The sequence below is a fragment of the Kitasatospora sp. NPDC048545 genome (genome assembly GCF_040651155.1).
Lineage (GTDB): Bacteria > Actinomycetota > Actinomycetes > Streptomycetales > Streptomycetaceae > Kitasatospora.
The window spans coordinates 114118-170969 of record NZ_JBEZIQ010000001.1; the positions used below are offsets into that span (position 1 = coordinate 114118).

The 56852-nt window shown below is 71.0% G+C and carries 50 protein-coding genes and 3 tRNA genes (2 of these 53 only partly in view); 34 read left to right on the forward strand and 19 right to left on the reverse strand.

Annotated features, from left to right (window positions below; all coding sequences use genetic code 11):
* The 4 genes from AB0D10_RS00550 to AB0D10_RS00565 form a co-directional block, all read left to right on the forward strand.
* Positions 1–686 carry the 3' portion of a DUF4097 family beta strand repeat-containing protein gene (locus tag AB0D10_RS00550; RefSeq protein ID WP_360248818.1) on the forward strand. 91 nt of this gene lie to the left of the window's left edge, so 686 of the gene's 777 nt are visible here — the last part of the coding sequence; its start codon lies beyond the left edge, outside the window; its stop codon occupies positions 684–686.
* A 134-nt stretch (positions 687–820) separates the two neighbouring features.
* Positions 821–1990: a tRNA dihydrouridine synthase DusB gene (gene dusB / locus AB0D10_RS00555; protein WP_360248821.1), complete on the forward strand. Its 1170-nt coding sequence runs from the start codon at positions 821–823 to the stop codon at positions 1988–1990.
* Between the two features lie 563 nt (positions 1991–2553).
* Complete coding sequence (gene ppdK, locus AB0D10_RS00560; RefSeq protein WP_360248824.1) at positions 2554–5262, forward strand: pyruvate, phosphate dikinase; 2709 nt, start codon at positions 2554–2556, stop codon at positions 5260–5262.
* 271 nt (positions 5263–5533) lie between these two features.
* Complete coding sequence (locus tag AB0D10_RS00565; RefSeq protein ID WP_360248827.1) at positions 5534–6049, forward strand: ribonuclease; 516 nt, start codon at positions 5534–5536, stop codon at positions 6047–6049.
* A gap of 40 nt (positions 6050–6089) precedes the next feature.
* Here AB0D10_RS00565 and AB0D10_RS00570 read toward each other — a convergent pair whose 3' ends face one another.
* On the reverse strand, positions 6090–7085 hold the full coding sequence (locus AB0D10_RS00570; RefSeq protein ID WP_360248830.1) for a hypothetical protein: 996 nt from the start codon (positions 7083–7085) through the stop codon (positions 6090–6092).
* Between the two features lie 108 nt (positions 7086–7193).
* On the opposite strand from AB0D10_RS00570, the gene AB0D10_RS00575 reads away from it, so the two are divergent.
* Positions 7194–8465, forward strand: a complete 1272-nt coding sequence (locus AB0D10_RS00575) for an ADP-ribosylglycohydrolase family protein (protein WP_360248833.1) — start codon at positions 7194–7196, stop codon at positions 8463–8465.
* Here the strand turns inward: AB0D10_RS00575 and AB0D10_RS00580 are convergent.
* Positions 8455–9189 carry a GNAT family protein gene (locus tag AB0D10_RS00580; protein WP_360248836.1) on the reverse strand — a complete coding sequence of 245 codons (735 nt, stop codon included), beginning with the start codon at positions 9187–9189 and terminating at the stop codon, positions 8455–8457. The genes AB0D10_RS00575 and AB0D10_RS00580 overlap by 11 nt on opposite strands.
* Before the next feature lie 645 nt (positions 9190–9834).
* Here AB0D10_RS00580 and AB0D10_RS00585 point away from each other — a divergent pair.
* The 5 genes from AB0D10_RS00585 (at position 9835) to AB0D10_RS00605 (ending at position 16883) form a co-directional block, all read left to right on the forward strand.
* Entirely contained in the window at positions 9835–10779 is a 945-nt protein-coding gene (locus tag AB0D10_RS00585; protein WP_360248839.1) for a PAC2 family protein, read from the forward strand.
* A gap of 180 nt (positions 10780–10959) precedes the next feature.
* The gene (locus AB0D10_RS00590; protein ID WP_360248842.1) at positions 10960–11958 is read left to right on the forward strand and encodes an SGNH/GDSL hydrolase family protein; all 999 of its coding nucleotides are present in this window, start codon (positions 10960–10962) and stop codon (positions 11956–11958) included.
* A gap of 231 nt (positions 11959–12189) precedes the next feature.
* Positions 12190–13497: a deoxyguanosinetriphosphate triphosphohydrolase gene (locus tag AB0D10_RS00595; RefSeq protein WP_360248845.1), complete on the forward strand. Its 1308-nt coding sequence runs from the start codon at positions 12190–12192 to the stop codon at positions 13495–13497.
* Between the two features lie 100 nt (positions 13498–13597).
* Complete coding sequence (dnaG, locus tag AB0D10_RS00600) at positions 13598–15502, forward strand: DNA primase (RefSeq protein WP_360248848.1); 1905 nt, start codon at positions 13598–13600, stop codon at positions 15500–15502.
* 283 nt (positions 15503–15785) lie between these two features.
* Positions 15786–16883 (forward strand): RNA polymerase sigma factor, encoded by a 1098-nt coding sequence (locus AB0D10_RS00605; protein ID WP_360249709.1) that lies wholly within the window; start codon positions 15786–15788, stop codon positions 16881–16883.
* On the opposite strand, the gene AB0D10_RS00610 is transcribed toward AB0D10_RS00605, so the two are convergent.
* From AB0D10_RS00610 to AB0D10_RS00625, 4 genes are all read right to left on the reverse strand, one after another.
* The gene (locus AB0D10_RS00610) at positions 16880–18034 is read right to left on the reverse strand and encodes a DUF2690 domain-containing protein (RefSeq protein ID WP_360248851.1); all 1155 of its coding nucleotides are present in this window, start codon (positions 18032–18034) and stop codon (positions 16880–16882) included. The genes AB0D10_RS00605 and AB0D10_RS00610 overlap by 4 nt on opposite strands.
* A 388-nt stretch (positions 18035–18422) precedes the next feature.
* Positions 18423–19826, reverse strand: coding sequence for a glutamate decarboxylase (locus AB0D10_RS00615; protein WP_360248854.1), 1404 nt, complete (start codon positions 19824–19826; stop codon positions 18423–18425).
* 103 nt (positions 19827–19929) lie between these two features.
* On the reverse strand, positions 19930–21360 hold the full coding sequence (locus tag AB0D10_RS00620; protein ID WP_360248857.1) for an FGGY family carbohydrate kinase: 1431 nt from the start codon (positions 21358–21360) through the stop codon (positions 19930–19932).
* Between the two features lie 152 nt (positions 21361–21512).
* Positions 21513–21794, reverse strand: coding sequence for a hypothetical protein (locus AB0D10_RS00625; protein ID WP_360248860.1), 282 nt, complete (start codon positions 21792–21794; stop codon positions 21513–21515).
* A 243-nt stretch (positions 21795–22037) separates the two neighbouring features.
* On the opposite strand from AB0D10_RS00625, the gene AB0D10_RS00630 reads away from it, so the two are divergent.
* A tRNA-Asn gene (locus AB0D10_RS00630) sits at positions 22038–22110 on the forward strand.
* A 62-nt stretch (positions 22111–22172) separates the two neighbouring features.
* Positions 22173–22245: transfer RNA gene (locus AB0D10_RS00635), tRNA-Asn, on the forward strand.
* A gap of 121 nt (positions 22246–22366) precedes the next feature.
* Here the strand turns inward: AB0D10_RS00635 and AB0D10_RS00640 are convergent.
* The gene (locus AB0D10_RS00640) at positions 22367–23113 is read right to left on the reverse strand and encodes a trypsin-like peptidase domain-containing protein (RefSeq protein WP_360248863.1); all 747 of its coding nucleotides are present in this window, start codon (positions 23111–23113) and stop codon (positions 22367–22369) included.
* A gap of 120 nt (positions 23114–23233) precedes the next feature.
* On the reverse strand, positions 23234–24091 hold the full coding sequence (locus AB0D10_RS00645; RefSeq protein WP_360248866.1) for a hypothetical protein: 858 nt from the start codon (positions 24089–24091) through the stop codon (positions 23234–23236).
* Between the two features lie 191 nt (positions 24092–24282).
* On the opposite strand from AB0D10_RS00645, the gene AB0D10_RS00650 reads away from it, so the two are divergent.
* Positions 24283–24359: transfer RNA gene (locus AB0D10_RS00650), tRNA-Ile, on the forward strand.
* Between the two features lie 689 nt (positions 24360–25048).
* On the opposite strand, the gene AB0D10_RS00655 is transcribed toward AB0D10_RS00650, so the two are convergent.
* Positions 25049–26716 (reverse strand): tyrosine-type recombinase/integrase, encoded by a 1668-nt coding sequence (locus tag AB0D10_RS00655; RefSeq protein ID WP_360248869.1) that lies wholly within the window; start codon positions 26714–26716, stop codon positions 25049–25051.
* Positions 26717–27003: 287 nt separating this feature from the next.
* On the opposite strand from AB0D10_RS00655, the gene AB0D10_RS00660 reads away from it, so the two are divergent.
* Positions 27004–27261 carry a DNA-binding protein gene (locus AB0D10_RS00660; protein WP_360248872.1) on the forward strand — a complete coding sequence of 86 codons (258 nt, stop codon included), beginning with the start codon at positions 27004–27006 and terminating at the stop codon, positions 27259–27261.
* 81 nt (positions 27262–27342) lie between these two features.
* Entirely contained in the window at positions 27343–28317 is a 975-nt protein-coding gene (locus AB0D10_RS00665; RefSeq protein WP_360248875.1) for a recombinase zinc beta ribbon domain-containing protein, read from the forward strand.
* 32 nt (positions 28318–28349) lie between these two features.
* Here AB0D10_RS00665 and AB0D10_RS00670 read toward each other — a convergent pair whose 3' ends face one another.
* The gene (locus tag AB0D10_RS00670) at positions 28350–29123 is read right to left on the reverse strand and encodes a hypothetical protein (RefSeq protein WP_360248878.1); all 774 of its coding nucleotides are present in this window, start codon (positions 29121–29123) and stop codon (positions 28350–28352) included.
* Positions 29124–29171: 48 nt separating this feature from the next.
* Positions 29172–29546, reverse strand: coding sequence for a hypothetical protein (locus tag AB0D10_RS00675; RefSeq protein WP_360248881.1), 375 nt, complete (start codon positions 29544–29546; stop codon positions 29172–29174).
* A 583-nt stretch (positions 29547–30129) separates the two neighbouring features.
* Between AB0D10_RS00675 and AB0D10_RS00680 the strand changes: the two genes are divergently transcribed.
* The 11 genes from AB0D10_RS00680 to AB0D10_RS00730 all read left to right on the forward strand — a co-directional run bounded on the left by AB0D10_RS00680 (position 30130) and on the right by AB0D10_RS00730 (position 38309).
* Positions 30130–30345 carry a hypothetical protein gene (locus tag AB0D10_RS00680; protein ID WP_360248884.1) on the forward strand — a complete coding sequence of 72 codons (216 nt, stop codon included), beginning with the start codon at positions 30130–30132 and terminating at the stop codon, positions 30343–30345.
* A gap of 293 nt (positions 30346–30638) precedes the next feature.
* Positions 30639–31715, forward strand: a complete 1077-nt coding sequence (locus tag AB0D10_RS00685) for a ParB/RepB/Spo0J family partition protein (RefSeq protein WP_360248887.1) — start codon at positions 30639–30641, stop codon at positions 31713–31715.
* A gap of 52 nt (positions 31716–31767) precedes the next feature.
* Positions 31768–31974 carry a hypothetical protein gene (locus tag AB0D10_RS00690; RefSeq protein WP_360248890.1) on the forward strand — a complete coding sequence of 69 codons (207 nt, stop codon included), beginning with the start codon at positions 31768–31770 and terminating at the stop codon, positions 31972–31974.
* Positions 31975–32254: 280 nt separating this feature from the next.
* On the forward strand, positions 32255–32434 hold the full coding sequence (locus AB0D10_RS00695) for a hypothetical protein (RefSeq protein WP_360248893.1): 180 nt from the start codon (positions 32255–32257) through the stop codon (positions 32432–32434).
* 112 nt (positions 32435–32546) lie between these two features.
* The gene (locus AB0D10_RS00700) at positions 32547–33017 is read left to right on the forward strand and encodes a hypothetical protein (RefSeq protein ID WP_360248896.1); all 471 of its coding nucleotides are present in this window, start codon (positions 32547–32549) and stop codon (positions 33015–33017) included.
* Positions 33018–33111: 94 nt separating this feature from the next.
* Positions 33112–33408: a hypothetical protein gene (locus tag AB0D10_RS00705; protein ID WP_360248899.1), complete on the forward strand. Its 297-nt coding sequence runs from the start codon at positions 33112–33114 to the stop codon at positions 33406–33408.
* A 122-nt stretch (positions 33409–33530) separates the two neighbouring features.
* Positions 33531–34424 carry a hypothetical protein gene (locus AB0D10_RS00710; protein WP_360248901.1) on the forward strand — a complete coding sequence of 298 codons (894 nt, stop codon included), beginning with the start codon at positions 33531–33533 and terminating at the stop codon, positions 34422–34424.
* A 162-nt stretch (positions 34425–34586) separates the two neighbouring features.
* Complete coding sequence (locus AB0D10_RS00715) at positions 34587–35333, forward strand: LamG-like jellyroll fold domain-containing protein (RefSeq protein ID WP_360248904.1); 747 nt, start codon at positions 34587–34589, stop codon at positions 35331–35333.
* A gap of 131 nt (positions 35334–35464) precedes the next feature.
* On the forward strand, positions 35465–36136 hold the full coding sequence (locus tag AB0D10_RS00720; protein WP_360248907.1) for a ParB/RepB/Spo0J family partition protein: 672 nt from the start codon (positions 35465–35467) through the stop codon (positions 36134–36136).
* Positions 36129–37541, forward strand: a complete 1413-nt coding sequence (locus AB0D10_RS00725; RefSeq protein WP_360248910.1) for a ParB N-terminal domain-containing protein — start codon at positions 36129–36131, stop codon at positions 37539–37541. Before AB0D10_RS00720 ends, AB0D10_RS00725 begins: the two co-directional genes overlap by 8 nt.
* 69 nt (positions 37542–37610) lie before the next feature.
* The gene (locus tag AB0D10_RS00730) at positions 37611–38309 is read left to right on the forward strand and encodes a hypothetical protein (RefSeq protein WP_360248913.1); all 699 of its coding nucleotides are present in this window, start codon (positions 37611–37613) and stop codon (positions 38307–38309) included.
* Positions 38310–38430: 121 nt separating this feature from the next.
* Here the strand turns inward: AB0D10_RS00730 and AB0D10_RS00735 are convergent, their stop codons facing one another.
* The 3 genes from AB0D10_RS00735 to istB all read right to left on the reverse strand — a co-directional run bounded on the left by AB0D10_RS00735 (position 38431) and on the right by istB (position 42567).
* Positions 38431–39351 (reverse strand): HNH endonuclease signature motif containing protein, encoded by a 921-nt coding sequence (locus AB0D10_RS00735; protein WP_360248916.1) that lies wholly within the window; start codon positions 39349–39351, stop codon positions 38431–38433.
* A gap of 247 nt (positions 39352–39598) precedes the next feature.
* Positions 39599–40552, reverse strand: a complete 954-nt coding sequence (locus AB0D10_RS00740; RefSeq protein WP_360248919.1) for a hypothetical protein — start codon at positions 40550–40552, stop codon at positions 39599–39601.
* Between the two features lie 1289 nt (positions 40553–41841).
* A complete protein-coding gene (gene istB, locus AB0D10_RS00745) occupies positions 41842–42567 on the reverse strand; it encodes an IS21-like element helper ATPase IstB (RefSeq protein WP_360249712.1) in 726 nt (241 codons plus the stop codon).
* Positions 42568–42673: 106 nt separating this feature from the next.
* On the opposite strand from istB, the gene AB0D10_RS00750 reads away from it, so the two are divergent.
* The gene (locus tag AB0D10_RS00750) at positions 42674–42955 is read left to right on the forward strand and encodes a hypothetical protein (RefSeq protein ID WP_360249715.1); all 282 of its coding nucleotides are present in this window, start codon (positions 42674–42676) and stop codon (positions 42953–42955) included.
* A 39-nt stretch (positions 42956–42994) separates the two neighbouring features.
* On the opposite strand, the gene istA is transcribed toward AB0D10_RS00750, so the two are convergent.
* Complete coding sequence (gene istA / locus AB0D10_RS00755) at positions 42995–44470, reverse strand: IS21 family transposase (protein ID WP_360248922.1); 1476 nt, start codon at positions 44468–44470, stop codon at positions 42995–42997.
* A gap of 395 nt (positions 44471–44865) precedes the next feature.
* On the opposite strand from istA, the gene AB0D10_RS00760 reads away from it, so the two are divergent.
* Positions 44866–46182 (forward strand): hypothetical protein, encoded by a 1317-nt coding sequence (locus tag AB0D10_RS00760; protein WP_360248925.1) that lies wholly within the window; start codon positions 44866–44868, stop codon positions 46180–46182.
* A 128-nt stretch (positions 46183–46310) separates the two neighbouring features.
* Positions 46311–46991, forward strand: a complete 681-nt coding sequence (locus AB0D10_RS00765; protein ID WP_360248928.1) for a hypothetical protein — start codon at positions 46311–46313, stop codon at positions 46989–46991.
* Positions 46992–47277: 286 nt separating this feature from the next.
* Here AB0D10_RS00765 and AB0D10_RS00770 read toward each other — a convergent pair whose 3' ends face one another.
* Together AB0D10_RS00770 and AB0D10_RS00775 are read right to left on the reverse strand one after the other, a co-directional pair.
* Positions 47278–48303: a hypothetical protein gene (locus tag AB0D10_RS00770; RefSeq protein ID WP_360248931.1), complete on the reverse strand. Its 1026-nt coding sequence runs from the start codon at positions 48301–48303 to the stop codon at positions 47278–47280.
* A 641-nt stretch (positions 48304–48944) separates the two neighbouring features.
* Positions 48945–49832: a hypothetical protein gene (locus AB0D10_RS00775; protein ID WP_360248934.1), complete on the reverse strand. Its 888-nt coding sequence runs from the start codon at positions 49830–49832 to the stop codon at positions 48945–48947.
* A 159-nt stretch (positions 49833–49991) separates the two neighbouring features.
* On the opposite strand from AB0D10_RS00775, the gene AB0D10_RS00780 reads away from it, so the two are divergent.
* On the forward strand, positions 49992–50537 hold the full coding sequence (locus AB0D10_RS00780; RefSeq protein ID WP_360248937.1) for a hypothetical protein: 546 nt from the start codon (positions 49992–49994) through the stop codon (positions 50535–50537).
* Complete coding sequence (locus AB0D10_RS00785; RefSeq protein WP_360248940.1) at positions 50534–52069, forward strand: terminase family protein; 1536 nt, start codon at positions 50534–50536, stop codon at positions 52067–52069. The genes AB0D10_RS00780 and AB0D10_RS00785 overlap by 4 nt, the downstream gene beginning before the upstream one ends.
* Positions 52070–52134: 65 nt before the next feature.
* Here the strand turns inward: AB0D10_RS00785 and AB0D10_RS00790 are convergent, their stop codons facing one another.
* A complete protein-coding gene (locus tag AB0D10_RS00790) occupies positions 52135–52680 on the reverse strand; it encodes a hypothetical protein (protein ID WP_360248942.1) in 546 nt (181 codons plus the stop codon).
* 322 nt (positions 52681–53002) lie between these two features.
* On the opposite strand from AB0D10_RS00790, the gene AB0D10_RS00795 reads away from it, so the two are divergent.
* Positions 53003–53329: a hypothetical protein gene (locus AB0D10_RS00795; RefSeq protein ID WP_360248945.1), complete on the forward strand. Its 327-nt coding sequence runs from the start codon at positions 53003–53005 to the stop codon at positions 53327–53329.
* Positions 53330–53357: 28 nt separating this feature from the next.
* Here AB0D10_RS00795 and AB0D10_RS00800 read toward each other — a convergent pair whose 3' ends face one another.
* On the reverse strand, positions 53358–53786 hold the full coding sequence (locus AB0D10_RS00800; protein ID WP_360248948.1) for a hypothetical protein: 429 nt from the start codon (positions 53784–53786) through the stop codon (positions 53358–53360).
* A 228-nt stretch (positions 53787–54014) separates the two neighbouring features.
* On the opposite strand from AB0D10_RS00800, the gene AB0D10_RS00805 reads away from it, so the two are divergent.
* Positions 54015–55790, forward strand: a complete 1776-nt coding sequence (locus AB0D10_RS00805) for a hypothetical protein (protein ID WP_360248950.1) — start codon at positions 54015–54017, stop codon at positions 55788–55790.
* Positions 55791–56362: 572 nt separating this feature from the next.
* Positions 56363–56852: the 5' portion of a hypothetical protein gene (locus AB0D10_RS00810; RefSeq protein WP_360248953.1), read on the forward strand. The gene runs 362 nt beyond the window's last position; the window shows 490 of its 852 coding nt (coding positions 1–490); the start codon lies at positions 56363–56365; the stop codon falls past the right edge of the window.

A 56852-nucleotide genomic window follows, 5' to 3' on the forward strand; every position in this document is an offset into this window, starting at 1 on the left:
TCGTGGCGCAGCAGCAGTCGACTGGCAGCCGGTCGTACGACGTGCCGGTCCACCGGCTGAAGCTGGAGACGGGGAGCGCCTCGGTCAAGGTGCGGGCCGGGCGGGCGGACCACGTGGTGATCGGCCAGCGGCTGGACTGGACGGTGCGCAAGCCGGTGGTGTCGAGCATCGTCGTCGACGGCCTCCTCACCGTCGGCGTGCGGTGCCGGACGGTCCTGCCGGTCGTGGACTTCGGCTGCGGCGCCGAGATCGAGGTGGAGGTGCCGGCGGCGACCGAGGTGTCGGGGTCGGTGGGCTCCGGCTCGGTCCGGGTGGAGGGGCTGAGCGGGAACGTGGACGTGGAGCTCGGCTCCGGCGAGCTGCTGCTGGTCGGCACCTCCGGGGACGTGACGGCACACGCCACCTCCGGGCTGATCCGGGGCGAGGACCTGAGCGCGCGGCGGGTCGACGCGGAGACCACCTCGGGGGCGATGGAGCTGGCCTTCACCAAGGCCCCGCAGCAGGTGGAGACCAGGGCCACCTCCGGTTCGGTGACGATGACCCTGCCGAGGAACAGCCGCTACGCCTTCTCCAGCGACGTCGGGTCGGGCACCGGCCGGATCGACCCGGAGCTGGCGGACTCCGACAGCCCGAACCGCATCCACGCCACGGCCACCTCGGGGTCGGTCACCATCGACCCGTCGTAGCGGCGACGGCGGCCGGCACCACCGGGCATGGCGGCCGGCACCACCGGCCACGGCGCCGTCCGCCGTCGCGCGGGCCGCTCACCCGGGTGGGGGACAATGGAGAGTCCCGTCCCCCGACCCGAGGTCAGCCGCGCATGACAGCCACGCCCGCACCCACCGCGTCCGACACCGAGTTCGCGCCGCTCGACATCGGCCCGATCCGGGTGTGGCCGCCCGTCGTGCTGGCGCCGATGGCCGGCATCACGAACGCGCCCTTCCGCACCCTCTGCCGGGAGCAGAGCGGCGGCAAGGGCCTGTACGTCTCGGAGATGATCACCACCCGGGCGCTGGTCGAGCGCAACGCCAAGACCATGCAGCTGATCAAGTTCGACCCGAGTGAGAAGCCGCGCTCGATCCAGCTGTACGGGGTGGACCCGGTGACCGTCGGCAAGGCCGCCCGGATGATCGCGGACGAGGGCCTGGCCGACCACATCGACCTCAACTTCGGCTGCCCGGTCCCGAAGGTGACCCGCAAGGGCGGCGGCTCGGCGCTGCCGTACAAGCGCAACCTGCTGCGGGAGATCCTGCGCGAGGCCGTCGCCAACGCGGGCGACCTGCCGGTGACCATGAAGATGCGCAAGGGCATCGACGACGACCACCTCACCTACATGGACGCCGGCCGGATCGGCGCCGAGGAGGGCGTGGCCGCGATCGCCCTGCACGGGCGCACCGCCGCCCAGCACTACGGCGGGACGGCGGACTGGTCGGCGATCGCCCGGCTGCGCGAGTCCGTCCCGGCGCACGTCCCGGTGCTGGGCAACGGGGACATCTGGTCGGCGGACGACGCGTTGCGGATGATGCGCGAGACCGGTTGCGACGGCGTCGTGGTGGGCCGTGGCTGCCTGGGCCGGCCGTGGCTGTTCAAGGACCTGGTCGCGATCTTCGAGGGCGACGTCGACTACGCCCGCCCGGACTTCGGCTACGTGGCGCGGGCGATGGTGCGCCACGCGCAGCTGCTCGGCGAGTGGATCGGCGACGAGGCGCGCGGCGTGATCGACTTCCGCAAGCACGTCGCCTGGTACACCAAGGGCTTCTCGGTCGGTTCCGAGCTGCGGGTGCGGCTCGCCGGCTCCTCCTCGTTGGCCGAACTGGCCACGACCCTGTCCGAGGTGGAGCAGTCTCAGGGCTGGCCGGCCGGCGCGGACGGCCCGCGCGGGCGCACCAGCGGCAACGGCCGGGTGGTCCTGCCGGAGGGCTGGTTGGACGATCCGTACGACTGCGCCCGGCCGGGCATGGACGCCGAATCGGACACATCCGGCGGATGATCTGTACGGACCGTCGAAGTCGGCCCGGTCGGGCCGACTGCCACTAGGTCCCAGCCCTCTTGTCCATTCTGGACAGGAGGGCTCCTTTTCGGCGGCCCGATGTCACGGAACGAGCACGTTTCTGGACACTGTGCGACGATCGGCGGAGGCGGTCTACGTTCGACCGGTGAGACACGCTGGTGACGCTTGCCACACGCCGCAGGGACTGATGCCGGGTCAGTGGACGAAATGGACAGGTCGGCCGTGAATCGCTTCCCGAAGCCGGCCGGCCGGGGATCGGGCGATCCGGCTGCAGGAAATCAAGCCGGGGCAACGCGACCGACCCACGGTCGCTACCCAGCGTCCGGATCGTGTGATCTTCGGGTTCGTTGCGTTCAAGAGTTGAATGCTTGCTCGCGTCAGGCGGACGATTTCACCAACAGAGGTGAACGCCTTTATGTGCATTCGATCTAGCGGGTTACCTCTCGGTACCGGCCTCGGGTGGCCTATTCAGGGCAGAGAAGTGCCTTCGAAATGGGTATGTTCTCCGGCGTCAGGGCAACCGCGTACGAGGAGACCGACCCGTGCCGTCCCAGCAGAAGTTTGTTTACTCCTTCACCGAAGGAAACAAGGACCTCAAGGATCTTCTTGGCGGCAAGGGCGCGAACCTGGCCGAGATGACCAACCTGGGCCTCCCCGTCCCCCCGGGATTCACCATCACCACCGAGGCCTGCAAGGTCTTCCTGGAGACGGGCAGCGAGCCCACCTCCCTCCACGAGGAGATCAGCGCCCACCTGGACGCCCTCGAACTGGAGATGGGCAAGAAGCTCGGCCAGGCCGACAACCCCCTCCTGGTCTCGGTGCGCTCCGGCGCGAAGTTCTCCATGCCCGGCATGATGGACACCGTCCTGAACATCGGCCTCTCCGACGCCTCGGTGACCGGCCTCGTCGCCCAGTCCGGCAACGAGCGCTTCGCCTGGGACTCCTACCGCCGCCTGGTCCAGATGTTCGGCAAGACCGTGCTGGGCGTCGACGGCGAGCTGTTCGAGGAGGCCCTGGACGAGGCCAAGCACGCCAAGGGCACCGTCAACGACCTGGACCTGGACGCTTCCGACCTCCGGGAACTGGTCGAGGTGTTCAAGGGCATCGTCGCGCGGGAGACCGGACGGGCCTTCCCGCAGGACCCGCGCGAGCAGATGGACCTCGCCATCCACGCGGTCTTCCACTCCTGGAACGGTGACCGCGCCCGGCTGTACCGCCGCCAGGAGCGCATCCCGAACGACCTCGGCACCGCGGTCAACGTCTGCACCATGGTCTTCGGCAACCTCGGCGAGGACTCCGGCACCGGCGTCGCCTTCACCCGCGACCCCTCCACCGGTGCCCAGGGCGTCTACGGCGACTACCTGTCCAACGCCCAGGGCGAGGACGTCGTCGCCGGCATCCGCAACACGCTGCAGCTGTCCGAGCTGGAGAAGCTCGACAAGAAGTCGTACGACGAGCTGATGGCGATCATGCAGAAGCTCGAGAACCACTACCGCGACCTCTGCGACATCGAGTTCACCATCGAGCGCGGCAAGCTCTGGATGCTGCAGACCCGCGTCGGCAAGCGCACCGCCGCCGCCGCCTTCCGGATCGCCGTCCAGCTCGTCGACCAGGGCCTGATCGACCTGGACGAGGCCCTCATGCGGGTCACCGGCGGCCAGCTGGCCCAGCTGATGTTCCCGCGCTTCGCCCCGACCGCCGAGTCCAAGCAGATCGCCTGGGGCCTCGCCGCCTCGCCGGGCGCCGCGATCGGCAAGGTCGTCTTCGACTCGTACACCGCCGTCAAGTGGTCCCGCTCCGGCGAGAAGGTCATCCTGGTCCGCCGCGAGACCAACCCGGACGACCTGGACGGCATGATCGCCGCCGAGGGCATCCTCACCTCGCGCGGCGGCAAGACCTCGCACGCCGCCGTCGTCGCCCGCGGCATGGGCAAGACCTGTGTCTGCGGCGCCGAGGAGCTGGAGGTCGACACCAAGGGCCGCAAGTTCACCACCGCCGACGGCCTGGTGATCCACGAGGGCGACGTCGTCTCCATCGACGGCGCCTCCGGCAAGGTCTACCTCGACGAGGTGCCCGTCCTGCCGTCCCCCGTGGTCGAGTACTTCGAGGGCACCCTGCACGCCGGCGCCGACGTCCAGGGCGGACTGGTCCAGGCCGTCCACCGGCTGATGTCGCACGCCGACGGCCGTCGCCGCCTGGCGGTGCGCGCCAACGCCGACAACGCCGAGGACGGCTCGCGCGCCCGCCGCTACGGCGCCCAGGGCATCGGCCTGTGCCGCACCGAGCACATGTTCCTCGGTGAGGAGCGCCGCAAGGAGGTCGAGCACCTGATCCTCGCGGACAACGACAAGGACCGCGAGCTCGCCCTCTCCACCCTGCTGCCGCTGCAGAAGGGCGACTTCCTGGAGCTCTTCCAGGCGATGGACGGGCTTCCGGTCACCGTGCGCCTGCTCGACCCGCCGCTGCACGAGTTCCTTCCGGACATCACCGAGCTGTCGGTGCGCGTCGCCCTCGCCGAGGCCCGCAAGGACCCGAACGAGAACGACCTGCGCCTGCTCCAGGCGGTGCACAAGCTGCACGAGCAGAACCCGATGCTCGGCCTGCGCGGCGTCCGCCTCGGCCTGGTCATCCCCGGCCTGTTCGGCATGCAGGTCCGGGCCATCGCCGAGGCCGCCGCCGAGCGCAGGCTGGCCGGCGGGGACCCGCGTCCCGAGGTGATGATCCCGCTGGTCGGCACCGTCCAGGAGCTGGAGCTGGTCCGCGACGAGTGCGAGCGCGTGCTCGCCGAGGTCGCCCAGTCCACCGGCGTCCAGCTGGACATCAAGCTCGGCACCATGATCGAGCTGCCGCGCGCCGCGGTGACCGCCGGGCAGATCGCCGAGGCCGCCGAGTTCTTCTCCTTCGGCACCAACGACCTGACCCAGACGGTCTGGGGCTTCTCCCGGGACGACGTGGAGGCCTCGTTCTTCACCGCCTACCTGGAGAAGGGCATCTTCGGGGTCTCCCCGTTCGAGACCATCGACCGCGACGGCGTCGGCTCGCTGGTCAAGCACGCCGTCGAGGCCGGCCGGGCCACCCGCCCCGACCTGAAGCTCGGCGTCTGCGGCGAGCACGGCGGCGACCCGGAGTCGGTCCACTTCTTCCACGAGGTGGGGCTGGACTACGTCTCCTGCTCCCCCTTCCGGATCCCGGTGGCGCGCCTGGAGGCAGGCCGCGCCGCAATCGAGACGGCGGGCAGCGACTCGCGCTGAGGGAGGGAAGGCATCCCCTCCTCACGCGCGGGCACGACTGACCGCTCCCCCTCCCACCGGGAGGGCGTACACCGGAGCTCGGCGCAGGAGAACCGGCGTACGTGAAACGGCCGGGCGGGAACGGACAACGGCGTCCGTTCCCGCCCGGCCGTACGTCTGCGCACGGGCCCGTGCGGCCGCCCGTGCGGCGGCCTGTGTGGCAGCCCGGTGTGGCGGCGGCCACGCGCGCTGCTCGTCGGGCGCGGCCCGGGTGCCTGCCAAGCTGGGGCGCATGACCAGTCGAAAGAACCCGCTCGTCGTCGTGGCCGTGCTGATCCTGGTGGTCCTGGCCGGGGTCGGGTACCTCCTCGCGAACAGGGGGAGCGGCCACCCCAAGGCCGCCGCGAGCTCCTCGGCGGCCACCCGCGCGGGTTCCCCGGCCCCCAAGTCCTCGGCCCCCAAGCCGTCCCCGCCGGCCGGCGGCGCCCCCTCCGCGGCCGGTACCTGGGTCCCCGCCGATCCCGCGCTGGCCGACGTCTGCCGCACCAAGCTCCCCAGCCAGGCCCAGGACACCCTCGGCCTGATCGCCAAGGGCGGGCCGTACCCCTACAACCGCGACGGCATCGTCTTCGAGAACCGCGAGAGCCGGCTGCCGAAGAAGGCCGACGGCTACTACCACGAGTTCACCGTGGTCACCCCGGGCTCCGGCGACCGCGGCACCCGCCGCGTGGTCACCGGCACCTCCGGAGAGCAGTACTGGTCCGCGGACCACTACGCGACCTTCCAGGAGATCGACCCCCGCTGCTGAGCCCCGCACCGGCGCCGGGCCGCCGGGAGCCTGCGCGGCGTCACCTCGCCCGGCGCCAGGTGACCCGGGCGTGCGGGCCGTGCGGGCCGGTGGTGACCAGGGCGGTCAGTTCGTGCAGCACCGGGGCCGGGTCGCGGCGGAGCCGGACCGGGGTGGTGCGGACCACCGGGAGGCCGGCGGTGGTGAGCCGGTTGGCGCGGGTCAGGCCGCGTTCGTGGTCGGCCGGGCGCAGGTGCCAGGCGCGGGAGTCGATCTCCAGGACCACGCAGGCGTGCGGCCAGTAGGCGTCCGGGACGGCGAGGAAGCGTCCGTCCAGGAAGAGCACCGGGTTCCACAGCGGTTCGGGCAGGCCCGCGTGCGCCAGCAGTTCGCGGGCCTCGCCCTCGACCGCCGAGCGCACCCCGGCGGTCAGGTCCTCGACCACCCGGGCCACGTGCGGCAGCCCGAGCGCGCCCGGTCTGGTCAGCAACTGGTCCAGCAGTTCGCCGAGTTCGCAGTGCCGCCGCTGGACGGCCTCCGCGCACAGCGCCCGGAACCGGCGCTGCCCGGTCTCCTTCGGCGCGAGGTCCGCCAGCGCCCGCGCGACCGTGGTGCTCCACAGCCCGTCGTCCCGTTCGAAGCCGCCGGGCATCTCCCCGCCGGCCCGGAAGATCCGGACGAACTCCCGCTCGCAGACGCGTCGTTGGCGGGGGATCAGCACGTCGACCGTGCCGATGTCGGCCGGGTGCCCGGCGCTCGGCAGCCCGGCGTCGGCCAGCACCGCGAAGCCGGTCAGCAGCACTTCCCCGGCCTGCGGCGCGGTCCCCTTCGGCGCCGCGTAGGCCAGGGCGGCCCGCAGGCGCTGATGGATCGTCAACCTGCCGCTCTGCAGGCAGATCACCCGGGGCAGGACCTGCTGCCAGGGCCCGCCCGGCCGCAGCCGGTGGGCGATGGTGCCGGAGGGCACCCCGAGCCGGCGCAGCTGCGCCCGGGTGGCGATGTGCTGCTGATCGGCGCCGAGCAGGGCGACCGGGTCGAGCGGGTTCGCGCGGGTCATGCCAGGGTGTTTCCCGCCCGGATCGGAGGTATGCGAAACATCCCCCGTCGGTGGCGTCCTGGCAAACGTGTTGACGAAGGGGCGGTCGAGCGGCTGAGCTGGCCCCATATGACGACCCCACACACGGGCCCCGCGTTCGACGCGCTCGTCGGCCTCTCCGTCGGTGACGCCCTCGGCGCCCAGTTCTTCGTCCCCGGTACCGCCCGCGCCCACCTCGCCGCCCGCACCGACCCGCCCGGCCCGTGGCCGTGGCCGTGGACCGACGACACCGAGATGGCCTGCTCGGTGTACGCCGCCCACGCCGAGCGCGGCGCGATCGACACCTTCGACCTCACCCACGCCTTCGCCCGCCGCCACGACTTCGACCGCGGCTACGGCCCGGCCGCCAACCGGATGCTGCGGCTGGTCCGCGAGGGCGGCGACGCCCGGACGCTGGCGGCCGAACTCTTCGACGGCCAGGGCTCGTACGGCAACGGCGCCGCGATGCGGGTCGCCCCGCTGGGAGCCGCGTACGCCGGGGACCTCGACGAAGCGGTGCGGCAGGCCGCGCGCACTGCGGTCATCACGCACACCCACCCGCAGGCCGTCGACGGGGCCGTTGCCGTCGCGGTCGCGGCGGCCCTGGCGGTCCGGGCCCGGACCGAGAGCACGACGCAGGAGTCCTTCCTGGGAGCCGTCGCCCACCACACCCCGCCGGGCGCCGTGCGCGACGGCCTGATCGAGGCGATCGACCTGCTCGGCGAGCCGGACCTCCGGGTCGTCGCGAAGGTGCTCGGCAACGGCAGCCGGACCTCCGCCGCCGACACCGTCCCGTACGCCCTGTGGTGCGCCGCCCGACGGCTGGCCGACTATCCGGCCGCCGTGTGGGAAGCCGTCGCGGCCGGCGGCGACATGGACACCGTGGCCGCGATCACCGGGGGAGTGGTCGCCGCGTGCACCGGCACTGCGGGTGTCCCGGAGGGCTGGCTGGCCGCCCGGGAGCCGCTCCCCGCCTGGGCGTTCCCGGCGCCCGGGTCCGTCACCGGCGGCCGGGGGCGTACGGACATGCTGGTTCCGCGGCCGCACCCCGTCCCCGACGTGGAGTGGACCGACGAACAGTGGCAGCGCATCCGGGCCGGGCGGCACACGGACGTGCTGGATCACCGTTGGGCGGTGCACACCCACGAGGGTTCGGTCAGGATCTGCCGGCCCGGGGACGGCCACCCGGTCTGGGAGGTGGCGGTCACCCGGGTCCGCGGTGGCTGGCGTCCGACCTCGGCGGTCGTCGAGTCGAGCCACCACCGCTGGTCGGTGCCGCCCGGGGACCCCCACGGCACGGCCGTCCTCACCTGGGTCCTGAGGAACGCCGTCACCGGCAGGTGGTCCCCGGTCAGGCCGTGATCATCAGCTGCCCGGCGCCGCCACCGCCCGGTCTAAGGCACTCCTGGTTGATCGCCGGATCCGGGGCGCTCGGCGAGGTGGCGGCGGCGATCCGCAGCTCGATGATGTCCCGGACGGCCGGCCACTCGGCGTCGAGGATCGAGTAGAACGCGGTCGAGCGCACCACCCCGTCCAGCCCGCGCGAATGGGCCCGGCGCACGCCCTCGCCCGTCGCGCCGAGCCGCTCGATCGCGGCCCGCGAGCGCAGGTTGCGGGCGTCCGCGCGCAGCGAGATGCGCTGCACGCCCCAGGTCTCGAAGGCGTGGCGCAGCATCAGCAGCTTGGCCTCGGTGTTGATGCCGGTGCCCTGGGCGCGCGGCGAGAGCCAGGTGTTGCCGATCTCGGCGGCGTCCGGGACGGCCGTGGCGGGATCGCCGAACGGCACGCCGGGCACCGGCGGCCACACCATCGGGCCCTGCCAGTAGTCCAGTTCCAGGAACCGGGTGGAGCCCACCACCCGGCCGTCGGCGACGTTCACCGTCGCGAACGGCAGCGACCGTCCTGCGGCCTGGTCTGCGAGGGCGCGCGCGATGTAGTCGCGGGCTGCTTCCAGGCCGTGCGGGACGGGGGTGAAGGCGTAGGTCGTACGGTCCTCGGCGCCGGCCTCGGCGATGGCCTCGGCGTGGTGCGCGGCGAGTGGCTCCAGCCGCACGGTGCGGCCGGTGAGGATGACAGGTACGGGCACGGAACCTTCGGTCCTTCATCGGTCGGAGGGTGCCTCCCTCGCCGGGGTGCGGCTCGGGGTGCGGTGACGTTTTCGCCCCGGCCCGTGACCGTCCGCCGGGTAGCCGTGCGCGCCGGAGGATCCGGTCGGGCGGGGCGGGGGCGGCGGCCCGGAACGGGCGGCGCGGGTGCCGGAACGGACACGGGTCCTCGGACCGGTCCGGCGGGAAGAGCGAGGGGACAGTGTGCGTCCGCGAAATGGCCGAGAAGGAAACGAGAGCGCGAAGGGAAGCGGGCGGCCAGGTGAAGGCAAGATGCGTCGTGGGTGGCTGGCCGAGCACCGGACCGGGACGTGGCCGACGGCGTTACGGGACGACGTGACGACGACGCGACGATGCGAGGCAGCGAGAGGACGATACCCGCCAGAAGGCGGTGCGTCACTTCGCGGCACGCGAATGGCCGCGCGGGCTGCTACGGCGCCCTCCGGAACGGGCCTCCGCAGCCCCGTGACCAGGGATTCTCCGGTCCGGTGCGATCATGGTCCGGAGCGGTCGGACGCGCCCTTGGACGAGCCGTCCGGCGTGGCGGGAATTCCGGCGGCGCCCGGCACGCTGGAGAGGACGAGAAGCCGGTCGGACGACGAGCAGAGAACGGGGTTGGGTGCGCGGTGCGTGACTTCCAGGCGCTGTACGAGCTGGATCAGCAGGGCGTGGCCGCGGTGGCCGACGCGGCGGCGCAGTTGCGCGACACCGGCGCCGGGCTGGTGCTGCTGCAGCACTTCGAGGGCTTCATGGACGCCGGCGAGGCCGGCGGCCAGGTGGTGGCCCACCTGCTGGAGACGGGATCGCCGCAGGTGGTGGCCCGTTTCGACCACGACCGGCTGGTCGACTACCGGGCCCGCCGCCCGGCGATGGTCTTCGACCACGACCACTGGACGTCCTACGACCCGCCGGAGATCCTGCTCCAGCTCGTCCGCGACGCGGCCGGCGCGCCGTTCCTGCTGCTCAGCGGGCCCGAGCCGGACGTCGAGTGGGAGCGCTTCGCGGGCGCCGTCCGCGAGCTGGTGGAGCGCTTCGAGGTCCGGCTGTCGATCGACTTCCACGGCATCCCGATGGGCGTCCCGCACACCCGCCCGGTCGGCCTGACGCCGCACGGCAACCGGCTGGACCTCGCGCCGGGCTACCCGCAGTGGTTCGAGCAGGCCCAGGTGCCGGGCAGTGCGCAGGCGCTGCTGGAGTATCGCCTGGCCGAGGCCGGGCACGACGTCCTGGGCTTCGCCGTGCACGTCCCGCACTACGTGGCCCGCTCGGCCTACCCGGCGGCCGCCGTGCTGATCCTGGAGGCGGTGCAGTCCGCGACCGGGCTGGTGCTGCCGGGGACGGGCCTGCGCGAGCGGGTCGGCGAGGTCTACGCCGACATCGAGGAGCAGCTGACGCACGGGGACGGCGAGTTGCGCTCGGCGATCCGCGGCATGGAGGGCCAGTACGACGCGGTGGCGGGCTCCGAGGAGCGGGAGAGCCTGCTGGCCGAGCCGGTGGACCTGCCGTCGGCCGACGAACTGGGCCGGCGGTTCGAGCAGTTCCTCGCCGAGCACGAGCGCGGCGCGGAATAGCGGCACCGGCGCCGGCGGAGCCCGCCGACGGGCCCGCCGACGGGGACCGGGATTCCCCTTGGGAGGATTTCGCGGAGGCGGGAGTCATCGGCCCCGTCCGGTCGTTGGAGCCGGAGGTGCCCGGGGGACGGGCTGCCGTGAGGAGCCGACCGTGAATCTTCGTACCCCCGGGGGGATGCCATGCCGAGGACCGCACGCCCGACCGTCGCCCTGACGGCCGGGCTGGCCGCGTTGCTGCTGGCCGGATGCACCGGTGGAGGAGGTGCGGACAGCCAGGGGAAGGACTTCGCGGGCGCGGTGCCCGGCCGCGCGAAGGCCGGCGCGACCCCGCCGCCGACGCCCACCCCGCCACCCACCGGCCCGTACGTCGCGCTCGGCGACTCGTACACGGCCGGCATGCAGATCCCCCCGCAGACCGGTGAGCCGCGCGGCTGCTCCCGCTCGGGGGCCAACTACCCGTCCCTGGTGGCCAAGGGCCTCGGGGTGGCGTCCGGGCAGTTCCGGGACGTCAGCTGCACCGGCGCCACCACCGAGGACCTGACCGGGGCGCAGAACACCGGCAACGGCACCAACCCGGCCCAGCTGGACGCGCTGAGCGCGGACACCCGGCTGGTCACCCTCGGGATCGGCGGCAACGACGCCGGCTTTATGGACGTCGTCGTCGAGTGCGCCAAGGACAACCTGCTGGACGCGGTGAAGGGCGTGATCAAGCAGACCCGCGCCGCCTCGCCCTGCCGGGACCACTACTCCTCCGGCGACGGCACCGACGAGGTCCAGCGCAGGGTGGACACGGCGGGCGACCGGCTCGGCCGGGTCCTGGAGGACGTCAAGCGGCGCTCCCCGCAGGCCAGGGTGTACGTGATCGGGTACCCGACGCTGCTCCCGGCCGACCCGTCCGGCTGCCTGCCGGTGCTCGGCAAGACCGTGGCCGTCGCCGACCTGGGCTTCCTCGCGGAGAAGGAGAAGCAGCTCAACGCCATGCTCAAGCAGCACGCGGAGGCCGCCGGCGCGGTCTTCGTGGACACCGCCGGACCCTCGGTCGGGCACGACATGTGCGCGGGGGAGGGCGAGCGCTGGATCGAGCCGCCGGTCCCGGCGCGCGGCCTGGCCCCGATCCACCCCAACGCCAAGGGGCAGGAGGCGGAGGCCGGGATCGTCCTCAAGGCGCTCCGCGGCTGATCCACGGGCGGCCCGGGCCGCCCGTGCGCCCCGGTGCCCGGGGGTGGAACGACGCGGTCCGGGCCGGCCCGCACGGCGCCCCGGGGTGGGCGCGCGGAGCTGCGCCGTCCGGGTGAGGAGGATTCACCGGGACGGGCACCCGCGCGCCGCGCACCGTTCACGCCCCGGCCCGCGCTCCTTCGCGCGCGGCACCCCCCGGGTGTCGGGGGTGCGGCGTACCGTGAGCGGCATATGGATGACACCGCGCACAGCCTCGCCGCTCCGACCCCGTACGACCACACCGCCGAGGCCCGCTGGGTCCCCGAACCCGACAAGCGCCCGGGCCGGACGGCCTTCCAGCGCGACCGTGCCCGGGTGCTGCACTCGGCGGCGCTGCGCCGGCTGGCCGGCACCACCCAGGTGGTCGCCCCGATGCGCAGCGACTTCCCGCGCACCCGGCTCACCCACTCCCTCGAATGCGCCCAGGTCGGGCGGGAGTTGGGCGCGGCCCTGGGCTGCGACCCGGACCTGGTGGAGACCGCCTGCCTGGCCCACGACATCGGCCACCCGCCCTTCGGCCACACCGGCGAGGAAGCCCTCGACCAGGCCGCCGAGGAGTGCGGCGGCTTCGAGGGCAACGCCCAGTCGCTGCGCATCCTGACCAGGCTCGAACCCAAGCGCTTCGCCCCCAAGGAGGAGCCGTCGACCCGGCTCGCCCCCTGGCCCGGCCGCAGCGTCGGCCTGAACCTGACCCGCGCCGCGCTCGACGCCGCCACCAAGTACCCGTGGAGCAGGGGCGCCCACCCCACCGACCCGGCCTCGCCCAAGTACGGCGTCTACGCCGACGACCTGCCGGTCTTCCGCTGGCTGCGGGCCGGCTCCCCGGCCGGGCGCAAGTGCTTCGAGGCGACGGTGATGGACTGGTCCGACGACGTGGCGTACTCCACCCACGACGTCGAGGACGGCCTCCAGGCCGGCCACATCGACCCGGCGGCGCTGCGCGCCCCGAGCGAGCGCGCCGAGCTCTTCCGGGTCGCCGAGCGGTACGCCGGCGACGCCGGGCCGGAGGAGCTGGCCGCCGCCCTGGACCGGCTGCTGGACCAGGAGTGGTGGCCCCGCTCGTACGACGGCACCGCGCGCGACCGCGCCGGGCTCAAGGACCTCACCAGCCAGCTGATCGGCCGCTTCTGCCTGGCCGCCGAGCAGGCCACCCGCGCCAGGTACGGTCCCGGCCGGCTCACCCGCCACGGCGCCGAACTGGTGGTGCCGCGCGACGTCCGGCTGGAGTGCGCGGTGCTCAAGGCGGTCGCCGTCCGCTTCGTCATGCAGCGGGACGAGCAGGCCCAGCTGCGGGCCCGCCAGCGGATCGTGATCGCCGAGCTGGCGGACGTCCTCACCCGGCGCGCCCCGGAGGGCCTGGACCCGGTGTTCGCCGCCATGTACCGCGAGGCCGAGGACGATGGCGCGGCCCTGCGCACGGTCATCGACCAGATCGCCACTCTGACCGACGCCTCGGCACTGGCCCTGCACGCCAAGCTCGTCGGCGCAGCCCGGGCGTGAGGGCGGGCCGGGGGAGGCGGCCGCTCCCTCGGCGGCCCCGCCCGCTCCGGGCGGGCCCCGGCGCAGCCGGAAAGCCCGGCGGTCCCAGTAGACTTCCGGGGTGGCCGGGCGGATCAGGGACGAAGACGTACAGGCGGTGCGCAGCGCACTGCCGATCGACGCGGTGGTCGGCGACTACGTACAGCTGACCAATGGTGGCGGCGGCGAGTACAAGGGCGTCTGCCCCTTCCACGACGAGAAGTCCGCCTCCTTCTACGTGAACCCCGCCAAGGGCGTCTTCCACTGCTTCGGCTGCCAGGAGAACGGCGACACCATCGCCTTCCTGATGAAGATCGAGCACTTCACCTTCGCCGAGGCCGTCGAGCGGATGGCCGCCCAGGCCGGCATCACCCTGCGCTACGAGGAGGGCGGCTACAGCCCCCGCCACCAGCAGGGCGAGCGCACCCGGCTGGTCGAGGCGCACAAGGTGGCCGCGGCCTACTACCAGGAGCAGCTGGCCTCGGCGGAGGCGGAGATCGGCCGTCGCTTCCTGGCCGAGCGCGGCTTCGACGAGGAGGCGGCCAAGGTCTTCGGCGTCGGCTACGCGCCGGTCGGCTGGGAGCACCTGGTCCGCTACCTGCGCGGCAAGGGCTTCACCGACAAGGAGATCCTGCTCGGCGGCCTGGCCTCGCAGGGCCAGCGCGGCGGCCTGATCGACCGCTTCCGGGGCCGGCTGGTCTGGCCGATCCGGGACATCGCCGGCGAGGTGGTCGGCTTCGGCGCCCGGCGCCTGCGTGAGGACGACAACGGCCCGAAGTACCTCAACACCCCCGAGACGCCGATCTACAAGAAGTCCCACGTGCTGTACGGCATCGACCTGGCGAAGAAGGAGATCGCCAAGTCGGGCCGCGCGGTGGTGGTCGAGGGCTACACCGACGTGATGGCCTGCCACCTGGCCGGGGTGACCTCGGCGGTGGCCACCTGCGGCACCGCCTTCGCCGAGGACCACATCAAGATCATCCGTCGGCTGCTGATGGACACCTCGCAGTACCGGGGCGAGACGGTATTCACCTTCGACGGCGACGCGGCCGGCCAGAAGGCCGCGTTGCGCGCCTTCGAGGACGACCAGAAGTTCGCCGCCAAGACCTCCATCGCGGTCAGCCCGGGCGGCATGGACCCGTGCGAGCTGCGCCTGGCCCAGGGCGACGAGGCGGTCAAGCAGCTGATCGACAACCCGGTCCCGCTGTTCGAGTTCGCACTGACCTCGGTGGTGGCCCGGCACCGGGTGGACACCCCGGAGGGGCGCTCGGCGGCGCTGGAGGAAGCGGCTCCGATCGTCGCCAAGATCAAGGACCGCTCGATCCAGCACGAGTACGCCGTCCGGCTGGCCGGCATGCTCGGCATCCTGGACGAGCCGTTCGTCGTCCGCCGGGTCTCCCAGCTGGCCCGCTGGGACCGCGAGCGCCAGCAGAACCCGCGCGGCGCGGCCCAGCGCCGCCCCGAGCCGGCGCAGTCGGCGCGCCCCGCGCAGCCCGCGTTCCGGCTCAACCCGCGGGACCCGGCCCAGTTCGTCGAGCGCGAGCTGCTCAAGCTGGCGCTGCAGCACCCGGACCTGGTGAGCCCAGCCTTCGACCACTACGGCGAGGACGAGTTCCCGACCCCGCCGTACACCGCCGTCCGGCAGGCCATCGCCAAGGCCGGCGGCGCCGCGTACGGGGCGACCCTGCCGGACTTCACCAGCGCCGTGCGCGAGGCGTCCCCGGACGACCGGGTGCGCTCGATGGTCACCGAGCTGACCGTCGAGCCGGTGCGTTCGCGCCGCAAGGTGGACGCGATCTACGCGGGGGAGTTCCTGGTCAAGCTGCGCCTGCTGGCCGTCGACCGCCGGATCACCGAGGTCCGCGGCTACCTGCAGCGGCTCGGCCACCGGGCCGACGCCGAGCAGCAGCACGCGGTGCAGACCGAGCTGTGGCAGCTCCAGCAGTACGGCGACCAGCTGAAGAGCCGGGGCGCCGCGGCGCTCTAGGGGTCCGGGAGAGGACGCCGGTATTCGCCGCACAGAAAGTCGGCGCACGAGTCTCGGCCACGGAGTGTGGCGTACCGCACACTGGAGGGCGTCCCACCTCCGTTCAGCGCGGGTCCGCCAGAGTCGCGCCCGCCCCGAGGGGATGCCCGTGGAGCAAGGCCTCGTCGCAGCGACCACCACCAGTACGAGAGCGAACCCCGCCGGCCGGGCCGGGGACCAGGAGACGGACCACGGCCGGGCCGGGGCGGCACCCCCGGACGGCGCGCGGGTCCCCGCCCAGGGCCTGCCGGAGGGCCACCCCGAGAGCGCTGAGAGCCCGGAGAACCCCGAGAGCCCGGACGCTCCGGGGCCCGGGGCGGGCGCCGGACCCGACGCGGATCCCGAGGTCGCCGTCGGCAGCGATGCCGACGGCGACACCGACACCGGCTTCGGCGCGCCGGACGAACACCGCCTGCCGGCGGACAACGGCGGCCCGGCCGCCGACCTGCTGCGCCAGTACCTGCGCGAGATCGGCCGGATCCGCCTGCTCACCGCCGCCGAGGAGGTCGAGCTGGCCCGCCGGGTCGAGGCCGGCCTGTTCGCCGAGGAGCGGCTGAACGGCCATCCGCCGCCGCCCGACCCGCTGGTCGGCGAGCTGGACACCCTGGTGGTGCGGGGCCGGATCGCCAAGCGTCGGCTGATCGAGGCCAACCTGCGCCTGGTCGTCTCCGTGGCCAAGCGCTACGTCGGCCGTGGGCTGACCCTGCTGGACCTGGTCCAGGAGGGCAACCTGGGCCTGATCCGGGCGGTGGAGAAGTTCGACTACGCCCGCGGCTACAAGTTCTCCACCTACGCGACCTGGTGGATCCGCCAGTCGATGAGCCGGGCGCTGGCCGACCAGGCCCGGACGATCCGGGTGCCGGTGCACGTGGTGGAGCTGATCAACCGGGTGGTCCGGGTCCAGCGGGGGCTGCTGCAGGAGCGCGGGCTGGAACCGACGGCCGCCGAGATCGCCGCGGTCCTGGAACTGACCGCGGAACGGGTGCGGGAACTGCTGCGGCTGGCCCAGGAGCCGATCTCGCTGCACACCCCGGTCGGCGAGGAGGACGACGTCGCGCTCGGCGACCTGATCGAGGACGCCGACGCCGCCTCGCCCGCCGAGTCCGCGACCTTCCTGTTGCTGCGCCAGCACCTCGACGCGGTGCTGGCCACCCTGGGCGAGCGCGAGCGCCAGGTCGTCCAGCTCCGCTACGGGCTGGACGACGGCCGCCCGCGCACGCTGGAGGAGATCGGCGCAGTGTTCGGCGTGACGCGGGAGCGGATCCGGCAGATCGAGTCGAAGACGCTGGTCAAGCTCCGCGACCACGCCTTCTCCGAACAGCTGCGCGGCTACCTTGACTAGGAGGGCGTCGGCGCTCCGGTCCCGGGTGCCGCCGCCGGCGCCGTGTCGGTCGGTGCCGGGGCCACCGGGGCGGTTGCTGCGCCCGCTCCGGTGCCCGGCGGCGGCGAGGCGGGGCCGATCGGGATCGGGGTCGAGTCCACGACGGCGGCCAGGTCGAAGACCTCCGAGGTGCAGATGTCCCCGGCCGGCTGGTGCCCGCAGAGGTGGAAGCCGATCGTCGGGTCCGCCGCGTTCAGCATGTTCGAGTAGTTGTCGTAGCCGTAGTGGATGAGGCCCTGCTCGCTGTCGCCGGTGCTGTCGATGATCGTCGCGAAGTCGCCCGGCTCGCCCTCGGTGATCGCGGCCCAGGCGGCCTGGCACTTCTGGCTGTACCGGAGGTAGATGACCACCTTGCCGATGACGTCGGTGTGCAGGGTCCGCGCATCCTTGCCGCACCCGGTGTTCTTGGGGTCCTTGTGGTCGCAGCCCATGGCCTGGCAGGTGGGGGTGGCGGGGACGGGCTTGGCGGTGGTGGCGGACGCGGCCGGGGAGACGGCCGGGGCGGCGGTCGGGGCCGGCTCGGCGACAGTCGTCGGCTGCCCGTCGTGCCGGGCGGCGCGCAGGCCCACCAGCACCAGCAGGACTGCCAGCAGGGTCGCGCCGGTGACCAGTGCCGCCGGGCGCCGCCACCAGGCGACGGGTCCGGGCCCGGGCGCCTGGCCGGTCACCAGGGCCTCCTGCGGTTCCCCGTCGGACGGCTCGTCCGGGGAGGCCTCGTCGGCGGCCGGTCCTCCGGCGGAGGGTTCGTCGGCGGACGGCGCACCGGGGCCGTCGGGTGCCTCAGCGGCCTCAGCGGCCTCAGCGGCCTCAGCGGACACGGACGGCTCGGCAGGCTCGGCCGATTCCTCCGGCGCGGCCAGCGCCCGCTCCCACAGGGCCCGCAGCGCGGCCCCGTCGCAGTCCACCGCGCGGATCAGCGCCTCCAGCGCCTGCTCGGTGACGACCCGCTTGCCGTTCAGCCAGCGCTCCCAGGAGGCCCGGCTGTAGTGCGTGCGCGTGGCCAGCTCGGACAGCGAGAGCCCGGCGGCGTCCTTGATGGCGCGGAGCTCCTCGGCCAGGTGTCTGGCGGGCTCGGACAGCTCCTCGGGCAGGTTCTTCCAGGCGGAACCCATGCGGCCTTCCAAAGGTGAGGGGCGGAGCGGTGGACGGGACGGCGGAACGGGCTCCGGCCCTGGCCGTTCGGGTGTCTCCGCGTCTCCAACCTCATCGGCCTGGCGTCTCAATCCCCAGGTCATGGCGCTGAGACGGACGGAAGTGTCTCACAAGCCCCCGTGACGCTCGAACAACCGTGGGGCTGTCGTGCAGAGTTCTCTGGTCGGAGCGGTCAGCCGTCCGGTGGTTTCGTTCGGATACCGGACGGTCACGTGCCGTTCGTCCGAAATCCGTCCCGGCTCCCCCACGGAGCCGGGGCAGCCTCGCGGGGGGAGGCTGCCCCGGTTCGTCCGGGACGTCCGACGGGAGGGCGCCATTCGGCGCCCTCCCGTCGTGTCGTCGTCTCCGTCAGTGGTGGAAGCCCGACCGGATCGGCACCCCGAGGTCCTTGAGCGGGCCGGGCTGGCGCCGCAGCTCGGGCAGCAGCCGGTTGAGGTCGGCCAGCAGCAGGTCGGCGAGGTCCCGGGAGAATCCGTTGCGGCAGACCACCCGGAGTACCGCGAGGTCCTCCCGGTTCGCCGGGAAGCTGTACGCGGGCACCTGCCAGCCGCGTTCGCGCAGCCGCCGGGAGACGTCGAACACGTCGAACGTGGTGTTCTCGGCGGTGGTGAAGGCGAAGACGGGCAGTTCGTCGCCGTGGGTCAGCAGCCGGAACTCGTCGATCTTCCCGATCTCCGCGGACAGGTACGTGGCGACCTCGCGGCAGGCGCCCTGGACGGCCCGGAAGCCGTCCCGGCCGAGCCGCAGGAAGACGTAGTACTGCGCGATCACCTCGGCGCCGGGCCGGGAGAAGTTGAGCGCGAAGGTCGGCATCTCGCCGCCGAGGTAGTTGACCCGGAAGACCAGCTCCTCCGGCAGGCACTCCTTGTCGCGCCACAGGGCCCAGCCGACGCCCGGGTAGACCAGGCCGAACTTGTGCCCGGAGGTGTTGATCGAGGAGACCCGGGGCAGCCGGAAGTCCCACACCAGCTCCGGGTCCAGGAAGGGCGCCACCATGCCGCCGGAGGCGCCGTCCACGTGCACCGGGACGTCGGTGCCGGTGCGCTTCTGGAACTCGTCCAGGGCGGCGCAGATCTCCGCGACGGGCTCGTACGAGCCGTCGAAGGTGGAACCGAGGACGCCGACCACGCCGATGGTGTTCTCGTCGCACAGGGCGACCGCCTGCTCGGCGTCGAGGTGGTAGCGCTCGCCGTCCATCGGCGCGGTGCGTGCCTCGACCTCCCAGAAGGTGCAGAACTTCTCCCAGCACACCTGGACGTTGACGCCCATCACCAGGTTGGGCCGGGCCCCGGCGGCGTAGCGTTCGGCGTTGCGCCGCATCCAGCGGCGCTTGAGCGCCATGCCGGCCAGCATGCAGGCCTCGCTGGAGCCGGTGGTGGAGCAGCCGACCGCCCCGTCCGGGTCGGGGACGTGCCAGAGGGCGGCGAGGATCGCCACGCAGCGCCGCTCCAGTTCGGCGGTCTGCGGGTACTCGTCCTTGTCGATCATGTTCTTGTCCAGGCACTCGGTCATCAGCCGGGTGGCCTGCATCTCCATCGAGGTGGTGACGAAGGTCGCCAGGTTGAGCCTGGCGTTCCCGTCCAGCATCAGCTCGTCGTGGATCAGCTGGTAGGCCGTGTCGGGCGGGACGGGGCCGTCGGCGAGCCGGTGGAGCGGCGGCGCCAGCTCCATGGCGCCCAGTGGGTCCGCGGTGCCCACGAACGGATTGATGCTCAGTCGGCGGTCGTCGCCGGCCCCCTTGTGCAGCGCCATGGAACGTCCTTCGCCTCGGTGGCGGTGTTCCGTCCACGCTGCCACCGGGTGCCGGGTGACGCATCTTCAGCGGCCGCCACCCGGGGCGGACCGGCCCGGCCGGTCAGGCCGCTTCGGGGTGGACCTGGTCGCGGGCCGCCCGGTACTGCTGGCGCACCGCCGAACCGATCGCCAGGTCGTGCTCCCCGTCCGGCTCCACCGTCTCGGCGTCCGGCAGTTTCCACTCGGGCGGCTCCGGGGTGCCCGCGAGCGCCCAGGCGGCCTGCCGGGCGGCCCCGCGGGCGGCGTGCGCGCCCGGTGGCGGCACCACGACCGGGACGCCGAACAGCATCGGGGCGATGTGCCGGACGGCGGGCAGCCGTCCGGCCGTACCGAGCAGGAACACCCGGTTCACCCCGACGCCCCGGGCGCGCAGCACGTCCAGGGCGTCCGCGATGTTGCACAGCATGCCCTCGACGGCGGCCCGGGCCAGGTGCTGAGGGGTCATCGCCTCGGCGCGCAGGCCGGTCAGCGTGCCGGCCGCGTGCGGCAGCGCGGGGGTGCGCTCGCCGTCCAGGTACGGCAGCAGCACCAGCCCGTACGCGCCGGGGGAGGAGTGCAGGGCGAGGTCGCTCAGGCCCTCCAGGTCCCGGCCGAGCAGCGCGGCGGTGGAGAGCAGAACCTGGGCCGCGTTGAGGGTGGCGACCATCGGCAGGTGGCGGCCGCTGGCGTCGGCGAAGGAGGAGACCAGTCCGGAGGCGTCGACGACGGCCTCCTCGTGCACGGCGAAGATCGTCCCGGCGCTGCCGAGCGAGACCACCGCGTCGCCCGGGCGCAGGCCCAGGCCGAGCGCGGCGGCCATGTTGTCGCCGGTGCCGGCCGAGATCAGCAGGCCCTCGGGGGTGTGCCCGGCGGGCTCGGCGGGGCCGAGGACGTGCGGCAGCTTGAGTTCGTGGCCGAGCGCCAGCTCGACCAGGTCCTGGCGGTACTCGCCGGTGATCGGCGACCAGTAGCCGGTGCCGGAGGCGTCGCCGCGGTCGGTGGTGCGGCGCTTGGGGTGGCCGAGGAGCTGCCAGACCAGCCAGTCGTGCGGCAGCAGCACCTCGGCGACCCGGCGGGCGTTGACGGGCTCGAACTCGGCCAGCCAGCGCAGCTTGGCGATGGTGTACGTCGGGGCGGGCACGGCGCCGATCGCGGCGGTCCAGCCAGCCGGGCCGCCGAGGGCGTCCAGCAGCTTGGCGGCGGCGCCGCTGGAGCGCGGGTCGTTCCACAGGATCGCCGGGCGGACCTGCACCCCGCCCGCGTCCAGGCCGATCATGCCGTGCTGCTGGGCGCTGACGCCGATGGCCCGGACGCCCTCCAGCAGGCCGCCGGCGGCGGCGTCGCCGAGCGAGTGCAGCCAGACCTGCGGGTCGGCCTCGCCGGGGCGCAGGTCCTGGTCCTCGGGGACGGGGTGGGGCGCCTTGCCGGAGCGCAGGACGGCGCCGGTTTCCGTGTCGCACGCGACGATCCGGGTGCGGTTGGTCGAGCTGTCTATCCCCGCGACGATGGCCATGTCGAGATCATGCCTCAGCCCGGCCCGGGACGCGTCCGGGCCGGAGGAGCCGTTGCCGCTTCGCGACCCCGGGTTGGGGTGGGCTTTGCCCGGGCCCGTCCGCGGACCCCCTCCGGGGAGCCCGCGGACGGGCCCTTCGCCTCACCGCCCGGTCACGGGCGGAAGGTGCCCCAGCCGTCGTCCTCGGCCCGGGCCCGGTTGAAGTACGGCACCCGGTCGGTGACGGCGGTCGGCAGCCGGTCGCCGACCGCTCCCGCGGCCTTCCCGGCCACCGCGCCGGCCTGTTGCCGTGCCCGGTCGGCGGCGCCCTGCACCGTGGGGTTCTGGGCGATCTGCCGGGTGACCTTGGCGATCTGCTCGTAGCGTCGGCGCCCGGCCCGCGAGCCCAGCACGTAGCCGGCCGCGAAGCCCGCGGCCAACGACAGCTTCCACATGGTCGGATCCACCCTCTCCTGGCGGCCTTCTGCCGCAATGCCCTACCCGTCCGTCGGGACGGCGAACCGTCCGCGTCCCCAGCATCCCCGGGTGCGGCGGCGGGCGCGCGCGGGGCACGCCGGGCGGCAACCCCGGGGCAAGTGGGGAAAGCGATTGGCGGACCACCCCCCCGAGTGCGCTAATGTATGTCCCGCAGCGAGCGCCGCGGAGTCCGGGAAACCGGGGGCCGGGGCGGAAGCCGATCCCCCATAGCTCAATTGGCAGAGCAGCCGACTGTTAATCGGCAGGTTATTGGTTCGAGTCCAATTGGGGGAGCTCGGGACGAGGCCCTTCCGGGGCCGTCTTCCCGTCCGTGGTACGGAAGTTCGGTGCCGCGATCCCGCATAGCTCAATTGGCAGAGCAGCCGACTGTTAATCGGCAGGTTATTGGTTCGAGTCCAATTGCGGGAGCTGCCGGGTACGCCCGGTGACTGCTCAGAGCGAAGGCCCCCCGGTCGACCGGGGGGCCTTCGTGTTGCTGCCGGGGTGTCGCGCACGTCACGTCGTGACGCCTCCCCGGGCGGCCCCGGAATCAGGTGGTCGCCTTCCGGTACAGGTCGGTCACCCGCTGGTCGAAGGTGACGCTGTACGAGGTGCCCGGGGTCTCTCCGCCCTCCTGGTAGCCGCCGATCACGCCGACCACGCCGCCCTTCTCGGTCACCCACGGGCTGCCGCTGGTGCCGTCGGTGTAGCCGCCGCAGTCGAAGCGCTCCTGGGTGGCGCTCTGCGAGCGGGTCCGGACCGAGCAGGTGATCGGTTCGTCGCTCAGGTTCGGGTAGCCGGTCACCGAGACGGGCAGTCCGAAGCCTTGCCCGGTGTCGATCGGGTTGCCGCCGACCGCGTCCTCGATCTGCCGGCCGTCGACCGTGCCGACCGTGACGAACGCCACGTCGTACTCCGGGTCGTCGTCGGCCGCCCAGCGAGGGTCGACGGTGACCGACTGTACCGGCCAAGTCCCGTACGGGGTCGACCCGTTGCGGTAGCCCGGGGTGAACACCAGGCCGTCCAGCAGGCCGATCCGGCGGCTCTGCACGCAGTGCGCCGCGGTCACCAGCAGGTTGTGCCGGGGGCTCTGCACGACGCTCGCGGTGCAGGCCCGGGGGCCCTGCGCGGTGTGGATGGAGAGCGTGCCGATCCGGTCCCGGGCGGCGGTCTGCTGCGCGACCTCGGCGGTCGGCGTCCCGTCCTGGCCGCCGCACGAGGTGCCGGCGGCGAGCAGCAGGACGGCCAGGACGGCCGTGCGTGCCGGGTGCGCGGGCCGTGCCGTGCGGGGGGCCATCGGGGCTCCGTCTCGTTCCTCGGGGCGGGGTGCCGGGTCCGCGCGTTCCGCCGTTCGTGAGGAAGATCTACCAGGCCGTGCCGGGCGGCGCCACCGCCGGGCGCCGGGGGCCGGTGCCGGTCAGCCGGTGGCGCGGTCGTAGAGCGCCTGCACGCGGTCGCCGAAGTAGCTGCTGTACGAGGTGTCCGGGCTGTCGCCGCCCTCCTGGTAGCCGCCGATCACACCGACCACGGTGCCGGTCCTGGTGGCCGGGTCGAAGTCGGTGACCCAGGGGCTGCCGCTGGTACCGCCGGTGTAGTCGGGGCAGTCGATCCGCAGCTGGGTGGGGCTCTGCTCGGAGGTGGTGTCGGAACAGGTGATCGGGACGTCGCTGCTGCCCGGGTAGCCGGTGACCTTCACCGGGAGTCGGTAGCCGCGGTTGACGCCCAGCCGGTTGGCGCCGAGCACCTGCTGGACCTGCTGGCCGTTCTGGGCCTGGACGACTGCGAAGGCGACGTCCATGTCCGGGTCGGCGTGGTCCTTCCAGCCGTCGTCGACGGTGACCGACAGCAGCGGCCAGACGCCGCTGGGGGTGTCGCCCTGCCGGTAGCCGGGGACGAACACCAGGTCGCTGCGCTGGCCCAGCTTCGGGTCCCAGACGCAGTGCGCGGCGGTGACGACGAGGTTGAGACCGGCGCTGTCGACCACGCTGGCGGTGCAGAAGTGGTCGCCGTCGGCGTTGCGGGTGAACACCGCGCCGACCAGGCCGTTGAGCACGGTGGGCTTGGCGGTGCGGGTGACCCCGGTCCGCCGGCCGACCGCGCCCTTGAGTCGCTGCTTGGTCCAGCCGTGGCTGTCCCCCGCGGCGGTCGTGGCCGGCGCCGAGGTGACCGTGGGAACGCCCCCGCCGGGCCCCGCCGAGGTCGTGCAGCCCGCGGCGGCCAGCGCCACCGTCAGCACCCCCGCCGCCGCCCCCGTCCCCGCCCTACGTGTCGTCATCCGCCCAGGCTGCCCTGGACGGGAGTCGCGGCGCCACCCGGGCTGCGCCGCCCGGAGAGGCGCACGGCGTCCCGCACCCGGCTGCGCCCCCGGCGCGCACCACGGGTGATCGACCGGCTATGCTGCCCGGGACGGCCTCGCTGGGGCCGTCTGCTGCTGCCGTGGCCGACGACCGGCGCGCGCGGCGAACCGGGGCGGTAGCTCAGCCGGTTAGAGCAGGGGACTCATAATCCCTGGGTCGTGGGTTCGAGTCCCACCCGCCCCACCACGAGTCCGGACGGTTCGTCAGGTAAAAAGGTCGTCTGACCTGGCGGAACGTCTGGCAGCCTCGTCCTCAAGGCCAGGTTAGCGCCCCCGATGGCCAGCGCGAGACGACGCCACGAGGGCCGCCCGAGGAATTTCCGAGGAAGTCGCGCAGGACTGGCCTCCCCGGAGGGCGTACGCCGGGGCAGGACCGCCGCACCCTGGGCGCTTCACCCTAGGGCAGCCTTCGCCCCTTCCGGCAGGGAACCGGAAGTGCCGCTCAGGGCGGACCGGGGAATTCACCCCTTCGGGAATCACCGCTCGCTGACCGTGTCGCCGCACACGACAAGGCGGCAGCCCGAGCAATCCACTCCTCTGCCGACGTTACGCAGAGTGCTCACGCCCGGGAGCCGGCGGCGCGGCGGGCCGACGGTCAGTGGCCCGCATCGGGAACCAGCAGGACCAGCACGGTGCTGTCGGCCAGGACATGGACGTCCGTGGCGTCGCCGGTGACGCTTCCGGCTGCCCTGGCGACGGCTGCGAGGGCTGCGCAGGTTGGCTGAGCAACTGTCAGAGTTCAGCGTGAGAGCGGCCTCTACGATCCCGTTAACGGCCTTCCAGCGGGGCCTACTTGACTCAGGCGGGGTGATGATCCGTGGGACAGGGGGAGAAAGCTGAGAGCGCCTGACGGGCGGTCAGGCGCTCTCGGCGAGGTCAGGCGGGGAGGGGTTCGGCTGCCCGGTCCGGGGCTGGTGTGGGCGCCGCGCCCGCGTCAGCGTTCTGGGCTTTGCGCTGGCGGGCGCGGCGCAGCGCGGTGAGTCGGCCTCCGCCTGCCGGGCGCAGCTCGGGCGACTCGGCCGGTGCCGGCACGGGGACCGGTGCGGCGGCCGGTTGAGGGGCGGGGAGGGTGGCGGGCCGCCCCGCGCGGGGGACGACGTTCAGTGCGGCTTCGGCGAGTTCGCGCTGCTCTTCCTCGAAGATGTTCGTGTAGGTGTCCATGGTGATCTGGTAGCTGCTGTGCCCCAGCTGCTCTTGGACGGCCTTCGGCTTGGCGCCGCCGCGGTGGGCGATGCACGCCGCGCCGTGCCGCAGGCCGTGCAGGGTGACCGGGGGCAGGTCGGCTAGTTCGACGAGCCGCCGGAAGCGGCGGGTGAGGTAGTCGGGGTGGTAGCCCTCGCCGTTCTCCTGCGTCCATACGAGTCCGGTGTCGGTCCAGGCGGCCCCGGCCTTGACCCGCTGGGTGAGTTGGCGGGTGCGGCGCTCGGCGAGGTTCTGCTGCGCCTCGCTGTCGATGCTGATGACGCGTTCGGATCCGGCCTTGGGGTCGGCGCCGACGAGGGCGTTGGCGATGGAGATCACCTGGCGGCTGATGCAGACCGTCATCGCCTCAAGGTCGATCTCGGTCCACGGCAGGGCGCAGACCTCGCCGCGGCGTGGGCCTCGGAGCGCCATGAAGTGCCACAGGTCGTAGAGGTCGTCGTCTTCGTAGGTGTCGAGGAACTGGCCGGTGAGCTGGGGCGTCCACACCATGACCTTGCCGGGGATCTCCCCGGTCTCGCGCCAGCGCGCGACGCGGGCGGGGGTCCACAGCATCGGCTTGACCTGCCGCTTGCTGATCTTGATGAGCGAGGCCCAGTTCTTGGTGACCTCCTCCGCGTCGTAGGCGTCCGAGAGGGCCGTGGACAAGGTGGCGCGGATCTTGTACTGAGTCGGCACGTCGGTGACGCGGCGCAGCTTGCGGCGCTCGCTGGCGAGGAGTTCCCGGGCCTCGTGCCAGGAGGCCCGCAGGACAGGCCTGTCGGCCTTCGAGCCTTCGCGCCAGCGCAGGCGCTTCGCCTCGCAGTCCTCTGCGAGGAGGGCCACGTACTCCCGGTGGATCACTGCGGTGGTGTTGCGGTCGTTGATGCCCTTGAACATCGCCTCCAGGTGGTGCTTGCGCAGGTCCTTGCGGTCGATGTGCCCGATGAAGGGGACGATGTGCAGCTGGATGTGCTCGCGGTACTTCTGGATGGTGGAGGCGGCGACGTTCTTCTTGTTGTCGGCCCACCGCTCCAGCCAGGCGGCGACGGTCTCCTTCACGGTGACGTCGAGGCCGGCGTTGTGCTGCTCCCAGACCTTCTTGCATTCCTCGACGGCGTCGTCCTGGGTGCGGAAGCCGCCGCGGCGGAAGCGGATGGGCTCGGGCTTGTCGGGGGCGGCCAGGAGTAGGAAGAAGTACCAGACGCCGTGGCCGCGCACGCCGAGCTTGGGGCAGCTGGCGCCGAGCTCTCCGGTCTTGTGGGTGCCGTCTTCATTGAAGACGGGCTCGCCCTTATGCGGGCCCCGCTGGTGGTAGAGCGGTCCGAGGCAGTAGCACCGTTTGTAGGTCCGGTCTTCGAACATGGGATTGGTTCTTCGCCCTTCGCTCAATGGTGTGATTCACGCCGCAACGTTACCTAGCGTTACCCGAATATGCGTTCTATTATGCCAGCAAATCGGTAGTGTTGTACACGCATCACCCCTTCTGGGTAGGGGAGTTGACGTGAGCGCGGTCATTGATTCGCTTGCGCGTTCGATTAACCTTTGGGTACAGAAACGCGCTATCCTGAACCTTCCGTCGTTATCCGTCGCTGTTCTTGTGGCACGGTTCGGCGGAGTGAGGTTGGCGCGGGGGAGAAACGCGACGACTCATGGACAGTGGCAAGACCGGCCAGGTCGACGTGTTCGAGGAGCGCGGCATGACGGCGCGGGAGGTTCTGGACCTCCCTGTGACGATCAGTGTCGTGACGGCTGCTCGGGCACTTGGAATGGGGCCGAACAAGGCGTACGGGCTGATCAAGCGCGGGGACTTCCCCGTCGACATGATCACGGTGGGTGGCACGAAGCGTGTCCTGACCACGGCCCTGTGGACCTTTCTCGGACTGGACGGGCTTGCCGCGCAACGATGAACTGGACCTCAAGGTGATGGGAACTGATGCTTCAGTCCCCATCACGTTGAGCCCGTTCGTGACGCTGACGGGTAGGGGCCGATGCCACCGAGACTGTTCGGGTTCGCAGATTTCAGCCGCGAGCGCCTCCATACGGAGGAAGCGGCGATCACTGCCGAAGCGGCGCAGCGAAGCGCCGACGGCGACTCCGACGCCGCCGTGGCGACCTTCCTCGGCAAGGCCGGGTTCGTCGGGACGCTGGGCGCTCCCTTCACGTCCCAGACCGCTGGCCGGCTGCTGACCAACCCGGCGATCGCGGGGCTGAAGCTGGACGCCAACGGCGACCTCGTCCCGGCCGGTCACCCCGGCATGATCTCGCCCGAGCTGTTCGCGACGGTGCTGGAGCAGCACTCCCCCAAGCCGCGCGTCGAGGACTACGACTACATGCTGACCGCCGCGGACCTGACGGTCTGCGGCCGGTGCGGCATCCCTCTGGTCGGCCAGCGATCGTCGGCGGGCAAGCCCGGCTACTGCTGCCCGGACGGGCAACGGCAAGACCGGCCCGGCAAGTGCGGAAGCGTACGGATCGACGCCACCCTGCTGGAAGACCACCTCGGCGAGCAGATCCTGGCCCGACTGATGCTGCCCGCCACCCAGGCCGACCTGGAGAAGGCCCGCAAGCTCCTCGCCGCCCAGCTGGAAACCGACCGCAGCCGCTTGGCGGAGATCGAGGCGTCGATGCTGGAGTTGACCGCGATGGTGGTCCGCCGGGAGCTCCAAGCCAAGGACCTGAAGAAGGCCAAGGCGGAGGCCGCCGAGGAGTCCAAGCTGATCAAGCGCCGGGTCCGGTGGATGGCGAAGGCGGTGGCCACACCGATCACCGGCGACGTCGAGGAACTGGTCACCTGGTGGAATACCTCGTCGGCTGAGACCCGGCGGGGGCTCGCACTGCTCATGCTCCACCGCATCGACGTGAACACCGCAGGCAAGGGCGTGCGCAGCATCGCGCCGGGCCGGGTTGTCCTGTGGTGGCGCAACGAGGCCCCGCCGGCGCCGATCGTGTTGGCCGACGCCTGATCGGTGCCCTGCGGGGTGGTCGTTGCGGCCGGTCACCGCTTCAGCGCGGCGAGCAGAGGCCGGGCGACGGAGCTGAGGATGAGCCCGACGAACGAGCAGAACATGAACAGGCCAGCGCACAAGCTGCTGAGCGTCTGCTCGACGCTCAGCGCCCAGGCCCGGCCGAAGACCTGCTGCGAGAGCAGAAAGGCGGCCTCGGCCGCGGTGTAGACCACACAGGCCGCCCCGCCCACCCCCAGGATCGCCTGTCCGAGGCCGAGGGCCCGGTGCTCGGTGCTGCGCAGGTTCTCGACAGCGAGCGTTCCGGCGGTGGTGGCGGTTGTGGCGCCCACCCACAGCCCGTAGGCGTAGACCACGCCGAGGTAGGCGGCGACGCCGCGGTCCCGGGCGAACGAGCTGGTGAAGTCGAGGCCGCACCGGTTGTGGGTGGCGAAGATCGCGATGGCGGTGGCCGCGACGAGCCCGCCCTTCGTCATCCGCAGTAGCGCCGCCCTGCCGCGGCAGTCGACGCCGTGCGTCCACTCCGTCATGGCGGCGCGCAGCCCCGCGCACAGGCCGATCCCGCACAGATGTGCACCGAGGCGACCCACGTTGTCGATGTGGGTCACCCCTTCGATGCTGTCCTCGATGGCCGGCACCGCGCACAGGCTCCCGACAGTGCACAGGGCCGCCCCGAGGGTCAGGCTGCCCGGCAGGGTGCGGCGCTCCCGGGGGGTGCGCCGCACCGAGCGCAGCGTCGCCAGACCGAACAACAGGGTGCTGATGAACGCCGCACCGGCGGTGACGCTGAAGATCTCTGCGTCCACGTCGTATTACCACTCGATTCGTGCTGGCCGACACCCCTGGTGTGGGCTCTACTCGTACAGGGAGTACATGGACTGGCGACTTGCCTCGGCGGCCTCTGCCCGCGACAGCCGGCCGCGGCGACGAGCTTCCCGGTGCGTGGTGGCTTCGGGGCCGACGGGCGGCGCAGCCTGCGCGGCCATGCCTCGGACCTCGCGCAGGGCATGGGCCGCCTGCAGCAGCCCGTCGGCGCCCACGTCCCCGAGAGGAGCGATCAAGCGCAGCGCCTCTCTGGCCTTCTCATGCTCGTAGTACACCTCCAGCGACTCCAGGTCATCGGATCCTGGGAGGAGGTATGCAGGTGGGCAGTCGAAGGCTTGGGCCAGCCCGAGAATCGTACGACACGGCGGGTTGGTTTTAGCGCCGCTGAGCGTGGCGTGAATCACGGTGTGGTCAATGACGGGATTCCCGTGATCGTCATTCGCCCTCGAAGCGAGAGCGCGAGTACTCGGGGGACTGCCCCCGTGGCCGGCGAGGCGCGCCCGTAGGAAGGCCAGCTTCGAGGCGAGGCTGCTTCCCGGGAATGGCTCAGACGTCAGAGCCGACATAAAGATCCTTTTCTGCGGATGCTTGGCACCCTTACTCCGGGATTCTGTTGCTGGACGCCAACGGTGTTGGCAACCCGCTTCGCGGATATTCAGATTTTGACAGCCTGAAGATCCGCATGCAAGCTAGGCGCTGACAGCCGGTTACCCGGGGGTCACCAGAGGCTCCCCGGGGTTGGACGGGGGCCGGTTCCGGTGCGGTCGGCAGTCTCGACTGCGATTGGCCAGGGGGTTGACGTGACGATCGACCGCGACGGCGCCCGTGGGGCGTGCGCGGAGCACCGCCGAGGGCAGGCCCTGTCCGGATGGGGTGGGGCTACGGCCCGGACATCGCCCCGTACGGTCGCCGACCACCCTCGGTGTCTCGATTGTCCCAGCTCAGTGGCTATGATCGGGTCGTGGCCGACTGCCGGAGGCCGGTGACATGGCAGTCAGCAGCGAGGGCGTCCTGAGGGCGCTCGCGGAGATGCGTCGCGCCGGCGTGGACCGCCGCGCTGACGGCGGAAGCCCGCTCGCCGCACTCGCCGATGCGGCCGACGCCTTCGCGCTCATGCACCGCGATGGTGATCAACTGCCCGGTCCCGTCGGCTCCGAGCGGGCTTCGACTGCGGGAATTCCGGCCGATTCCGGATCGCGCTGAGAATGCACCCGTGGCGGCGCTGGCAGTAGCCCCGGGCCAACCGGTGCGCATTGGTTGACATAAAACCCTTTCGCTCAGCCGCCCGAAGTCCGCCCCTGTTCGGCCTCGCCCCGCGTGCGGCAGATGCGCGGGGTTCCGCAGGGGGCTTCATAAGCGGGGGTCAGCCCGTCCGCTGAAACTTCACCACGCACAGAAAGACGCCTCCCAGTGTTGACCCATCTCCCGAGTGAGTATAGAATTTAGTCATAAGGGGGAGGCACCCCCACCGAAACCCACTCACAGGAGAAGCGATCATGGCGAAGACGCTCAAGATGTCCAAGGTCCACCCGAACCCGGCTCAGCCCCGTGAGTATTTCGACCCGGAGAAGATGGTCGAGCTGCGCGACTCCATCATCGAGCACGGCCTGATGACCGCCATCGAGGTCCGCAAGCGCGCCGACGGCGAGTACGAGATCGTCATGGGCGAGCGCCGCTACCGGGCCAACGAGATGGCCGGCAACACCACCATCAAGGTCGAGATCGTCGAGGTCGCAAGCGACATCAAGGCGTTCGGCCGGGCGATGGCCGAGAACGTCAACCGGGCCGACATGACGCCGATCGAGGAGGGGCGGGGCTTCCGCCGGATCCTCGATGAGGACACCCATGACGACGGCACCGCGCTCGAGGTCGAGGACGTGGCGAAGCGGTTCGGCAAGAGCCCCAAGTACGTGAAGGTCCGCATGGCCCTGCTCGACCTGATCCCCGAGGTCCAGGAGCGCGTCACCCTCGGCAATATCGGGACGGGGGCCGCTCACCGCATCAGCGAGCTCACGCCCAAGAACCAGCTCGCCGTCCTCAAGAAGTGGGCCGACGAGGGTCTGAGCGAGAACGAGCTGCTGCACTTCGCCCACCAGGTCCGCGAGCAGGAGCGCCAGCCGTCCATGTTCGACATCGAGGAGCTGACGGACGACGAGAAGAAGGAGCGCATCGGCGCGCAGAAGGCGACCCGCAACAAGCTCGACCAGATCGAGCGGATCCGCGCCCTCGCCGACGAGCTGGCCCGGACCCCCGTCCAGGAGCTGGCAGCCGCCCTCGGTGGGGAGCTGGGTGCCCGCCTGGACCAGCTTGAGCGCGCCGCCAAGGCCATCCAGGACGCCAAGTTCGCCGTGAGGCAGGCCAAGGCGTTCGCCGATGCGCAGGAGATCGTCGTCAACAACTCGGCCCTGCGGTCGACGCTGGCCGAGGAGGACGCCGCGATCGACGCCGAACTCGCCGCGATCCTCGGCCTCGCCCAGGACGGCACCGCCGAGGCCCCCGACGCCGACGCCGAGACGGTGGGAGACACTGGCGCGGCCGAGCCCGCCGAGTCCGCTGAGCTCGCCGCAGTCTGACCCGCCACCGGCGGCCCCGCGAGGGCCGCCAGGCAGCCAACGAGGAGGACACATGCCCCGGCCCGACTGGCGACACATGCCCGCCACCGACTGGTACGGCCTGGACAAGGCCCGGCAGGACGCCCTGTTCGACCCGCCCGGCACCGAACCGCCCGGCACCGACCCGGACACGGACGACTTCGGGACCGCACCGTTCGAGGGCTGCACCGTCGACGAGCTGTCTTCCGAAACCCAGAAATGTATGTGGATAGATAAGTGATACGGTCTGCATGTTGCTGGCGGAGGCTCCTCCCCATAGGTCTCCTCCGCCAGCGGCAGCGCCGTGACAGCTCCACCTCCACGGTTCTGACGGGCGGCACCTCCCCCGCGCCCTACCCGCCAGAACCGGGCCACTCCCATGAGCAGGCCAGGACGAACAGCCCACGACCAGGCCCGCCCTTCCCCTCCGGCTAGGGCGGGCCCGCGCACACCCAAGGAGAGTCACCATCAACACCTACGAGGCCCCGGCCGCCGCCGACCCCGACCTGTACGCCCAGCTCATGCAGGAGCGGTACGGGCCGCTGCGCGCGATCTTCGCCGAGCAGAACCGCCCCAACCCCTTCCTGGCCCGGCCCCGGCCACGCCGGCACAGCGCCCGCTGGCCCGACCCGGACGCCGCCCGGCACCGCGATGACCTCCTCCGGGCACTCGACTTCCACCGGCAAAGGACCAGCGCGTGAACCCCGACCCCACCCAGCCCGACCGCACCCCGCCCGTCCCCGGCGCGATCTGGTGCAGGGCGTGCGACTCCTGGTGCTACCCCTCCTCCGGCCTGTGCCGGTGCAACAACCGGTGACCAGCCACGTCCGGGCCGGACAGGTCTACGAGGCATGCCACCCCGGCGACGGGCAGCGCCGCATCCGGGTGCTGTCCGTCACCGGCAACCGGGCCAGCGTCGAAACCCTCGGCCTCGGCCCGGCCCGTCGCCGCGACATGCTCCTGACCGCGCTCCACGCGAGCGCGACCACGGCCACCGGCCGCCTCCGCCGCGCCGGATACCGTCTACTCGACCCTCGCGGAACGGAGCCCCACGTGAACGACCAGGCAGCAGCGCCGTCACGGCCGAACGCCAGCAACATCACCGACCCCGAACTCGACCTGCTGTGGGAACGGGCCGAAGATGCTGAGACGCGACTCGCCTGCGCCGCCCAGCTCCTCGCCTCCGGCTACAGCGACCTCCACACCCGCGTCGACATCGCCCGCCGCCTGTGCGCGGGCGACATCACCACCGCGCAGGCCCGCGACGACGATCGCGGCGAGTAGCAACCCCCTGAACGTGCCCGGCCGGACCCGCCATCCGGCCGGGCACACCCATACCTGCGGCGCCCCGGAGCGCCCCGATCAGAAAGGGATGCCCATGGCACCCCAGACACCCCAGGTACCCCAGCCCGAGACGGTCGGCCCGTTCACCCTCTACTCGCCCGCCGGCGCCGAACCGAGCATCGGCTGGATCATCTCCTGCGGCTCCGACTGGCTGCCCGGCACGTTCGACAGCCGCGACGCCGCGCTGCTCGCGATCGGCATCGTCCTCGGCGGCGAGGCCACCTTCCGGCTGGTCGAACTCCGCGACCACAACGCCCGGGCCCTGGACGGCGCCGCCGCCACCGTCGAGCACATCACCACCTTCGCCGCCACCAAGGCCACGAACAGCTGAGCCCACGCTGCGCGGCCCGCCCCAAACCGCTGCCGCCTGACGGAACCGCCCGCTACGTTGATCGCCCGACGCCGAACAGGAGCCGGGCGATCTGCTGCACGAGCAAGACGAGGCGATACGGCATGGCCACCATCTTGAACACCTTCAACCAGTGGACCCGTCGCCGGCGCTGGATCGCCGTCGGCACGCTCACCGCTGTGCTCGCCACGGTCCTCGCGGTCCTCAACGAGTTGGGGTTCTCCGGCCGGGTCTGGATCGCCCTGGTGATCCTGCCTGCTCTCGCCGCACACCGGCTGAACCTGCTCTCACCGACAGCCGCCCGCTGGGCGCAGTGGTTCACCCAGGTCGCCATGATGCTGCTGTGGGCGATCAGCCTGGCCTGGACCCTCTACCTGATCTGGAACACCCGCCACGACGATCGGGGAGGCAGCGCGGGAGCGGTTGTGGCCGTCGCCCTGCTCTGGTGGGTCCTCGCGGCTCGGTCCCAGCCCACCACCGGCTGGCGCGAATCCCTGCCGTGGAGGCCCCGCCGCGCGGTCGGTATCCACACCCTGTGCATGACGCTCTTCCTGTCCGGGTTCTTCCTCACCGTCCGGTCCATGGCCGGTGTCGCGCCGACCACCCGACTCACCATCGGGATCGGCCTGTTCACCGCCGGTGGCGCGTTCTGCCTGCGCGCGAAGACGCGGACCCACAAGCTCAGCACGGCCGTCAAGAGAGCCGCCGAGCAACTGGCCGGGGAATGCCGCGAGCTCGACGCTGGCACCAGCTCGGACGTCGAGAAGCTGCGGCTGCAGATCCGCGAACTCGACCTGCAGCTCTCCGTGCCGCTGCCCACTACGGTCAAGCTGATCGGCCTGCCGCTGTTCACCCGGCCTGAGCGCCAAGCCCTGATCCAGGACCTGCTGCTCGGACCGCTGGATGACCCGTCCTCGCCCGGCCGGTGGGCAGATGCCGCCGCCGACCTCGAAGCGATCGCCGCCGGCGTCACCCGCTGGGCCGACCCCGCGGTCTAGCACCGAGCGCAGGCGAGCGGGCGGGCCAGCGCCGACAGCCGGTGAGTACCGGCCTGAGGGGCAGCGCCGTCATGGCCCGCCCGGCTGCCGTGAGCGGCGAGAACCCGGCGCCGACTACGCTGGGCAGTCAGGGCGCGGGAGTCTGACACCTGAGGACCCCCAGTGACCCCTCCCACGGCCAGCAGCACGCTCTCCGCGTACGACACGGCCGTCCTTGCGGACGCCCCTGCCCTGTACCTGCCCCTGCCCGGCCCGCAGGAACCCGGCCAGCAGGCCACCTACCACGGGGCGCCCGGCGCCGCCCTCCTGCCCAACGGCGACAGCGCGACCGTCTTCGACGGCCTCACCCAGTACGTGGAGATCCCCGACAGCCCGGAGCTGAGCGCGGCCACCACCGGGCAGCTCACCGTCGAGGCGTGGCTGCGCCCCGACACGCTGACGTTCCCCCGGACCGAAGGGACCGGATACGTCCACTGGCTCGGGAAGCTGACCTACGGCGTCGGCTGCGAGTGGACGGCACGGATGTACTCCCAGCCCAACACTGAGAATCGCGCGAACCGGCTCAGCGGGTATGCGTTCAACCCGGCCGGGGGCCTGGGTGCTGGCTCCTACGTGCAGGAGCCCGTCACGCCCGGGGCCTGGCTGCACTACGTGCTGGTCATCAACACCACTACCCGTAGTGCCGCCTACCCGAGCGGGTACGTGAAGCTCTACAAGGACGGTGAACTCCGCGATCAGGACAGCCTCGCCGACTACAACATCGTGCCCGCACGCACGCAGGCCCCGCTGCGGGTCGGCTCGGCCAGCCTCAGGTCCTTCTTCGCCGGGGCCGTCGGGAAGGTCGCGGTGTACCCGGCGGAGCTGACCGCCGCCCAGATCGCCGCCCACCACCGGGCCATGGCCTCGTAGACCGCCCGCCCGCCTTGAGCAGCCCGGCCTGCCCCGACGGGGGCGGGCCGGGCCCAGGGCGCCGGCAGGTTGATCGTCTAGGCTGTGTCCCCGTGGGGCGCGGGGAATCGGCCTACGAAGGACCCAGCTCCGTGAGCAACCGCGAACCCGTCGACCGGATCGTTGACGGCCTCCTGCCCTTCGCCGTCCCGATCGGCGACCTGCACCGCTACCACCAGAACCCGCGGCGCGGCGACGTCAACGCCGTCGCCGACTCCCTCAAGTGGAACGGCCAGTTCAAGCCGGTCGTCGTCAACCGCGGCAGCCTGACCGGCCGCCCGAACGAGATTCTGGCCGGCAACCACACCTGGGACGCGGCCAAGCAGCTCGGCTGGGAGCAGATCGCAGTCACCTGGGTCGATGTGGACGCGGACGCCGCAGCGCGGATCGTCATCGTCGACAACCGCACCTCGGACCTGGCCGGGTACGACAGCGAACTACTCGCCGACATCCTCGCCTCCCTGCCCGACCTGGACGGCACCGGCTACGACCAGGATGCGCTCGATGACCTCCTCGACTCGGTCGAGCTGCCCTCCCAGCTCGCCTCCGAAACCACGGAGCGCGAGGGCGACAAGACCGCCGACGAGCACCTGCAGTGGGGCTTCGTGCAGTGGGGCACCACCCGCGTGCAGATCACCAAGGACGAGGTCGAGCGGCTCAACAACGTCCACGAGGCCTTCTACGACGCCCGGGGCACGGACACCGGCTTCGCGCACTACCTCCTCGACCAGCACGAGGCGCAGCGGGAGCCCGCCGGTGCCTGAGTTCATCGAGTCCTACCCCATCGGCCAGCTCAAGCCCGCCCCCTACAACCCTCGGCGCCTCACCGACGAGGCATTCGACCGGCTCCAGCGGTCGCTGGCCCTGTTCGGGTGCGTCAAGCCGGTCATCGTCAACGGCAACGCCATCCTCGTCGCCGGTCACCAGCGCACCAAGTCGCTGAAAGCCATCGGGCAGACCCACGCCCCGGCGATCCTCCTCGACGGGCACGTCTCCACGCAGGACGAAGTCCAGTTCAACCTGCTGCACAACTCGATCGAGACGGACGGCTCCAAGGTGCGGGTGCCCCCGTCCGGGCCGGACGCCCACGGCTGGGAGTGGATCAAGCCGGAGGACGTCACCGCCGTGTCCAGGTCCAACCCGGCGATCCAGGCAGAGATCCGCCGCCTGGTCACCCGCTACGGCACGTGGGGCTCGGTCGTCGCCGACGACGCCGGCCGCGTGATCTTGAACAACGACTACGCGGTGGTGGTGGCCGACTTGAAGCTGCCGCTGCTGTGCTACCGGCTGTCCGTGCAGGAAGCCGACGAGCTGGCGGTTTGGCTGGACGGCGACTACGGCGTGTACGACTACACGCAGCTCGGCATCCGGGCCTACAACCAGCACTGGTGCCAGATGCACAGGCTGGGCGGCGACGAAGGCGACTCCAACAAGTCCACCACGTACGAGCAGCACGTTCTGCCCGAGCTGCGCCCCGGCCTGCGGGTGATGGACTTCGGCGCCGGGGAGCTGGCCTACGTCAAGCGGATCAAGTCGCAGGGCTGGGACGCTCACTGGTACGAGCCGCACGTCAAGGCGAAGGGGAAGGAGAACGCGTTGGATGTGGCTGCGACGGTCTCCCACATCCGCGACCTTCAGCGGGACGTGCCCGCGAACGGCTTGTTCGACGTGGTCGTGCTGGACTCGGTGCTGAACTCCGTGACCTCGCTGGAGTTCGAGAACGCGGTGGTGACGGCCTGCAACTCGCTGCTGGCCGCAGGCGGGACCTTCTACGCGGGGACCAGGTCGCTGGGTTCGGTCGAGCGGCGCATGTCGGGCAAGAAGGCCCGCAACAACGGCCGGTACCGACGCAGCATCGAGTTCCTGGACGAGGACGGCTTCACCGCCACCTTCCGCAAGGGCGTGTGGACGATGCAGCGGTTCCACGACCCGGATTCCCTGCGGGCCCTGATGGAACGGTACTTCGGGCAGGTCGAGGTCCGCGGCAACCCGAACGGCGGGAACATCTACGCAGTGTGCCGCAAGCCACTCGCCCTCCCGGAGGAGCAGCGGCGCGCCGCCCTGGAGCTGGAGTTCAACATGGAGTACCCCGGGGAGTACCGGCACAACCGGCACAGGCCGCTGGTCGAGGCCCTGATGAGGGCGTGTAGGGAGCGCGACGCCGATTAGGCAACCCCGCCATGTGAGTATAAAATTTACCCATAGGGTATTTCTCAACTCACGACGAAGGAAGCCGAGTTGCCACGAATCACCGTCACCGCAGGAAGCCGGACCTACCGCCACGTGTGGCTCAAGTACGTCACCGGAGTCGACCTCAGCCGGCACTGCGCCGTCGCCCTCCACGGCCGCTACAGCCGCCACATCAACGAGGACACCCGCCACGCCGAGGTCGAACTCGACGAGTTCCCGTTCGCCCTCGCCTGGTACCTGTGCGGCGTCACCGCCAGTCCCTACCGCTGGGAGGAGAACCCGCACCTCGCCCTGGAGGCCGCCCCCGGCCACACCCGGGTCCTCCAGGTCCAGGACCTCACCGTCCATCTCGACGGCGTCCGACCGATCGAGTTCACCGACGCCGACGTGCCGCCGGACAGCCCGCATGCTGACGACCCTCAGTACCGGACCTGCCGAAACTGGTGGTTCGCGCACTACCTCCACGCCCGCGGAGTCCCCAACGTCCACGGAGACCGACCCCGCATCACCACGCTGCGCCCTGGCGCCGGACAGGTCGAACTCCTCCCGAGGCCGCCCCGCACCCCGGCCGGCACGGCCAAGAAGACCGCAGACCCCGCCGCGGAGAAGTCCGACCAGCGGCACCAGCACCCGCAAGCCGACCCAGCAGCACACCAACTGCGGCTCGGCGCCGAAGAAGACCCCCTGAACGCCGGCAAGCCCTCCGACAGGATCACGGACGAGCTCGGCCGCGGCCCGGTCGCCTGACCCTGCGCCGCCGAACACCCTGGCGGGGGGCGGCCCCTCGCGGTCGCCCCCCGCCAGCACTCAGGACCTCACGGCCCACCCGCCTTGTCGGCCTCCGGCCGACCCACGCGTGCTCGGCGGCTCAGGCCAGTGCGAAGTCGTCCACCCCCCACGCGTCGATCACGCAGTCGCCCGCTTCAAGATCGGACAGCGCAGAGGCCGGGTCCCAGAACACTGAGGTTGAGAACGTGCCGGTGACCACCACATCGCCCTGAAGATCCTCCAGCCCTTCTCCCGCGGAGTTGCTGCGGGTGAGTGACGCCGACAGGCTGCCCTCGAACACTCCGCCGGCGGTGAACTCGATCTGCTGGCCGTCCCGGTGGAAGTCGAGCGATTCCAGCTCGATGACGAACCAGTCTCTGACGGGTGGGCCAGCGGAGAGCGGATTGTCCCGGTCGCGGTGCTCGAAGTGGTCCACCACTCGTGTGTCCACCTGCCGCAGCAGCTGCACGATGGGTTCCCGAAGAGCGGAGCCGAGATCCGCCTCGCACACCTCTTCGAGGAGGGCTGCCGTCGTCCGCCCCCGCTCGTCGAGGGAGACGATGACCCCTTGCTCTGAACCGAACCTGTCGACCTCGATCTCCAGGCGGCTGAACGACCGGTGGTCCGCCAGGCTGTCGCCCAGCATCGACAGGATCTGGACTACCGCAGGGGCATGCTCCAAGAACTCTCGACGAGCATCCTCCTCATCCAGGTCGGTGTTGATGACCTCCAAGAGATGCTCGGCGACCTTGCCGGAACGGCCAATGGCCTTTGCGCGCGCGATGACGGCAGGGCGGAGCCTGGTTGCCTTGTGCAGCTGAGTCAAGTACAGCGGTGAGTCGTAGGTGGTATTGCCCTTGCCCCCCGGCCCGTTGCAGGAGACGCAGATCGGCGCGAGGTTCTGCGGGGCGTGGAGGTCGAAGTCGTCCGGCAGGCCGAAGTGCTCCGTGAGAAGCAGCAGGGCGTCGTCCGTGATGTCCTTCGGGATGATGTGGTCGATCTGGCAGTCGCCGAACTTCACCGGCTCTCTGCACCAGTAGCACTTCAGCTTCCACGCCCGCCACAGTGCCGACCTCAGCACTGCGTTATCGCCCGCGCCGTAGCGAACTCTGCTCCCGCTACCCATCAGCGGCCCGTCCCGTCACTCAGCCAGTCAGTCCGTCCCCGTTGTATCGCAGGCCGCACAGAACCGCTGCTGGTTTCGGCAACCTCGTCGCCCGGCGAACTGCGCGGCAGGTGCACGGTGCCGGTAGGGACCCGGACCAGATCTACCAGGCGGCCCGGACCGCACTGACCTGGTGGGGCCACCGCGCCTCCCAGCCCTCGACTGTCTCCGGCTCGCTGTATCGAAGGATCAGCTGCACGGCGTTCGGCAGGTTGCCGTCGCCGGTCAGGTTCACCCGGCACATGCTGTCCTCTCCGCTCCCGCACCCGCAGGCCACGTCGGCCACCAGGGGAAGGCCAACGAGCGGATCGGTGAGCAGTGAGACCAGCTGCTGGTGGTCGAACCGCTGGCCTGGGATGAACTCGATGTCGTACTTCCACCGGTCTACTCTGTCCCCGCCGGTGATCCACCCTGTCACGTTGATCGGCCAGCCGGCAGCGGTAAACGCGTGCGCCCGGCGAAGCAGCGCACTACCGAGCCAGTGCGGCCGCCCACCGTCAGCGGTGGTCGGGAACCAGGCCATCAGCTGGCGCTCCTCGCGGGTGACCTCGCCGGGTGAGGACTCCCACAACTGCTCGACCCCGTACTTCAGATCCTCACGCCACTCTTCGACGGCGCTCTTCCATGTCGCGGCTGAGATCCCCCGAAGGGTGACGTTCGCGTCAGTCCCCGCCAGCCGGAGGGTCAGGGCGCCGTCGCGGCGGGACCGGGTGACCCGAAGCCCGGGAACGCCATCGACCTGGCCCTCGAAGAGCGTTGGGAGGAGGGCCATCACTAGGCCGCGTACGTGAGCGGGCCGGTCTTCGGCAACCAGCGTCAGGCCGTTGACGGCCGGCACTACGGAGGTGAACCCGAACGGGGAGGTCGTGAAGTCGTCCGGCCACGCGCACCGGTGGTTGACCCACCACTCGAACATCTCCTGGTCTGGGTCGGCGGCGGCGGGCAGTGGGTCAACTCCACGGTCGAGGCGAGTGACCCGCTGGGCGGCTGCGGTGATGGGCTCGCCGGTGCACGCCGTTCGAAGCTTCGCGGCGCTGCCGAGGTACGCAGAGGACATGATGGGCCTCCAAGGCGGGCGCCCTGGCGCGCAACTGCTCAACAGGGCGGACAGATTGGTGCGGAGTAGGCCCAGGATCTGAGATCCATTTACCGGGGGCGCGAGGCGCAGTAATCCGTCCTCGCTCGGCGGGGCCTGGCAAGCCAGCCCGCGATGAGTGAAGCGCGAGCAGCCCAGCGACTGCAAGGACCGGCCTGGGTGTGTCGTGGGCACCCCTCGTTCGGCGGTGCAGCCGTGACGCCCGCGGCACTGGCCGAGGTGTGCGGATTCTCGTTGGCGGCTCGCTGCTTCGCTGCCGGGTGAACAGGTGACCGTCGTTATCCACAGGGTCCGGGTTTTCCACAGGCGGCCGTGGATTTCCCGTCGCGGCCGTCCGGCTCGTGCACTGTGCTGCCACGGCGCCGCCGCTCGGGCGGATCCGGCGGAAGGAAGCACGGTGAAGGCCATGGCACCCACTCGTACAGTCCGTCGAACTGGTCGACCCCGACTGCGTCACCCCGGAGCTGTGCCGCTGCGGCGCTCGAGGATGCGCTGCGGCTGGACTCTGGGGACCGCCAGGATCGCGGCCCGACTGCTCGGAGAACTGCTCGGCGGCCTACTGGGGTTGTGACCGTGGCACTAAGTCGAGCACCATGCTGAGCCAGGAGCAGGACTGGAAGGCGTCAAGGCGACGTCCGGGCGGAAGCGGACTCCCGGGCTCCAGTGGCGTGCCCATGGACGCCCCGGGCAGGATGTGCGTACGAACAGCGGTGCGACGGGAACCACCGGTCCGGCCGGCCGCTGTGCCCACAGAGGGGGGATCATGCGCATTCGAAAGACTGCTGCCGCACTGGTCGTCACGGCCGCACTGGCCGGCGCGTTCGTGCCCACCATGGCTCAGGCCGTCACCGACGGGGGCTGGGTCGGAGTGCAGGGGGTCCGGTCCGGGGCTCAGCCTCAGACGCAATGGCCCGGAGCACAGCTGACGCCAGGTCAGGGTGCCGTCATCGACGGGGGCTGGAGCGGGTTGCAAGGGGTCCACACCGTAACGGCCTAGCGGAGCCGGCACAGAGTCCGGACGCGCCAGCAGGTGGTCACGCGGTATCGGTCAGGCTGCTCGGCGAAAGCGATGCCCGCGCGGGTTGCGAAACTCGCGCGGGCCAAGGACAGGCCCCCCTCTCAGGTTGGCCATTTCCGTCTCAAGGTGTCAACGGTCATTGAGATGCCCAGGTGGATGGTCGTTGGGTGTCCAGGCTGGTGGCCATCAGAAATCCATGCCTGTGGCCAGCGGTGTTCCTGGGGGTGGGGGGTCAGTGAAGGGGGACCACTCCCTTGCCGGCGAGGGCCTCGGCGAGTCGATGGGAGTCGCCGGTCGTGGTGACCAGGTGGGCATGGTGCATCAGGCGGTCGGTGCTGGCTCCGGCGAGGGTCTTGGGCATGATCGTGTCGAAGCCTGAGGGGTGGATGTTGCTGGTCACCGCGATCGAGCGGCGTTCGTAAGCGGCGTCGATGATCCGATAGAAAGCCTCGGCAGCGTCCTCGCCGACCGGAAGCAGGCCAACGTCATCGACGACGATCAGGTCCGCCCGGCAGATCCGCGCAACGGTCCGGGCGGTGGACCCGTCGACCTTCGACTTGCCGATCGCCGCGCTCAGGGTCTCCAGGGTGAACCAGGCCACTCGCAGGTCCTTCTCGATCGCGGCTTGTGCCAGACCCTCCGTGAAGTGCGACTTTCCGGTCCCCGACGGGCCGGCGATCACCAAGTTCTCCGCGCGGCCGATCCACTCCAGGGTGACCAGGGAGTTCTGGGTGGGTTCGGGGATGGTTGAGTCCTCGGCCCGCCAGGAGGCCAGGGTCTTGCCGGTGGGGAAGTTCGCCGAGTGGCGTCGCAGGCGGCGGGTGGCCGCGTCGCGGCCGGTGACCTCCTCGGAGATCAGCAGCCGCAACACCTCGGCGGGATCCCAGCGTTGCGCGCGGGCGGTGGCCAGCACGTCAGGTGCGGCCTTGCGCATGTAGGGCAGGCGCATCCGGCGCATCAGCCTGTCCAGCTCCTCGGGCAGGGCCGGGGCCTGGGGAAACGTCACGGTCGTATATTCCTTCGCTGGTCGGGGTGGGCGCCGATAGGCTCGGCGGGTGATCAATATGGCGGTGCGTGGTGACCGCGGGGACGTTGTGGCCCGCGCCCAGGGCGGTGTGGAGTGGACCGCTGCCTTCGCGGGTCTGGACCCGGCGGAGTTCCCGATGCTCTGGGCCCTGACTCCGTATGGGGATGCGGTCTTCAACCAGCGGCAGGCGCCGCTGCTGCTGTCTGAACTCGACCGGCTTCCCGCCGCCTATGGCGGCGACTGGGTCGGGCAGGCCCGAGAGTTGTGCCAGGTCGTCGAGCGCGGGACGCACCTTTATCTGTGGTTCCTCGGCGACTGACCCCAATCGAGTGGGCTTCAACTGCCTTGGGGTCGTGGCCTACTGACCCAGGGCCTGCCAGCCGATCGTGCCGCTCTGGATGGAGTGTGACTCGTCCGCGCGCACAACCTCTCCTGCCGGCTTGCTTGCTGCGATGTGCTCCAGGATGGAGAGCAGGTCGTCGTCGGCGAAGCGTCCGGCGGTGGCCGCCAGCCCGAGGGCCTGGTCGACCTGGTCGGAGCCCATTACGGTGGCGAGTTCGACGGCGCGGGCCATCTTGGCGCGGATGCGGACCGCGCCGGCGGGTCCGGCCTCCTTGAGCCAGCGGCCGGCTCCCGGGCCGATGCCCACGAACGCGATCTCCGCTTCCGAGCGTGGTTGCAGCCGGGGCTGGTGGACGCTGCGGCCGTCGGGGTGGTCGGGGTAGTGCGCGTCAATGATCTGCGGAACCCCTGGGACGGACAGTTGGTGGCGCCAGATCTCCGACAGGTCACCGGAGTTGGTGCGGGCGGTGATGGACAGTTCCTCGCCGACCACCCGGCACCACACCCTGGCGCCGGTATAGCCCGGCGGGGTCGAGTAGCGCACCGAGTTGAAGCTGATCGTGCGGTCCGAGCCGACCACCCGCTCCTCGCCCAGCGCAAGCGCCAGCGGCTCGATCGGCAGGACGTGCAGCGTGGTGCGTTCAATGTCCAGACGGTCCGCCGGTATCTGTCCGGTCGCCCGGTGGCGACGCGAGTTCACCGCATCACACCAGGTGAGGCAGGCGTCGGCGAGGTCGGCGAAGGTGTCGTAGGCGGGCAGCAGGTTCGCGGTGGTGGGTACCAGGTCGGCCTTCGCGATGCGGACCGTGGCCTCCGCGCCGCCCTTGGACTCGGGGTCGTAGGGGACGCAGCTGACCACTTGGCAGCCGTAGTGCCGGCCTGCGGCGACCATCTGCGGGTGCCGGACCGGGATCCCGGCGATGTGTTCGACGGTGACCGTCTTCGCGTTGTCGGTCAGCACATAGGTCGGTGCCCCGCCGATCCGGCGCAACGTGGTGTCCAGGCAGGCGATCAGCGTGCCCAGGGTGCAGTCCCAGACCGGGATGACCACCCGGAACCGTGACCACGACAGCCACGCGCAGAACAGCCAGGTCCGGCGCCCGCCGATGCGAGGCCCTTCTCCCCAGTCGAACTGCAGCCACCGACCCGGCTCGGGGATCCACGGCCGGTAGGTCCGCCGCTTGCCCGCCTTCCACGCGGTCTTCGCCACGTTCACCGCCCGCCGGGTCGAGCGCGCGCTGCCCCGGAAGCCCATCTTCGCCAGCTTCTCGTGGACCACGTCGGCACGGATCGTCGCCTTGGACTGCTCGACCCACTCCTCGATCTTCTCCAGGAACGCGTCGATCATCTTCGGCCGCGACTCGCGCTCATACGGATTGCGCCCGACCGCGCGGGCCTCGACATACCGCTTGACCGTCTTCGGGTCGTGCCCCGTAAGGGTGGCCGCCGACCAGACCGTCTCCGTCAGGTCGTACGCCTCAAAGATTTCCATGATCTCTCTGTCAGACTTCGTCACAGGACCTCTCCGGCCGGTTGCTGATGCTCGCAAACACCAGCAAACCGGACGGAGGGGTCTCCTTCAGATAAGGAAGCGATCAGGAACAACAGGCCATCCACCTGGATTTCCGGTGGCCATCAGCCTGGACTCGACTGGCCGCACACCTGGACTTTGCCACGGCCGCCGACACAAGGGCGCTGAGCTCCGCCTGCGTCTTCCTGTACAGCTCCATGGCGTCCTCGGTTGATGGGAGGTTGTGCTCTGCTTGGCCGAGAATCGGCCGGTTGCCAGTGATCGCCACAGGTCCTCTTAAAAGGGGAAACCGCGCGTCGGGGCCGTGCAGCCGAGCTAGGCTGCGTGCCCCGGACCAGCGTGCGAGGTGATGACGGATGTGGGAGCAGGACCTAGGCGTGTTCCCGGTGCACTTCCGGGGCCAGGGCGACGAGTTCACGCACCACGTCAGTGGCGAGTTCGGTGACCCGCGGTTCATGTCCGCCCGAGGATCCGATGGGAGCAGCCCGGTCGAACTCGGACCGCCGCTGTCCGGAGCGGTGAGCAGCCGGCTGATCATCCGTGCTCTTGAAGAGGGTGTCGCCTGCTCGGTGACCGGTGACGGTGACTCAGCGTCGGAGCAGGAGGTGGAGCCATGGCGTCGTGCAGTAGTCGCCGCCGTCGATGCGCTCGGCCGCCGTGATCGGGTGTTCGTGTGGGAAGCCGTCGTCAGCACCCACCCGCAGAACCTGGGGCTCGACCGGGTGGGCGCGCTCGCGGGTCCTCGCGCGCTTGGGCCGGTTGCCCTGGCTCCCGGCGGAGTGCTGATGCGCGAGTACGTTGCGGACCCCGATCGAGTCGATCAAGGCGCGGGGGTCCGGCACACGTTCCCGTTGATCGCCTCGGGTGCGGTCAGTAGCTACTCCTGGGAGTCCGTCGAGTCCGTCGCGCACCAGCGCCTCCGTCGTGTGTGCGCGCTGCTCTCGTTGGCCACCGGCACGCTGTGGATTCCCCGCACCTACCCCAAGCACCGTCCCGAAGACGGCGAGGGACTGCGCGCCCCGGCCGTGGTCGGCGTGCCCAGCACCCCCGTCCTCGACGACGCCGGATGGAACGGCGAAGTGCCAGCCGACACCAACACCTTCGACCTGTCCGACTGGACGGCGAACGCCTGGCAGATCCTCAACTCGGACAAGGAACTGGAGACGGCGGTCAGCGCCCACTACGAGGCGCTGCGCCTGAGAGCGCACGGACATCCCTCCCTCGCGCACCTGGCCTTCGTGGCCGCCATCGAGGGGTTCGGCATGCGCTTCGTCCAGGACGCGGCCTGCGGCTGCCACCCCGAATGCCGACACCAGAAGGGGGTTGCCGGGGCGAGGTTCCGCAAGGCGCTGAAGACCGTCATGACGCAACAGCAGGTCAAGCAGCTGGCAAGCTTTGCCTACAACCTGCGGTCCTTCACAGGGCATCGAGGGACCCTGTTCGGGTCCGAGCGGACCTTCGGCTACTCGCCCATGAGCCTGTTCACCCCAGACGACGACTCGGTCTTCGACATGATGATCGTCGGTGAGCTCAAGCAGGCCAGCAGCCAGGTCCTGATCAACGCGCTGACCGCAGGGCTACCTAGCGACGTTGGTCCCGCCAAGCTGCCTGCGTCACCAGCGGGACTGCTACCAGCTACGCCCGAACCGGGTCGCCCCTTGCCCTCCGCGTAGGCAATCGCCCCGTCTGCGTCGAATGGGAACGCCTCGATGACGGAAAGGAGCCATCGCAGCGCCTCCGCTGGCCACGTCCAGCGGATCAGCGTTTGCAGCGTCCCTGAAGCGGCACTACGACTGTAGGCATGACGTCACTGCTCCCACCCGTGACCGGAGTGGACTTCCGCAGGTGGTTGGAAGCCGCGCAGCCTTCATCCACACCCGAGCATGCACAGGATGACCCGGCCTGGATGCTCGCTGCTGCGGCCGAGAATGGCTGTGTGGCCCGCGTCCAGGCGATGCGCCGTCACGCCGCCGACTTGGGCGCCTCCCTGCAGGAGAGCTACGCACCCCCACCGGACGAGCGGGACAGACAGGAAGCTGATCTCTTCGAAACATTCTCCAACGCGTCCTCAGCCGTGGAGTGCACCTTCATATGGGTCTTCGCGCATGCCTGCCGACTTGCGCCGGCGCTTACGCTAGCCGACGCTACGGGGCCGATGTACCCCACCGACGTACTCGGCCGCGTGCGGCCTGCGTTCCCTGGCGCTCCGGTCACAGCCGCCATGGAGGAGATCGTTAAGGCAGCGCCGTACCAGCAGATCCGGAATCTTCGTAACGTCCTTAGCCACCGAGGTACGCCGGGAAGGCTGCTCGCAATTCCGCCGTCCCCGCCGAGAATCCCATACGAGAACGCCAGGGATCTCCCGGACGGCACGCCGCCCGAGTGGGACATGACCCAGGAAAACATCCAGGGCATCGTCAACTGGACCGAGGGCGCGGTCGTGCGGGTTGTTGAGGCCGCTGGCTCCGGGATGTCCGCGTGACCGCGCCTTGGGGCAGGCCGGCCCATGTGAGGGCCTGACCGACTGGTTTCGGTCAGGCCCTCGGTCCAGGTCAGGACCTCCGGCTATCTGGCCGGGAGCGGTGGTTTCCCGGGGTCTTCGGCACAGACAACTAGCCTCGGAGTTAAGGCCGTCAGCCCCTGCTGCCGTCAGGGCCATCGGTTGCCCGGCCGGGTCTTGTGCTCGCTCTTGCGCGCTGCGGCGCCGGGAGCGCCCGTGCGGGGACCACTAGCGTGGGCTGTGCTGCTCGACCCCGAGCGCACTGGCGTCAACCTTGTGGTCCGCGCAGCGGCAGGACACGGCGCAGCCACGCGGAGTCCGCGCCGACCCTACGAAGTTCCTCGCGGGTGTCTGACCTGTCCTCGGTGGGGGCTTCGGTGCGGAACCGGATCTGGAGTTCGCCGGCGCGGTCGCCCCGGTGGTGGAAGGTGAAGGTGCACTGGCGCTGGTAGTCGGGGTGTGGCTGGCCTCCGCGGTCGGGCCGGCGGCTGTGGCAGTCGCAGTGGCTCTTCTGGACGCTCAAGGGAAGGCCCCACTGCGGGTCTTTGAGGTGCGCGGCGAAGTCGTCGTGGGTGACGGGGACGCCGTAGAGGTGGCGCAGCTCCCAGATGAAGGTGCCGTCGCCGCGCTGCCAGTAGCGGGTGCAGAACGCGTTGGAGGTGTTGTGCCACAGGCCGATGCGGCGCAGGAGGCCGGAGGTCAGCCAGCGCGACTCTGCCTCCTCGTCTTCGTAGGAGCCGTGGGCGGCTCGGTGGGCGAGTTCTGCTGCGCCGCGTTCGCGCGTGGTCCACAACGGCTGGCATCTTGCGGCGGTGAGCTCCTGCTCGCGGGCGGCCAGCCGGTTGGTCCACTCGTTTTGCGCGGGGCCGACCAGGGTGAGGCGGGCGGTGGGGGCCTGGAGCAGGCGCAGGTGGAGGCCGCGCCGGTCGACGGGGTTGGGCCGGTCGGTGCGCAGGCCGTCGACGCCTCCGAGGCTCCCGTCTTCGGCTTCGAAGGGCAGGAGTTCGATTGCACGTTCGGCGATGGGATGGAGACGGCCAGCGACGAACGCGCTCTGGTCGAGGAGGACTGCGGTGCGGCCGTCCAGGACGCGGGTGGCACGGATCGACACCGGGTGGGCGGCGTAGGCGGAGCCCCCCTTGAGTCCGTTGAGGAAGAGGTGCTCGATGAGCGCCTGATCGTCGCTGGCTGCGGGGATGCCGACCTCTGGGTGTGTGCTGCCGGTCCTGGCGAGATACCAGGCGGAGTCGCCGGTGTAAGTCTGGAGGTGACGTCGGTTCGAGCGGGAGTCCATGACGGGTTCCGTTCCTGTGCGGCCGCCGACCTCGGCGCACAGCAACTCGAAGAGCGTGACGCCTTGCAAGGGGGTGAAGACGCGGGCTGCCGGTACCGGCTTGGTCCGCGAACTCACCGGACGGTCGGCTCCGGTGGCGGATGGATCTCCCGCTGAGACCTGACGGAAGCCTCCCGGAGCAGCGCGGTGATCCGCAAGCCGACCGGCTGGTGTCCACCCGATCGGATGCACGGGTGTGTGGGGCTGGCGCGTTGGCGTCAGCCCCACACTCCTCAACCGGTCACGAGGCGCGGTTGCCGGGACGCGAGCCCCGCGCGCCTGGACGCATCGAACGTCCTGCCCGCTGACGGCTCACCGGCCCGGCCTGGGCCGGAACCGCCCGGTGGTCCCGGCGACTGTTCACCCGGCGCAGCTCGCCCACGCGGCGCGGCGACTTCCGCGAGAACCGCCGCGGCGCGGCGGGCCGCCCCTTGGGGGCCCTCCGCTTCCGGGACTTCTGGACCACCACCTGGAGCAGCAGCTCCAGCAGAACGCTCAAGCTGAACCCGAACGCCTTCACCATGGTCTCTTCCGACCAAGGCGACTCCAGGACATGACGCATTGCTCACCTCTCAGTTGACGAACTGGGAGGGTGTGATTGATCAGGCAGCCAGGCCGAGACTCAGCCCGTGGACGCCCACCCCGAAGCGACCGGCCGCGCCGGTGCGCCCAGGTGCTCGGGGGACAAGAGGCACGCTCAACCGTCGGAGCCCACATGCGAGAGCCAGGGGTTCGTGATCCCACGTTGGCCTCGGAGGTGTCGCGACGTGGAGGACTTCGAGGAGGACAGGGCTGAGGGAAGCCTGAAGCGCGAGGGCGCTGGCCAGCAACTCCGCGCGCCGGCTTTCCTTCGCCTGCCAAGAGATCGAAAGATCGAACTCTTCGGGCAGGTGTAGGCCGAAGTGGTCATGTGAACGCCAGAACCACTCCTCAAACCCTCGCCCGGGCAGTCGATTGAGATTGACCACCACAGGCGGGGGAGGAGTTTCAAAGTCCGCGGCGGCGTCGAGCAGGCCCAGAACGCCTGCGGTACATCGCCCCGACGGGCTTCCCGCGCTGAGGTCGGGCGAGGCATGCGGCCACACGGCGTCCACGGACTTGCCAGGGGAGATGTCGAGAAGAAAACCGTGCTGCGCCGAGTCCACGAGCTGGCGAGGGAAGTCGTCGGCAAGAAAGTTGCGCTGGGCCGTGAAACGCCGCAGGAGGGCTTCGACGTAGGACCGTTCGGTCGTGCCTTCGGCAATCAGCAGCACCTTCGGGCCGGTGGAAGGGCTCTCCGTTGCCTGGACCGCCGTCCCTGTGGGCATGGCGAAGTCTTCGCTGATGGACGTATCGCCCGTACGCGTTGCAAACGCTTGATCATTTACCGCACGACGGTAGACCCTGAGCAGCTTCTGCCGCAGGTCCGGTGTCGTGGCCCGCGCACTGTTGAGCAGGCGGTAGTTCTGGGCATGGACGCCCGGAAGCTCGAACACCACCCTGCTCTTCATGGCGGCATCCTACAGGCGCTTATGCGACTGGGGTGACCGTGTGGCTACATACCGTTCCCCTTCGGGAGCAGCCTCGACAGGCCGGATCTGCGTGGGCTGGAGCGGGCGTAGGGGATCATGGGTGGTGGCGCGGGGGCGCATCACGAAGGACCTGCGCCCATGCCTCGCCCGACCCAGGCTCAGCGCGCCGCCATCGCCCGGCGTCGTTCGGACGCCGTCGAACTGCGCCTTGCGGGAGCCGACCCGCTGACCGTCGGCCGGAAGCTGGCCGCCGACCCGTCCATCAACACCGACAGGATCGCGTACCCGTGCGGGTACGGGCACGAGCTGTACGCGCGCCGCCGCCCAGCGCCCGACGACAACACGCTCGTCCGCTCGGTGAACCGCGACGTGTCCGAGGCGCTCGACCACCGGATCGACGCCGCCCTTGCGTCGGTCACTGAGCTGCGGGCGCTGGAGGACGCCCGCCTGGACCGCATGTTCATGGTCGCCTACCGGCGCGCGGTCCGTGACGGCGACCTCTCGGCGATCGACCGGGCGCTGCGGATCATGGAGCGTCGGGCCCGCCTGCTCGGCCTGGACCAGCCGGCGCGCACCGAGATCACCGGGCAGGGCGGCGGCCCGATCGAGGTGGACACCACCGCCGACGAGCTGGCGGCGCTGATCGCGATCACCGACCCGACCGCCACCGGGGGCCGGGAGTGAGCGGGCACACGGCTCTGGTGGAGCAGTACCGGCTGCTGCCCGCCGAGCGGCGGCGGGAGATCGCCGAGCGGGCGTCACCGAAGCTGCGTACCCAACTCGCCGCGGTCGAGCGGGACATCGCGATGCGGCACTCTCCCGGGTCGCTGGCCGCGCTGCTCACCGACGGCCGGGAGATGCAGGCCGCGCACCTCGACCTGATCGACGACGCGTTCCGGCGGATCGCCGCCGGGGAGACGATCCGGCTGCTGCTCACCATGCCGCCGCGGCACGGCAAGAGCCGGCGGGCCGCCCGGTGGGCGCCGCTGTGGTACCTGCTCCAGCAGCCGGACCACCGGGTGATGATCGCCTCCTACTCGTCCGACCTGGCCGACGACCACGGCCGGTGGATCCGGGATGCGATCACGACGTGGGGTGACCAGCTCGGCCTGCAGCTCCACCCCGGCAGCAAGGCCGCGAATAGGTTCGACATCGCCTCGAAGGAGGGCGGCCTGTTCGCGGCCGGTGTCGGCGGCGGCCTCACCGGCAAGGGGGCGCATCTGGCGATCGTCGACGACCCGATCAAGGACGACGCGGACGCTCAATCGCCAACAATGAGACGCAAGTTGTGGGAGTGGTGGCAGGCCGTTCTGCTGACCAGAATCGAGCCGGGCGGCAGCGTCATCGTCATCCAGACCAGGTGGAACGAAGATGATCTTGCGGGCCGCATCCTCGCCGGGGAGACCGCCTCCGACTGGATCATCATCGACCTGCCGGCCATCGCCGACAGTGAGAACGACGCGCTCGGCCGGAAGGTCGGCGAGCCGCTGTGGCCCGCGCGCTACGGGCGCAGAGCCCTTGCGGCGATCCGCCGTTCGGTCGGTGAGCGCGTCTGGTGGTCCCTGTTCCAGCAGAAGCCCAGGCCGCAGGAAGGCGGGGTGTGGAAGCGGGGCTGGATCGACAACGCCCGTGTCACGCCGGTGCAGTTCGGCGGTCTGGAGATGGCCAGGATCGTTGTCGCGGTGGACCCCTCCGGCGGCGACTCCGAGGTCAACGATGAGACGGGGATCGTCGGGCTGGCGGCCGGCTTCGATGAGCACCTGTACGTCCTCGCGGACGAGTCGGGGACGCTCGGCCCCAACGACTGGGGCCTGCGGGCCTGCCAGTTGGCGCTTGACCTGCGGGCGGACGCGATCGTGGTGGAGAGCAACTACGGCGGGGCGATGGCCAAGACGATCGTCCGGCAGGCGTGGGAGCAGCTGGCACGGGACGGCAAGACCCGCGGTGTGCTGATGCCGATGCTGCTGGAGGTCAACGCCAAGGTGGGTAAGAGGCTCAGGGCGGAGCCGGTGGCGCAGCTGTACGAGCAGGGCCGGGTGCATCACGTTGGGCACTTCCCCGACCTGGAGGGGCAGATGGTGACTTGGGTGGCGACGATGGACAGTCCGGACCGGATGGACGCTGCGGTGCATGGGTTGACGGAGCTTGCGGACCCGGAACAGCTGGCCGCGCTGGCGGGCGGGACGCTGGATGGTCGACTCGTGGGCCGGCGGTAGGTCAAGCAGTCGGCAGGGCCTGGCCGCTGGCGCGGCCTGCCCTGCCGACTGGCAGTCATGGCAGTTCAGGCCTGCTGGAGTTGGTACTCCTCTGCAAGAACTTCCGCGATCCGTCGGGCCCGGCGGCCGATCGAGGCCGGTAGATGCCCGAAGGCTTCCTCCAGGTTGTCCTCGGAGTGGGCGCAGCGCAGCCCGTACAGCACGGCTTCCACGTCGCCGTAGACGTCCGGTGCTGTCGGGTCCGGGGTCTGGTCGACGAGGCTGGCCACCGCACTCATGGTTGTCCGCTCGCTGTTGCGGCCGAGGAGGCCGTCCAGGTACTGGCGGGCCTTCTCGGAGTCGGCGGATCGCTGCTTCTGGTAGCTCAGTTGGAGGTAGGAGCGGACGTCGGACTCCGGGGTGCCGGTCTCCAGCATGTAGGCGGCGAGCACGGAGGCCGCCAGGTTCAGCTGGTCAGCCGCGTCGCCCAGCCGGTAGGTCGGCATCCGCCGCCAGTCCTGCGACTCCGGTCGGCTGTTCGAAGCCACCTCCTGGAGGCTGAGTAGGGCCTCCAGCAGGGAGTGGAGCAGCATCAGCCGGATCGGCTCGGGGGTTGTTCGCGGTTCTCGCATGCCCAGACGATCGCGCACCGGAGGCCTTCCGGGTCCTGCACGGGGCCGTTCGGGTACGGGAAGGCCACCCGGTTGGACCAGCTGGGCTGGTGGGCGGGTGCGGGCCAGGAGGACTGCATGCCCGCCCCGGCGTCGGCCCGCTGGTCGCTGCGCAGCTCGGTCCGGTGAGTGGGGCGGGCAGTCAGCCCACCTGTGGCACTTGCGCTGGCCACGTCCTGGGACCCTATGGCGCGGAGAGCAGGATTAGCAAACATGTTCGAAAGGGATCGTGAGTGGCTCTCTGGTCTGCCAATCGTTCGAGCACCCTGCTACCTTCCCGTTCATGAAGATCACGGGGCGACGGCGGATAGCCGTGGAGGCCGGGGGTGCGCTGCTCGCGGTGGGGACTGTCGTCGGGGCGGTGGTGATGTTCTCCGACGATCCGAAGCCGCCGGCCGGGCCGGTCGAGGGCAGCCCGGAGTGGGTGCGGGCGTTCGATGCGAAGGTCAAGCGGTCCGCTGACCTGGGGCGGGTGTACCAAGGCATCATCCGGGGCCGCGGCTACGAGCCGACCGATGGGCTGTGCGCGGTGGAGTGGGGCAAGCTCGGCGATAGGCAGGCCGACCTGGACGAGTCCGCATTCGCCGGAGGCTGCTGGCTGAGCCGGTGACGTGTCGACGCGGAGCCTCGCCGGGGCCTCAGGCAGCGGTGCACCGGTTGTGGCCGTCGCGGTGGGTGGTTCCCTCTGGGATCTCCGGCGAATCGACGAGCCCGGCGGCGAACGCCGCGGCGCGTTTGGCCCTGGCCCGGTCGGTGGCCTGACCGGCGATCTTCACCAGGGTGGGCTTCACCGAGTGCTCGACCCGAGACTTGCGGGGGTCCTTGCCGGGGCCCGCATCGGGCAGCGGCGCGCCGAACTCCTCCGACTGCTCCTGGTCGGCATCGTTCTGGCCGTCTGGCTGGTGAAGTACCAGAGCTACCGCGATGGCGGCCGCAACCGTCGTCGTGCCAATGATGGCCTTCTGGTGCTTCTGCACGAAGCCCTTCACCGCTGCGGTGACCGACCTGATTCTGCCTCCCTTGTCGGCAGAGTCCACGTCGTCGTCGGGGTTCTCGGTATCGGTCACCTGCATAGGGATACCGGATGGAAGCCCCGGCTGTCAGGGGATTGCCCGACGGTGGCCCTCGTCGTGGCGGGCGGCGGCCCGGCTGTGTGGCGTTGCTGGAGGGGGCCTCCTGCCCGGGCGTCTAGGCTGACCTGCGGCGCGGGGGCGTGGTTGCCTGGGAGGGCAGCGCCCGTGGGCCTTCGAGAGTTGATCATCGACGCGTGGTCATGGCTGAACTACAAGCCGATCATGTCTCAGCCGGTCCGGTCCGGAGTCGGCCCGTTCGGGGACCTGGCAGGCGGCTGGGTGCCCCCGGAGGACCTGCGGCGCCTCCAGGCGTACCGGGTGCTCGCCGCGTACGACCAGAACCAGGCCGGACAGCTGGCCTTCGTTGGCGGAGACGAGTCCGGCCTTGACCGACGCGAGCTCGGAGACCCGGCGAAGCTCAACGCCGCGGCGCTCGGCTACCTCCTCGGCGCGTCCCAGCAGATCGTGGTGCCCGGAGCCGAAGCCAACCAGGTCGGCGCGGGCACTCCGCAGGCACGGGCAGCGGCGCAGGTACAGGAGGAGCTGCGGGACTGGGCCCGCCGGGAGCTGCTGCCACTGCGCATGCAGCAGTGCGAGCGGTCGACTGTGCGGTCTGGTGACGGCGTGTACACCCTGGCGTGGGACCCGCAGGCCGGTCGGCCGGTGCTGCGCACCCTCGACCCGGGGTTCTTCTTCCCGGAGTTCGATGACGAGGTCGACGGCGGCGAGTTCCCCGGCCGGGTGCACTTCGCGTGGGAGCTCCCGGAGGATCCGCGCACAGGGCAGAAGGCGCGGTTGCGGAGGATCACGTACGAGCTGGGGCCGATCGGGGCGGCGACTCGGCCGGTTCCGGCGACTGGGAGCAGCGGGGCGCACCGGGAGTGGGCAACCGGGCCGGACGGCGGGCAGGTCCTCGCCCCGGGGGACGCGGCCGACCCGGTCAGCGGCGTGATCAGCAGGGTGTACCCGTGGGCGCCGGGGCGGCCGTCTCTGATCACCTGCTACCTGACGGATGCGGAATGGCTCCTGGAAGACCTCAAGGCCGGGCACGACGTGAATAACCTGCCCGGGGACAAGGCGACGTACCGGGTGCGGGCGGACGGTGAAGTTCTCCAGGGTCTGGACCTGCACCTGGACTTCGTGCCGGTGGTGCACCTGACCAACTCGGTGCCGGACGCCGGCGAGCACTGGGGGCAGCCCGTCATCGCCAGGGTGATGCAGGTCCTGGATGAGATCTCGGCGACGGACACGGACTCGTCGGCGGCGTCCGCGACGACCGGTCAGCCGCTGCTGGCCGTGTCCGGGGCCCGGGTGCAGAAGGACCGGACCACCGGCATGCCGCTGCCCATCGAGGTGAAGCCGGGCACGGTGATCTCGCTGGGTGACGGCGGGTCGATGACCGTGCTGGACACCTCCGCGCAGCTCGCGGAGCTGCGCGAGCGCACCGACCACCTCCTGGACCGGCTCGCCGGCAACAGCCGGTTGACGTCGTCCGGGCTGGGGACGCTGCAGCCCTCCCAGGTGCCGTCCGGGTACGCGCTGGCGCTGGCGCTCGGCCCGCTGGACTCCCTGGTCGGGGAGATGCGCCTTGCCCGCGACCACAAGTACGCGTTGTTGCTGAAGATGGTCGGCCGCCTGTTCCAGGCCGGGCGAGTCGAGGGCTGGCCTGACGGGGAGCTGCCCGCGGCGAAACTGGTGTGGGGGCCGCACGTGCCCACGGACCGGACGTCCACACTGGACGAGGTGGTGAAGGGTGTCGGTGCCGGGGTGCTGAGCCTGGAGACGGCGGTGCGGATGCTTGCCGCAGTCGGCTATCCGATCGAGGACGCGGCGGAGGAGGTCCGTCGGATCAGGCAGGCCAGCTTCGAGGCGGCTGTGCGGCTCGCGGACGCGACCGGCGACAACGAGGCGGTGCGGGCGTTCCTCGGGCTCGGTCCGGCCGGGCCGCAGCTGCCGAAGGTTCCGGAACCGGCAGGCCGGAAGGCGCCCGAGGCGTAGCCCGAGCCGGGAGGCCATGCGGCATGTTCCTCTTGGGCGCTACCGGACATGGCGGTACTCGGCGTCTGCCGGGACACGCGGCAGCTCGCGGCCAGAATCAGGGCCCTGCGCCGACCCGGGAGGGCCATGCCACCCCCGTTGCCCTCAGGCCCGCCCCGAAGCCCTGAAAGGCCCTCCTGCGGGCGCAGAAACGATCAATCATCCTGGGAGTCCCCAAGATCGCGGCGACCCGCTCTGGGAGCCTTCAGGGCCTTCGGGTGGGTGACTGGCCCTGGCTGCCAGGTCCGGGAGTCACGGACACCGCGAGGGGGGTGGCCGGTCGGCCGGGCCGCTTGGGCTCGTCGCCACGATGCTGCTCCCGTCGCCCCCCTTGGGGGGTAGGGGGAAAGGTACTGAGAGAGGAAAAGACAAGGAACAGAAAGGGGTTCCCGATCGGTAACTCCAGGGTTCCCGATCGGGAACCTGCTGGGTTCCCAGCGGGGAACCCATGCTGCGTGACCTGATGGGTTCCCAGCAGGGAACCCATGCGGAAAGCTGAGGTGGCCGGGCAGCCAACTTGCTACCGTGACAGCGTGCCGAAGACGCCGAAGTCGCCCCGTCACGAGGAGCTAGCCGCAGAAGCCCTCGTCAACCACGTTCTCGGGACGCGCACCCACAGTCGGGACGACAACTCGCAACCGGGCATGATCGACGCCCTTCTCGCTGCACCGGGGCAGGCCGAGCCGACCATCGCGCTGGAGGTTACCTCCAACCTCGATCGGAAGCAGGCCGAACTGTGGGCCGCCCTCAACGCGAAGCACGTCAGCACCGTGCACCCGCAGCTCTCGGCTGGCTGGTTCGTGGAGTTCACCAGGCTCGCTACCGTTGGCGGTCCCGCCCAGCAGCAGCTGGTCCACTTCCTCGCCGCCTTGGGGGCTCGGGGCGTGGAACGCGTCAGCACCCGAGAGTGGGAAGCCGCCGCCCCTGCGGGCAGCCCGGTCCCCGAGGACGTCGCGCAGATCCGCGCCCTCGGCCTGCGAACGGTCGCCCGGATCGGTGACGGTCCCAACGTGCGCGGCCGGA

Bases quoted from the DNA above. Each gene is read 5' to 3' on its own strand.
- AB0D10_RS00760 (WP_360248925.1), top strand. From the start codon at position 44,866: ATGTGGGAGCAGGACCTAGGCGTGTTCCCGGTGCACTTCCGGGGCCAG.
- AB0D10_RS00690 (WP_360248890.1), top strand. From the start codon at position 31,768: ATGCCCCGGCCCGACTGGCGACACATGCCCGCCACCGACTGGTACGGC.
- AB0D10_RS00780 (WP_360248937.1), top strand. From the start codon at position 49,992: ATGCCTCGCCCGACCCAGGCTCAGCGCGCCGCCATCGCCCGGCGTCGT.
- AB0D10_RS00775 (WP_360248934.1), bottom strand. From the start codon at position 49,832: ATGAAGAGCAGGGTGGTGTTCGAGCTTCCGGGCGTCCATGCCCAGAAC.
- AB0D10_RS00595 (WP_360248845.1), top strand. From the start codon at position 12,190: ATGGATGACACCGCGCACAGCCTCGCCGCTCCGACCCCGTACGACCAC.
- AB0D10_RS00615 (WP_360248854.1), bottom strand. From the start codon at position 19,826: ATGGCGCTGCACAAGGGGGCCGGCGACGACCGCCGACTGAGCATCAAT.
- AB0D10_RS00750 (WP_360249715.1), top strand. From the start codon at position 42,674: ATGGCGGTGCGTGGTGACCGCGGGGACGTTGTGGCCCGCGCCCAGGGC.
- istB (WP_360249712.1), bottom strand. From the start codon at position 42,567: ATGCGCCGGATGCGCCTGCCCTACATGCGCAAGGCCGCACCTGACGTG.
- AB0D10_RS00685 (WP_360248887.1), top strand. From the start codon at position 30,639: ATGGCGAAGACGCTCAAGATGTCCAAGGTCCACCCGAACCCGGCTCAG.
- AB0D10_RS00570 (WP_360248830.1), bottom strand. From the start codon at position 7,085: ATGACCCGCGCGAACCCGCTCGACCCGGTCGCCCTGCTCGGCGCCGAT.
- AB0D10_RS00610 (WP_360248851.1), bottom strand. From the start codon at position 18,034: ATGGGTTCCGCCTGGAAGAACCTGCCCGAGGAGCTGTCCGAGCCCGCC.
- AB0D10_RS00805 (WP_360248950.1), top strand. From the start codon at position 54,015: ATGTCTCAGCCGGTCCGGTCCGGAGTCGGCCCGTTCGGGGACCTGGCA.
- AB0D10_RS00710 (WP_360248901.1), top strand. From the start codon at position 33,531: ATGGCCACCATCTTGAACACCTTCAACCAGTGGACCCGTCGCCGGCGC.
- AB0D10_RS00620 (WP_360248857.1), bottom strand. From the start codon at position 21,360: ATGGCCATCGTCGCGGGGATAGACAGCTCGACCAACCGCACCCGGATC.
- AB0D10_RS00695 (WP_360248893.1), top strand. From the start codon at position 32,255: ATGCAGGAGCGGTACGGGCCGCTGCGCGCGATCTTCGCCGAGCAGAAC.
- AB0D10_RS00680 (WP_360248884.1), top strand. From the start codon at position 30,130: ATGGCAGTCAGCAGCGAGGGCGTCCTGAGGGCGCTCGCGGAGATGCGT.
- AB0D10_RS00655 (WP_360248869.1), bottom strand. From the start codon at position 26,716: ATGTTCGAAGACCGGACCTACAAACGGTGCTACTGCCTCGGACCGCTC.
- AB0D10_RS00625 (WP_360248860.1), bottom strand. From the start codon at position 21,794: ATGTGGAAGCTGTCGTTGGCCGCGGGCTTCGCGGCCGGCTACGTGCTG.
- istA (WP_360248922.1), bottom strand. From the start codon at position 44,470: ATGGAAATCTTTGAGGCGTACGACCTGACGGAGACGGTCTGGTCGGCG.
- AB0D10_RS00645 (WP_360248866.1), bottom strand. From the start codon at position 24,091: ATGACGACACGTAGGGCGGGGACGGGGGCGGCGGCGGGGGTGCTGACG.
- AB0D10_RS00665 (WP_360248875.1), top strand. From the start codon at position 27,343: ATGCCACCGAGACTGTTCGGGTTCGCAGATTTCAGCCGCGAGCGCCTC.
- AB0D10_RS00790 (WP_360248942.1), bottom strand. From the start codon at position 52,680: ATGCGAGAACCGCGAACAACCCCCGAGCCGATCCGGCTGATGCTGCTC.
- AB0D10_RS00705 (WP_360248899.1), top strand. From the start codon at position 33,112: ATGGCACCCCAGACACCCCAGGTACCCCAGCCCGAGACGGTCGGCCCG.
- AB0D10_RS00640 (WP_360248863.1), bottom strand. From the start codon at position 23,113: ATGGCCCCCCGCACGGCACGGCCCGCGCACCCGGCACGCACGGCCGTC.
- AB0D10_RS00795 (WP_360248945.1), top strand. From the start codon at position 53,003: ATGAAGATCACGGGGCGACGGCGGATAGCCGTGGAGGCCGGGGGTGCG.
- AB0D10_RS00565 (WP_360248827.1), top strand. From the start codon at position 5,534: ATGACCAGTCGAAAGAACCCGCTCGTCGTCGTGGCCGTGCTGATCCTG.
- AB0D10_RS00660 (WP_360248872.1), top strand. From the start codon at position 27,004: ATGGACAGTGGCAAGACCGGCCAGGTCGACGTGTTCGAGGAGCGCGGC.
- dusB (WP_360248821.1), top strand. From the start codon at position 821: ATGACAGCCACGCCCGCACCCACCGCGTCCGACACCGAGTTCGCGCCG.
- AB0D10_RS00740 (WP_360248919.1), bottom strand. From the start codon at position 40,552: ATGTCCTCTGCGTACCTCGGCAGCGCCGCGAAGCTTCGAACGGCGTGC.
- AB0D10_RS00590 (WP_360248842.1), top strand. From the start codon at position 10,960: ATGCCGAGGACCGCACGCCCGACCGTCGCCCTGACGGCCGGGCTGGCC.
- AB0D10_RS00765 (WP_360248928.1), top strand. From the start codon at position 46,311: ATGACGTCACTGCTCCCACCCGTGACCGGAGTGGACTTCCGCAGGTGG.
- AB0D10_RS00575 (WP_360248833.1), top strand. From the start codon at position 7,194: ATGACGACCCCACACACGGGCCCCGCGTTCGACGCGCTCGTCGGCCTC.
- AB0D10_RS00770 (WP_360248931.1), bottom strand. From the start codon at position 48,303: ATGGACTCCCGCTCGAACCGACGTCACCTCCAGACTTACACCGGCGAC.